54 protein-coding genes and 2 pseudogenes are annotated in these 55,069 nt (G+C 73.6%); 24 read left to right on the forward strand and 32 right to left on the reverse strand.

Going from position 1 to position 55,069, the window contains the following annotated elements; translation table 11 throughout:
- Positions 1–218: 218 nt before the first annotated feature.
- Genes ABT095_RS30275 through ABT095_RS30295 form a run of 5 tightly spaced genes read right to left on the reverse strand, consistent with a single transcriptional unit; the run spans position 219 to position 5,869 of the window.
- On the reverse strand, positions 219–986 hold the full coding sequence (locus tag ABT095_RS30275) for a 3-oxoacyl-ACP reductase (protein ID WP_350532736.1): 768 nt from the start codon (positions 984–986) through the stop codon (positions 219–221).
- 7 nt (positions 987–993) lie between these two features.
- Positions 994–2,364: an aldehyde dehydrogenase family protein gene (locus ABT095_RS30280; protein WP_350532737.1), complete on the reverse strand. Its 1,371-nt coding sequence runs from the start codon at positions 2,362–2,364 to the stop codon at positions 994–996.
- Positions 2,365–2,376: 12 nt separating this feature from the next.
- On the reverse strand, positions 2,377–3,075 hold the full coding sequence (locus ABT095_RS30285; RefSeq protein ID WP_350532738.1) for a gamma-glutamyl-gamma-aminobutyrate hydrolase family protein: 699 nt from the start codon (positions 3,073–3,075) through the stop codon (positions 2,377–2,379).
- The gene (locus ABT095_RS30290; protein WP_350532739.1) at positions 3,072–4,430 is read right to left on the reverse strand and encodes a glutamine synthetase family protein; all 1,359 of its coding nucleotides are present in this window, start codon (positions 4,428–4,430) and stop codon (positions 3,072–3,074) included. The genes ABT095_RS30285 and ABT095_RS30290 overlap by 4 nt, the downstream gene beginning before the upstream one ends.
- On the reverse strand, positions 4,427–5,869 hold the full coding sequence (locus tag ABT095_RS30295; RefSeq protein WP_502885059.1) for an amino acid permease: 1,443 nt from the start codon (positions 5,867–5,869) through the stop codon (positions 4,427–4,429). Before ABT095_RS30295 ends, ABT095_RS30290 begins: the two co-directional genes overlap by 4 nt.
- 437 nt (positions 5,870–6,306) lie before the next feature.
- Here ABT095_RS30295 and ABT095_RS30300 point away from each other — a divergent pair, with 437 nt between their 5' ends.
- The 4 genes from ABT095_RS30300 to ABT095_RS30315 all read left to right on the forward strand — a co-directional run bounded on the left by ABT095_RS30300 (position 6,307) and on the right by ABT095_RS30315 (position 9,942).
- Positions 6,307–7,053 (forward strand): FadR/GntR family transcriptional regulator, encoded by a 747-nt coding sequence (locus ABT095_RS30300; RefSeq protein ID WP_350532741.1) that lies wholly within the window; start codon positions 6,307–6,309, stop codon positions 7,051–7,053.
- A 260-nt stretch (positions 7,054–7,313) separates the two neighbouring features.
- Positions 7,314–8,027, forward strand: a complete 714-nt coding sequence (locus tag ABT095_RS30305) for a hypothetical protein (protein ID WP_350532742.1) — start codon at positions 7,314–7,316, stop codon at positions 8,025–8,027.
- 74 nt (positions 8,028–8,101) lie between these two features.
- On the forward strand, positions 8,102–8,593 hold the full coding sequence (locus tag ABT095_RS30310) for a hypothetical protein (RefSeq protein WP_350532743.1): 492 nt from the start codon (positions 8,102–8,104) through the stop codon (positions 8,591–8,593).
- Complete coding sequence (locus ABT095_RS30315) at positions 8,584–9,942, forward strand: copper resistance CopC/CopD family protein (RefSeq protein ID WP_350532744.1); 1,359 nt, start codon at positions 8,584–8,586, stop codon at positions 9,940–9,942. Before ABT095_RS30310 ends, ABT095_RS30315 begins: the two co-directional genes overlap by 10 nt.
- Here ABT095_RS30315 and ABT095_RS30320 read toward each other — a convergent pair.
- Positions 9,939–10,148, reverse strand: coding sequence for a DUF2277 domain-containing protein (locus ABT095_RS30320; protein ID WP_350532745.1), 210 nt, complete (start codon positions 10,146–10,148; stop codon positions 9,939–9,941). The genes ABT095_RS30315 and ABT095_RS30320 overlap by 4 nt on opposite strands.
- Before the next feature lie 67 nt (positions 10,149–10,215).
- Here ABT095_RS30320 and ABT095_RS30325 point away from each other — a divergent pair, with 67 nt between their 5' ends.
- Positions 10,216–11,424 (forward strand): streptophobe family protein, encoded by a 1,209-nt coding sequence (locus tag ABT095_RS30325; RefSeq protein ID WP_350532746.1) that lies wholly within the window; start codon positions 10,216–10,218, stop codon positions 11,422–11,424.
- 48 nt (positions 11,425–11,472) lie between these two features.
- Here ABT095_RS30325 and ABT095_RS30330 read toward each other — a convergent pair whose 3' ends face one another.
- Together ABT095_RS30330 and ABT095_RS30335 are read right to left on the reverse strand one after the other, a co-directional pair.
- Entirely contained in the window at positions 11,473–12,129 is a 657-nt protein-coding gene (locus ABT095_RS30330; RefSeq protein ID WP_350532747.1) for a tetratricopeptide repeat protein, read from the reverse strand.
- Positions 12,126–12,554 (reverse strand): LysR substrate-binding domain-containing protein, encoded by a 429-nt coding sequence (locus tag ABT095_RS30335; RefSeq protein ID WP_350532748.1) that lies wholly within the window; start codon positions 12,552–12,554, stop codon positions 12,126–12,128. Before ABT095_RS30335 ends, ABT095_RS30330 begins: the two co-directional genes overlap by 4 nt.
- A gap of 381 nt (positions 12,555–12,935) precedes the next feature.
- Between ABT095_RS30335 and ABT095_RS30340 the strand changes: the two genes are divergently transcribed.
- Positions 12,936–13,064 (forward strand): hypothetical protein, encoded by a 129-nt coding sequence (locus tag ABT095_RS30340; RefSeq protein ID WP_350532749.1) that lies wholly within the window; start codon positions 12,936–12,938, stop codon positions 13,062–13,064.
- An 88-nt stretch (positions 13,065–13,152) separates the two neighbouring features.
- On the opposite strand, the gene ABT095_RS30345 is transcribed toward ABT095_RS30340, so the two are convergent.
- Positions 13,153–13,866: an HAD family hydrolase gene (locus tag ABT095_RS30345; RefSeq protein ID WP_350532750.1), complete on the reverse strand. Its 714-nt coding sequence runs from the start codon at positions 13,864–13,866 to the stop codon at positions 13,153–13,155.
- A 252-nt stretch (positions 13,867–14,118) separates the two neighbouring features.
- Between ABT095_RS30345 and ABT095_RS38920 the strand changes: the two are divergent.
- Positions 14,119–14,256: pseudogene (locus tag ABT095_RS38920) on the forward strand (VOC family protein); the annotation flags it as partial.
- Positions 14,257–14,263: 7 nt separating this feature from the next.
- Here the strand turns inward: ABT095_RS38920 and ABT095_RS30355 are convergent.
- A complete protein-coding gene (locus tag ABT095_RS30355) occupies positions 14,264–15,493 on the reverse strand; it encodes a GNAT family N-acetyltransferase (protein ID WP_350532752.1) in 1,230 nt (409 codons plus the stop codon).
- Positions 15,494–15,909: 416 nt separating this feature from the next.
- Between ABT095_RS30355 and ABT095_RS30360 the strand changes: the two genes are divergently transcribed.
- The 3 genes from ABT095_RS30360 (at position 15,910) to ABT095_RS30370 (ending at position 18,569) form a co-directional block, all read left to right on the forward strand.
- Positions 15,910–16,323 (forward strand): ribonuclease domain-containing protein, encoded by a 414-nt coding sequence (locus tag ABT095_RS30360; RefSeq protein WP_350532753.1) that lies wholly within the window; start codon positions 15,910–15,912, stop codon positions 16,321–16,323.
- A gap of 266 nt (positions 16,324–16,589) precedes the next feature.
- The gene (locus ABT095_RS30365; RefSeq protein ID WP_350532754.1) at positions 16,590–17,333 is read left to right on the forward strand and encodes a hypothetical protein; all 744 of its coding nucleotides are present in this window, start codon (positions 16,590–16,592) and stop codon (positions 17,331–17,333) included.
- A 21-nt stretch (positions 17,334–17,354) separates the two neighbouring features.
- A complete protein-coding gene (locus ABT095_RS30370) occupies positions 17,355–18,569 on the forward strand; it encodes a radical SAM protein (protein WP_350532755.1) in 1,215 nt (404 codons plus the stop codon).
- On the opposite strand, the gene ABT095_RS30375 is transcribed toward ABT095_RS30370, so the two are convergent.
- Genes ABT095_RS30375 through ABT095_RS30385 form a run of 3 tightly spaced genes read right to left on the reverse strand, consistent with a single transcriptional unit; the run spans position 18,559 to position 22,202 of the window.
- Entirely contained in the window at positions 18,559–19,665 is a 1,107-nt protein-coding gene (locus ABT095_RS30375) for a DUF1648 domain-containing protein (RefSeq protein WP_350532756.1), read from the reverse strand. The genes ABT095_RS30370 and ABT095_RS30375 overlap by 11 nt on opposite strands.
- Complete coding sequence (locus tag ABT095_RS30380; RefSeq protein WP_350532757.1) at positions 19,662–20,081, reverse strand: GntR family transcriptional regulator; 420 nt, start codon at positions 20,079–20,081, stop codon at positions 19,662–19,664. Before ABT095_RS30380 ends, ABT095_RS30375 begins: the two co-directional genes overlap by 4 nt.
- Before the next feature lie 60 nt (positions 20,082–20,141).
- Positions 20,142–22,202 carry an MDR family MFS transporter gene (locus tag ABT095_RS30385; protein ID WP_350532758.1) on the reverse strand — a complete coding sequence of 687 codons (2,061 nt, stop codon included), beginning with the start codon at positions 22,200–22,202 and terminating at the stop codon, positions 20,142–20,144.
- A 200-nt stretch (positions 22,203–22,402) separates the two neighbouring features.
- Between ABT095_RS30385 and ABT095_RS30390 the strand changes: the two genes are divergently transcribed.
- Complete coding sequence (locus ABT095_RS30390; RefSeq protein ID WP_350532759.1) at positions 22,403–24,358, forward strand: S53 family peptidase; 1,956 nt, start codon at positions 22,403–22,405, stop codon at positions 24,356–24,358.
- A gap of 78 nt (positions 24,359–24,436) precedes the next feature.
- On the opposite strand, the gene ABT095_RS30395 is transcribed toward ABT095_RS30390, so the two are convergent.
- The 6 genes from ABT095_RS30395 to ABT095_RS30420 form a co-directional block, all read right to left on the reverse strand.
- Positions 24,437–26,497: a DUF11 domain-containing protein gene (locus ABT095_RS30395; RefSeq protein ID WP_350532760.1), complete on the reverse strand. Its 2,061-nt coding sequence runs from the start codon at positions 26,495–26,497 to the stop codon at positions 24,437–24,439.
- 68 nt (positions 26,498–26,565) lie between these two features.
- Positions 26,566–28,608 carry a lectin-like domain-containing protein gene (locus tag ABT095_RS30400; protein WP_350532761.1) on the reverse strand — a complete coding sequence of 681 codons (2,043 nt, stop codon included), beginning with the start codon at positions 28,606–28,608 and terminating at the stop codon, positions 26,566–26,568.
- A gap of 29 nt (positions 28,609–28,637) precedes the next feature.
- On the reverse strand, positions 28,638–30,572 hold the full coding sequence (locus ABT095_RS30405; RefSeq protein WP_350532762.1) for a DUF11 domain-containing protein: 1,935 nt from the start codon (positions 30,570–30,572) through the stop codon (positions 28,638–28,640).
- Positions 30,573–30,703: 131 nt separating this feature from the next.
- Positions 30,704–31,687: a serine/threonine-protein kinase gene (locus ABT095_RS30410; protein WP_350532763.1), complete on the reverse strand. Its 984-nt coding sequence runs from the start codon at positions 31,685–31,687 to the stop codon at positions 30,704–30,706.
- Positions 31,684–32,184: an SH3 domain-containing protein gene (locus ABT095_RS30415; protein WP_350532764.1), complete on the reverse strand. Its 501-nt coding sequence runs from the start codon at positions 32,182–32,184 to the stop codon at positions 31,684–31,686. Before ABT095_RS30415 ends, ABT095_RS30410 begins: the two co-directional genes overlap by 4 nt.
- A 5-nt stretch (positions 32,185–32,189) precedes the next feature.
- Entirely contained in the window at positions 32,190–34,523 is a 2,334-nt protein-coding gene (locus ABT095_RS30420) for an FHA domain-containing protein (RefSeq protein ID WP_350532765.1), read from the reverse strand.
- 209 nt (positions 34,524–34,732) lie between these two features.
- Between ABT095_RS30420 and ABT095_RS30425 the strand changes: the two genes are divergently transcribed.
- Positions 34,733–35,008, forward strand: a complete 276-nt coding sequence (locus ABT095_RS30425; RefSeq protein ID WP_350532766.1) for a hypothetical protein — start codon at positions 34,733–34,735, stop codon at positions 35,006–35,008.
- A gap of 115 nt (positions 35,009–35,123) precedes the next feature.
- Positions 35,124–36,083, forward strand: a complete 960-nt coding sequence (locus ABT095_RS30430; protein WP_350532767.1) for a LysM peptidoglycan-binding domain-containing protein — start codon at positions 35,124–35,126, stop codon at positions 36,081–36,083.
- Positions 36,084–36,102: 19 nt separating this feature from the next.
- On the opposite strand, the gene ABT095_RS30435 is transcribed toward ABT095_RS30430, so the two are convergent.
- Positions 36,103–36,393, reverse strand: a complete 291-nt coding sequence (locus ABT095_RS30435; protein WP_350532768.1) for a dsRBD fold-containing protein — start codon at positions 36,391–36,393, stop codon at positions 36,103–36,105.
- The gene (locus ABT095_RS30440; protein WP_350532769.1) at positions 36,390–36,560 is read right to left on the reverse strand and encodes a hypothetical protein; all 171 of its coding nucleotides are present in this window, start codon (positions 36,558–36,560) and stop codon (positions 36,390–36,392) included. The genes ABT095_RS30435 and ABT095_RS30440 overlap by 4 nt, the downstream gene beginning before the upstream one ends.
- A 90-nt stretch (positions 36,561–36,650) precedes the next feature.
- Between ABT095_RS30440 and ABT095_RS30445 the strand changes: the two genes are divergently transcribed.
- The gene (locus ABT095_RS30445; protein ID WP_350532770.1) at positions 36,651–37,283 is read left to right on the forward strand and encodes a nucleoside/nucleotide kinase family protein; all 633 of its coding nucleotides are present in this window, start codon (positions 36,651–36,653) and stop codon (positions 37,281–37,283) included.
- Between the two features lie 45 nt (positions 37,284–37,328).
- Complete coding sequence (locus tag ABT095_RS30450; RefSeq protein ID WP_350532771.1) at positions 37,329–38,294, forward strand: DUF2797 domain-containing protein; 966 nt, start codon at positions 37,329–37,331, stop codon at positions 38,292–38,294.
- A gap of 10 nt (positions 38,295–38,304) precedes the next feature.
- On the opposite strand, the gene ABT095_RS30455 is transcribed toward ABT095_RS30450, so the two are convergent.
- A complete protein-coding gene (locus ABT095_RS30455; RefSeq protein ID WP_350532772.1) occupies positions 38,305–39,150 on the reverse strand; it encodes an alpha/beta fold hydrolase in 846 nt (281 codons plus the stop codon).
- A 188-nt stretch (positions 39,151–39,338) separates the two neighbouring features.
- Between ABT095_RS30455 and ABT095_RS30460 the strand changes: the two genes are divergently transcribed.
- Positions 39,339–39,761 carry a hypothetical protein gene (locus ABT095_RS30460; RefSeq protein ID WP_350532773.1) on the forward strand — a complete coding sequence of 141 codons (423 nt, stop codon included), beginning with the start codon at positions 39,339–39,341 and terminating at the stop codon, positions 39,759–39,761.
- Positions 39,762–39,823: 62 nt separating this feature from the next.
- On the opposite strand, the gene ABT095_RS30465 is transcribed toward ABT095_RS30460, so the two are convergent.
- Both ABT095_RS30465 and ABT095_RS30470 read right to left on the reverse strand, forming a co-directional pair.
- A complete protein-coding gene (locus tag ABT095_RS30465) occupies positions 39,824–40,633 on the reverse strand; it encodes a DNA-formamidopyrimidine glycosylase family protein (protein ID WP_350532774.1) in 810 nt (269 codons plus the stop codon).
- Between the two features lie 70 nt (positions 40,634–40,703).
- The gene (locus ABT095_RS30470; protein ID WP_350532775.1) at positions 40,704–41,075 is read right to left on the reverse strand and encodes a DUF4259 domain-containing protein; all 372 of its coding nucleotides are present in this window, start codon (positions 41,073–41,075) and stop codon (positions 40,704–40,706) included.
- Positions 41,076–41,220: 145 nt separating this feature from the next.
- On the opposite strand from ABT095_RS30470, the gene ABT095_RS30475 reads away from it, so the two are divergent.
- Positions 41,221–42,282, forward strand: a complete 1,062-nt coding sequence (locus ABT095_RS30475) for an NAD-dependent epimerase/dehydratase family protein (protein ID WP_350532776.1) — start codon at positions 41,221–41,223, stop codon at positions 42,280–42,282.
- Positions 42,283–42,291: 9 nt separating this feature from the next.
- Here ABT095_RS30475 and ABT095_RS30480 read toward each other — a convergent pair whose 3' ends face one another.
- The 3 genes from ABT095_RS30480 to ABT095_RS30490 are packed head-to-tail and all read right to left on the reverse strand — an operon-like array spanning position 42,292 to position 45,187.
- Positions 42,292–43,272 carry a CehA/McbA family metallohydrolase gene (locus ABT095_RS30480; RefSeq protein WP_350532777.1) on the reverse strand — a complete coding sequence of 327 codons (981 nt, stop codon included), beginning with the start codon at positions 43,270–43,272 and terminating at the stop codon, positions 42,292–42,294.
- A gap of 38 nt (positions 43,273–43,310) precedes the next feature.
- Positions 43,311–44,456, reverse strand: coding sequence for a sensor histidine kinase (locus ABT095_RS30485; protein WP_350532778.1), 1,146 nt, complete (start codon positions 44,454–44,456; stop codon positions 43,311–43,313).
- Entirely contained in the window at positions 44,453–45,187 is a 735-nt protein-coding gene (locus tag ABT095_RS30490) for a response regulator transcription factor (RefSeq protein WP_350532779.1), read from the reverse strand. Before ABT095_RS30490 ends, ABT095_RS30485 begins: the two co-directional genes overlap by 4 nt.
- Before the next feature lie 199 nt (positions 45,188–45,386).
- Between ABT095_RS30490 and ABT095_RS30495 the strand changes: the two are divergent.
- From ABT095_RS30495 to ABT095_RS30505, 3 genes and pseudogenes are all read left to right on the forward strand, one after another.
- A pseudogene (locus ABT095_RS30495) lies at positions 45,387–46,064 on the forward strand (glycosyltransferase family 2 protein); the annotation flags it as partial.
- On the forward strand, positions 46,038–46,718 hold the full coding sequence (locus ABT095_RS30500) for a TIGR04282 family arsenosugar biosynthesis glycosyltransferase (protein WP_350532801.1): 681 nt from the start codon (positions 46,038–46,040) through the stop codon (positions 46,716–46,718). The pseudogene ABT095_RS30495 and the gene ABT095_RS30500, both read left to right, overlap by 27 nt.
- Positions 46,715–47,413, forward strand: coding sequence for a methyltransferase domain-containing protein (locus ABT095_RS30505; RefSeq protein ID WP_350532780.1), 699 nt, complete (start codon positions 46,715–46,717; stop codon positions 47,411–47,413). The genes ABT095_RS30500 and ABT095_RS30505 overlap by 4 nt, the downstream gene beginning before the upstream one ends.
- 44 nt (positions 47,414–47,457) lie before the next feature.
- On the opposite strand, the gene ABT095_RS30510 is transcribed toward ABT095_RS30505, so the two are convergent.
- The 3 genes from ABT095_RS30510 to ABT095_RS30520 form a co-directional block, all read right to left on the reverse strand.
- Complete coding sequence (locus ABT095_RS30510) at positions 47,458–47,802, reverse strand: hypothetical protein (protein ID WP_350532781.1); 345 nt, start codon at positions 47,800–47,802, stop codon at positions 47,458–47,460.
- 182 nt (positions 47,803–47,984) lie between these two features.
- Complete coding sequence (locus tag ABT095_RS30515) at positions 47,985–49,313, reverse strand: glycosyltransferase 87 family protein (protein ID WP_350532782.1); 1,329 nt, start codon at positions 49,311–49,313, stop codon at positions 47,985–47,987.
- 104 nt (positions 49,314–49,417) lie between these two features.
- Positions 49,418–50,107 (reverse strand): alpha/beta fold hydrolase, encoded by a 690-nt coding sequence (locus ABT095_RS30520; RefSeq protein ID WP_350532783.1) that lies wholly within the window; start codon positions 50,105–50,107, stop codon positions 49,418–49,420.
- A 163-nt stretch (positions 50,108–50,270) separates the two neighbouring features.
- On the opposite strand from ABT095_RS30520, the gene ABT095_RS30525 reads away from it, so the two are divergent.
- The 4 genes from ABT095_RS30525 (at position 50,271) to ABT095_RS30540 (ending at position 53,451) form a co-directional block, all read left to right on the forward strand.
- Complete coding sequence (locus tag ABT095_RS30525) at positions 50,271–50,891, forward strand: hypothetical protein (RefSeq protein WP_350532784.1); 621 nt, start codon at positions 50,271–50,273, stop codon at positions 50,889–50,891.
- A 128-nt stretch (positions 50,892–51,019) separates the two neighbouring features.
- Positions 51,020–52,150: a molybdopterin-dependent oxidoreductase gene (locus ABT095_RS30530; protein WP_502885061.1), complete on the forward strand. Its 1,131-nt coding sequence runs from the start codon at positions 51,020–51,022 to the stop codon at positions 52,148–52,150.
- Positions 52,150–52,563 (forward strand): hypothetical protein, encoded by a 414-nt coding sequence (locus ABT095_RS30535; protein ID WP_350532785.1) that lies wholly within the window; start codon positions 52,150–52,152, stop codon positions 52,561–52,563. Before ABT095_RS30530 ends, ABT095_RS30535 begins: the two co-directional genes overlap by 1 nt.
- Positions 52,564–52,605: 42 nt before the next feature.
- Complete coding sequence (locus tag ABT095_RS30540) at positions 52,606–53,451, forward strand: alpha/beta fold hydrolase (RefSeq protein WP_350532786.1); 846 nt, start codon at positions 52,606–52,608, stop codon at positions 53,449–53,451.
- Between the two features lie 112 nt (positions 53,452–53,563).
- Here the strand turns inward: ABT095_RS30540 and ABT095_RS30545 are convergent, their stop codons facing one another.
- Together ABT095_RS30545 and ABT095_RS30550 are read right to left on the reverse strand one after the other, a co-directional pair.
- Positions 53,564–54,430, reverse strand: a complete 867-nt coding sequence (locus tag ABT095_RS30545; protein ID WP_350532787.1) for an S-methyl-5'-thioadenosine phosphorylase — start codon at positions 54,428–54,430, stop codon at positions 53,564–53,566.
- Positions 54,431–54,550: 120 nt separating this feature from the next.
- The gene (locus tag ABT095_RS30550) at positions 54,551–54,925 is read right to left on the reverse strand and encodes a DoxX-related protein (protein WP_350532788.1); all 375 of its coding nucleotides are present in this window, start codon (positions 54,923–54,925) and stop codon (positions 54,551–54,553) included.
- Positions 54,926–55,069: the final 144 nt, after the last annotated feature.

Raw genomic sequence — 55,069 nt, forward strand, 5'->3', positions numbered from 1 at the left:
ACCGAGGCGGGTGTTCGGGTTGCGCTGAACCACTGCGGGGGCTCCCAGATAGGTGAGGGCAGTGGAGGGCACCATCGGGACGACACTTCGGCCTGTCGCCTCCCGCGGCGCGCAGTTCCTCGCGCCCCTGGAAAGTGCCACTGGCTCGATGCGGTAGCCGAAAGGTCGGCTGCTTCCGATCGCGCGCAGCTCCTCGCGCCCCTGACGGGGTGCAGCCCCTACTGGGGGGTGACGTAGGCGCCCGAGATGCCGCCGTCCACCAGGAAGGTGTTCGCCGTCATGAAGGACGAGTCGTCGCTCGCCAGGAAGGCGACCGCGGCCGCGATCTCCTCCGGCTCGGCGAAGCGGCCGAGCGGGATGTGCACGAGACGGCGGGCCGCCCGCTCCGGGTCCTTGGCGAAGAGCTCCTGCAGCAGCGGGGTGTTGACCGGCCCCGGGCAGAGCGCGTTGACCCGGATGCCCTCCCGGGCGAACTGCACGCCCAGCTCGCGGGACATCGCGAGCACGCCGCCCTTGGAGGCGCTGTAGGAGATCTGCGAGGTCGCCGCGCCCATCACGGCGACGAAGGAGGCCGTGTTGATGATCGAGCCCTTGCCCTGGCGCTGCATGTGCGGGATGGCGTACTTGCAGCACAGGTAGACGCTGGTCAGGTTGACCTCCTGCACGCGCTTCCACGCGTCCAGACCGGTGACCAGGATGGAGTCGTCGTCCGGCGGGGAGATCCCGGCGTTGTTGAAGGTGATGTCCAGACGGCCGTACTCGGCGACGGCCGTCTCGTACATCGCCTTGACGGCCTCCTCGTCGGTGACGTCGGCCTGGATGAACAGGCCGCCGACCTCCTCGGCGGCGGCCTTGCCGCTGGTCTCGTCGAGGTCGACGCAGACCACCTTCGCGCCCTCGGCGGCGAAGCGGCGGGCGGTGGCGAGGCCGATGCCGCTGCCGGCGCCGGTGATGACGGCGACCCGGCCTTCGAGACGGTTGGTCATGGTGGTTCTACTCCTCGGTCGAGATGAAGACGTTCTTGGTTTCGGTGAAGGCGTTCAGGGCGTCCGGCCCCAGCTCCCGGCCCAGGCCGGACTGCTTGAAGCCGCCGAAGGGGGTCGAGTAGCGCACGGAGGAGTGGGAGTTGACGGACAGGTTGCCCGCCTCCACGCCCCGGGCCACCCGCAGGGCACGGCCCACGTCCCTGGTCCAGATCGAGCCGGACAGGCCGTACTCGGTGTCGTTGGCGATCCGCAGCGCGTCCGCCTCGTCGCGGAACGGCAGCACCGCGACCACCGGCCCGAAGATCTCCTCGGTGAAGGCGGGCGAGCTCGGCTCGACGGCGAGCACCGTCGGCGGGAACCAGAAGCCGGGGCCGTCCGGCGCCAGGCCCTGGACGATGACGGAGGAGCCGTCGCCCACGTAGGAGGCGACCCGGGCCCGCTGGGCGGCCGAGATGAGCGGGCCCATCTCGGTCTTCTCGTCCAGCGGGTCGCCGACCCGCACCCCGAGCACGGCGGGCTCGAGCAGGCCGAGGAACTCCTCGTACACGCTCTGCTCGACCAGGATGCGCGAGCGGGCGCAGCAGTCCTGCCCGGCGTTGTCGAAGACGGCGTACGGGGCGGTCGCGGCCGCCTTGGCCAGGTCGGCGTCGGCGAAGACGATGTTGGCACTCTTGCCGCCGAGCTCCAGGGTGACGGGCTTGACCTGCTCGGCGCAGCCGCGGGCCACCGACTTGCCGACGTTGGTGGAGCCGGTGAAGACCACCTTGCGCACGTCCGGGTGGGTGACGAACCGCTCGCCGACCACCGCGCCGCGGCCGGGCAGCACCTGGAAGACGTCCGCCGGGATGCCCGCCTGGCGGGCGAGTTCGGCCAGCCGCAGGGCGGTCAGCGGGGTGAGCTCGGCGGGCTTGAGGACCACGGTGTTGCCGGCGGCCAGCGCGGGTGCGAAGCCCCAGGCGGCGATCGGCATCGGGAAGTTCCACGGCACGATGATGCCGACCACGCCGAGCGGCTCCTGGAAGGTGACGTCCAGGCCGCCGGCCACCGGGATCTGCCGGCCGAACAGCCGCTCGGGGGCGGCCGCGTAGTACTCGATCACGTCCCGGGCGTTGCCGGCCTCCCAGCGGGCGTTGCCGATGGTGTGGCCGGCGTTGGCCACCTCCAGCTGGGCGAGGTTCTCCCGGTCGGCGTCCACGGCGGCGGCGAAGGCCCGCAGCAGCCGGGCCCGGTCGGCGGGGGCGACCCGCCGCCAGCCCTCGAAGGCCGCCTTGGCCCGCGCGACGGCGGCGTCGGTCTCGGCGAGGCCGGCCAGCTCGACCGTCCGGATCACCTCCTCGGTGGCCGGGTTGACCACCTCGAAGAGGTCTGGGCTGGTCATCAAGCACACTCCTTAACTGGCGGTTCGGACGAGGGCGTCGAAGAGCCGGGTGTCGGTCGGGTCGGCCTCGGGGTGCCACTGCACGGCGAGGACGAAGCGGTGGCCGGGCAGTTCGAGGGCCTCCACCGTGCTGTCGGCGGCCCAGGCGGTGGCGACCAGCCCCTCACCGAGCCGGCCGACCGCCTGGTGGTGGTAGCAGGGCACCTTGGCGGTGGCTCCCAGCAGTTCGCCGAGGCGGCTGCCGGCGCCGGTCGTGACCTCCTGCTGGTGGTACTGCCCCGGCGCGATCTGGTGGCTCTCGTCGCCGGTGCGCTCGGGCAGGTGCTGGATCAGGTCGCCGCCGAGGGCCACGTTGAGCAGTTGCATGCCCCGGCAGATGCCGAGCACCGGCAAGTCCCGCTCCAGCGCCCGGCCGAGCAGCTCGGCCTCCCAACTGTCCCGGCCGGTCTGCGGGTTGCCGGTACGCGGGTGCGCCTCGGCGCCGTAGCGGGCCGGCTCGATGTCGGCGCCGCCGGCCAGCACCAGGGCGTCCAGGCGCTCGAGCAGCGCCCCGGCGCCGTTGCCGTGCGGCGGCAGTACGACGGGGATGCCCCCGGAGCGGGTCACCGCGTCCAGGTAACTCCCGGGCAGCACGGCGGCGTCCTGCTTCCAGACGCCCCAGGCGGCCTCTTCCCGGTAGCTGGTGATCCCCACCAGCGGGCGGGCCGTCACAGCCGCTCGAATCCGCGTCGGCGCTCCCAGTCGGTCACCGCTGCCTCGAAGGCGGCGAGTTCGACCCGGCCGGCGTGGGTGTAGTGGCGCACCACGTCCTTGCCGAAGGCGGCCAGTGCCACCTCGCTCGCCTCGAAGGCGTCCACCGCCGCGCGCAGCGTGCTGGGCACCCGGGGCGCGTCGGAGGCGTACGCGTTCCCGGTGAACTCCGGCTCCAGAGCAAGCTGTTGCTCGACGCCGTGCAGGCCGGCGGCGATCAGCGCGGCCACCGCGAGGTACGGGTTGACGTCGCCGCCGGGCACCCGGTTCTCGAAGCGGAGCGAGGGCCCGTGGCCGACCACGCGAAGGGCGCAGGTGCGGTTGTCCCGGCCCCAGGCGACGGCCGTGGGGGCGAAGGAGCCCGGTACGTACCGCTTGTAGGAGTTGACGGTCGGGGCGAGCAGCAGCGAGAACTCGGCCAGGCAGGCGAGCTGCCCGGCCAGGAAGTGCTCCATCACCTTGGAGAACCCGCCCGGGCCGTCCCCGGCGAAGACCGGCGTGCCGGCCTCGTCGCGCAGGCTGAGGTGGATGTGGCAGGAGTTGCCCTCGCGCTCGTTGTACTTGGCCATGAAGGTCAGGCTCACCCCCTCCTGGGAGGCGATCTCCTTGGCGCCGGTCTTGTAGACCGCGTGGTCGTCGCAGGTGACCAGCGCCGGGCCGTACTTGAAGGCGATCTCGTGCTGGCCGAGGTTGCACTCGCCCTTCGCGGACTCCACAACCAGCCCGGCGCCCGCCATCTCGTTGCGCAGGCGGCGCAGCAGCGGCTCGATCCGCGCGGTGCCGAGAATGGAGTAGTCCACGTTGTACTGGTTGACCGGGGTCAGCTGGCGGTAGTCCTTGTCCCAGGCCTGCTCGTAGCTGTCCCGGAAGACGATGAACTCCAACTCGGTGCCGGCGTAGGCCTGCCAGCCGTAGGCGGCGAGCCGCTCGAGCTGGCGGCGCAGGATCTGCCGGGGCGAGACGGTCACCGGGTTGCCGTGGTGGTCGTGCACGTCGCACTGCACCATCACGGTGGCCGGGTGCCAGGGCACGGTGCGCAGGGTGCTGAAGTCGGGGGTGAGGACGAAGTCGCCGTAGCCCGTCTCCCAGGAGGAACTCTCGTACCCGTCCACGGTGTTCATGTCGATGTCGACCGCGAGCAGGTAGCCGCAGCCCTCGGTGGCGTTGGCCGCCACGTCGGTGAGGAAGTACTCGGCGGCGATCCGCTTGCCCTGCAGGCGGCCCTGCATGTCGGTGATCGCCACCACCACGGTGTCGACCGCGCCTTCGGCGACCAGCTCGCGCAGGCGCTCTAGGGTGAGTCGGGGGTCGGTCATCGCTTCTCCATATCGATGGGCTCGGCGGCCGGGGCCTCGGGCAGGCTCTGGACCTTCGGTCCGGTGAACCAGCGCCGGGCGGAGGCCAGCCACCACACCCCGGCGAAGCCGAGCACGGCGGCGACCGCGACGGGTGTGTAGTTGAAGCTCAGGGCGGTGATCGGGCTGACGGTGGGGAGCATGAAGAGCACGGTGATCAGGGCGGTCCAGCCGACCGCCACGCTACCGATCAGCTTGCTCCAGCGGCCCAGGTGCCACGGGCCGCGCTCGAAGGAGTCACCCTGACGGAGGCGGAGGAACACCGGGATGACGTAGGCGATGTAGAGGCCGATCACCGCGACGGAGGTGACGGCCGCGTACGCGGTGGCGTTCCACAGGTCCTGGGCGCCGAGCAGGAAGGCTCCGCCGGTGGCCAGCCAGACGGCACTGGTGGGGGTCTGGGTGCGCGGGTTGATCCGGTGCCAGATCCGCGAGCCGGGCAGTGCGCCGTCCCGCGAGAAGGCGTAGATCATACGGGAGTTGGCGGTCACCGAGGCCATCCCGCAGAAGAACTGGGCGCCGATCACGATCAGCAGCAGCAGCTTCGCGCCGGTCGGGCCGATCGCGTCCAGGAAGATCTGGGCCGGCGGCACGCCGGTCGCGCTGCCGACCGCGCCGTCGTAGTCCTGGATGGCGAAGGTGATGCCGAGCAGCAGGATCCAGCCGGCCACCAGCGAGACCAGGATCGAGTTGACGATGCCCTTGGGCCCGGAGCGGGCGGCGTCGTGGGTCTCCTCGGTCATGTGCGCGGAGGCGTCGTAGCCGGTCAGGGTGTACTGGGCGAGCAGCAGGCCGAGCAGGCTGACGTAGAAGGCGTTGTGGAAGCCCGTCTGGTTGACGAACTTGGTGAACACGAAGGAGGCGGAGGCGTGGTGGCTGGGCACGATCACCAGCACGCCGACGATCACGGCCACGCCGACCACGTGCCACCAGACGCTGACCGTGTTGAGCAGCGCGATCAGCTTCACGCCCAGCGTGTTGAGCAGGCCGTGCAGGATCAGCAGGACCGCGAAGATCTCCACGGTGTGCCCGGGCGTGGTGGCGAAGCCCCACTGGAGTTCGAGGAAGGCGTTGGTGAAGAACGCGGCACCGAAGTCGACGCCCGCGGTGACGGCGACCTGGCCCATGAAGTTGAACCAGCCGGTGAACCAGGCGTACGCCGGGCCGTGCTTGGGCGCCAGCTTGGCCGCCCAGTAGTAGAGCCCGCCGGCCGTGGGGTAGGCCGAGCAGATCTCGGCCATCGCGAGCCCGACGGCGAGCGTCATCGCGCCGACCAGGGGCCAGCCCCAGGTGATCAGGGCCGGGCCGCCGGTGGTGAGGCCGAAGCCGTAGAGGGTGAGGCAGCCGGAGAGGATGGAGACGATCGAGAAGGAGACGGCGAAGTTGGAGAAGCCCGACATGGAGCGGGCCAGCTCCTGGGTGTAGCCGAGTTCGCGCAGCCGCTGCTCGTCGGAGGTGGGTTCAGTGGTCTGAGTGGTGCTGGGTACTGAGGACAATGCGCACCCCTGGGGGTTCGGTGGGGGAGTCCGAAACGTGCGCCCACGACACTGTGGCCGGCCAATGGCCCGGAAGCAGACCATTGACGTGGTGAGCATGTTTCCGCCCGGGGACTCACCACGTCAAGGGGGTCTCCGGGTCTGCCTGGCGGATTACGTCGGAAAGCGGGCGTCGTTGGGGTGCGTGCATCGGCGGCGCCGAGGAGGAAGCCCATGCGGAGCATCGGCGACTGACGAGAAGCTGGCGAGGTGCGTGCCCCGGCGGCGACCGCCCGGCGTGATCCGCCAGGCAGACCCGCGACCTCATTCGACTTGGGCTCGCACCTGGGTACGATTCGCGGATGGAGCAGACGGACGGGCACGACACCCGGGTGGACTGGCAGGGCGGAGCGATCTTCCGCCCCGTCCGCACCGGCAACGCCTTCGAGGAGACGGTCGAGCGGATCCTGGAGGCGATCAAGCTCGGCGTCTTCGGGTACGGCGACCGGCTGCCCGCCGAGCGGGAGCTCGCGGCCCGGCTGAACGTCAGCCGGGAGACCCTGCGCGAGGCGATCCGCTCGCTCCAGCAGGCGCACTGCGTCGAGTCCCGCCGCGGCCGCTACGGCGGCACCTTCGTCACCTACCGCCTCCCGCCGCCCGACCTGGGCGAGCTCAGACGCGCCGTGCAGGACATGGGCGCCGAGCTGGAGGACGCCCTGACGTACCGTCAGGTACTGGAGATCGGCGCCTCCGAGCAGGCCGCCCGCCGCGCCCTCACCGAGGAGCAGCGCGAGTATCTCGCCGAGCGGCTGGCCGAGTTGGAGCAGGCCACCCCCGACGAGTACCGCCAGCTCGACTCCCGCTTCCACCTCGCCATCGCCGAGCTCACCGGCTCGCACTCACTGGCTGCCGGGGTGGCCGAGAGCCGGATGCGGCTCAACGACCTGCTCAACGCGATCCCGATCCTGGAGCGCAACATCGAGCACGCCAGCGACCAGCACCGCGCGATGGTCGAGGCGATCCTCGGCGGGGACACGGAGGCGGCCCGCCGGGCCACCGAGGAGCACCTGGAGGCGACCGCCGCCCTGCTCCGAGGCTTCCTGGGATGACCGCTGTCTGACATTGGACTAGACCTGATTGGTCCAGACCCTTGACCGCCCGGGCGGCTGGTGCCACCGTGTTTCTCGGCCCTCGGCGGGCGTCCCAGCACGGTGCCGTCTCGGTGCGTCCCCCCACTGTTCCGAGCCGGTGTGTCAGCAAGGTGCCTCGGCGCGGCGTGCCCTGCCGCTCTCGCAGTGCCCCCTTCGGCACGAGCCGATCCCGCCGCGGGTCGTCAGCTCGTCACGCGACCGAAGGGACCTTCTCCACCATGCGACTCCAGACCTCCAAGCGGGGGTTAGGCGCGAGCCTGGCCACCGTCCTGCTGCTCGCCGGCGCCGCGGCCTTCGCCGGCGGCAACCCGGCCGCCGCCGACCCGAACACCACCACCGCCGTCAGTGCCGGGCCCGCCACGTACACCCAGGCGGTGCCCGCCGGGCAGCCCTCGCAGTACAGCTCCCCGCTGGAGCGGTGCGCCAACGGCGTCAACCACCCCATCAGCGGCGCCAACCCGGTACTGAGCGAGCCGCTCACCACCCAGTTCGCCAGCAACGTCGGGCTGTCGGAGTACGTCACGTTCAACGGCAACCAGTACTACGGCAACTGGAACTTCGTCTTCACCAACACCTCCTCCCAGACCCTCTCCACGGACTGCGCCCTGCTGGTCTTCCGGGCGCCGTCCGGCTCCGACAACCACGGCTACACCGCCACCCAGCAGTACGGCCACCCCCAGCAGGACTACCTGGAGGTGCCGCGCGGCGACGGGACGTCCTTCTACATCGCCCGGATCGACTTCCACGACGTACCCCTGACGCAACGTCAGGTGGCGCCCGGCCAGTCCTTCACCTACTCGCTCGGGGGCACCCCGAACTCCGCGATCTCGCTCACCCAGATCCGCGACTCGCTGAAGTTCACCGCCGACCTGAACCTGCAGTCCAACGACGCGCTGGTCCAGCACTACGGCACCGACCGGCTCACCAACTGAGCCCTCGGGGCGGGCGCCACCACGGCGCCCGCCCCTCCCCCACGCTGCTTCAACCACCAGGAATGGAGCGGACGTTGCTCCGCGCACCGAACCGGCACCCCACCGGCCGGGCGGCCGCCCCTGCCCTCCTCACGGCCGCGCTGCTCACGGCCTGCTCCGGGCCCACCCCGCAACCCGCAGCCCCCGTCACACCGCCCACCCAGACCCTGGCGGCCGAGGCGCTCGCCCGCCAGGAGTTCGGCCTGCTGGCCGGCGGCGGCTGGGCCCAGGCCTGGCAGCTGTGGCCCCCGGACGCCCAACAGGCCATCTCCCAGGGTGACTTCGTCCGCCTGAACACCGAGTGCCGCCCGCTGCTCGGGCTCCCGTACGTGATCGACCGCAGCACCAAGACCGATCCGGACACCGTGCGGGTCGACTGGCACCGAGCCGAGCTGGCCGGCAGCAGCACCGTCGTCCACCGCGACGGCCGCTGGCAGTTCACCCCGGACGCGGCCGCGCTCACCGACTACCGGCTCGGCGTCGACCGCCTGGTCGAGCGGCGGAAGGCGGCCGGCTCATGCCACTGAGACGGGCGCTGCGCCGGTTCGCCACCCTGATCGCGCTCGCCCTCGCCGCACTGCTCCTGCCGGCGGGGTCTGCCTCCGCCCACGCGGATCTGCTCTCCGCCACCCCCGCCGACGGCGCTGTGCTCACTGCCGTGCCGCCGCAGGTGACGCTGCGCTTCTCCGAACAGATCACCCTGCGGCTGAGCTCCCTGAAGATGATCGGCCCCGACGGGCGCCGGATCGACCGCGGCGCCCCGCACAGCCCCGACGGCACCAGCCTCACCGTCGCCCTCGCGCCCGACGACCACCCGGGCACCTTCGTCCTCGACTGGCTGGTCACCGCGGCGGACGACGGGCACGCCACCTCGGGCGCGCTGCTCTTCTCGGTCGGCGCGCCCGGCCGCCCCGCCGTGACCGGCCCCTTCACCCCGCACAACCGCCTCACCGACGCCGTCCTCGACGCCGCGGTCTGGCTCGGCCTGGCCGGGCTGGCCCTGCTGATCGGCACCACCGCCGTCCGTCGCTGCTGCCTGCCGCCGCGTCACGCCGTCGCACCCGGTCGCCCCGCCCCCGGCCGCACCGGCCCGGGCGCCACTGGCTACGGCGCCACCGCACACGTGGCCGCCTGCCGCCCCGACCTCCGCCGACCGGCCGCGCTCGGCTGGGGCGCCGTCCTCGCCGGGGCACTGGTCCAGCTCTTCGTCCACGGCCCGGCCACCCAGGGCCTGTCGCTCGCCCACGTCGCCGACCGCAGCCTGCTCGCCGCCACGCTCGCCACCCACGAGGGCTACGCCCTGTCCGCCCGGATCCTCCTGCTCGCCGTGGTCGCCGCCTTCGGCGAGCCGCTGCTGCGCCCCGCCTGGGGCCCACCCGCCGCCGCTGCGCCCGCCCTCGCCCTCGCGGCCACCTGGAGCGCGACCAGCCACGCCACCACCGGCCCGCTGGTGCCGCTCGCCCTGGCGGCCACCACCCTGCACGTCGCATGCATGGCCCTGTGGGCCGGCGGGCTCTACGCCGTGCTCTCCCTGCTCCGGAGCGGCGGCGACGACGCCGAGCTGACCGCCGCCACCGCCCGGTTCTCCCTGCTCGCGCTCGCCGCCGTGACGGTGCTGGCGGTGACCGGCCTCTACCAGGCGCTCCGCGAGGCGGGCAGCCCGGCCCAGCTCGCCGACACCCCGTACGGCCGACTGCTCCTGCTCAAGACGGGGCTGGTCGTCCTGGTCCTCGCCGTGGCCGCCCGGTCGGCCACCGCACGCCGACGGAGCGCCACAGCCCTGCGGCGCTCCGTCCTGCTCGAACTCCTCGGCGTCACGGCGGTACTGGTCGTCACCATCCTGCTGATCGGCACCGCACCCGCCCGTGGAGCCTAGGCTCCACGCACCACCAGATCGGCCAGCAGCTCCCGGGTGGCGTCGGTGACGGCCTGCACCGCCCGGTCGAAGGCCTCCTGGTTGTGGGCGGCCGGGGCCCGGAAGCCGGACACCTTCCTGACGTACTGCAACGCCGCCGCGTGGATGTCGTCCTCGGTGACCTCGGGGGTCATCGGCGGTCTGAGGGTCTTGATGCTCCGGCACATGCTCCCAGTCTCCGCCATCCGACTGACAGCGGTCGCCGCCTCGGGCCCGCTCGCCCAGGCTGGGAGGGTGAGATCCTGGGCCGACGCCGTTCTGACCGCCCTCGGCGCGCTGCTGGCGATGACCGCCGTGGCCGCGCTCGCCCTGTGGGCCGCGCATGCGGGCGACCTGCCCGAAGGGGCCTTCCCCGCCGTGCTCGCGGCCACCGTGCTGACCGCGCTCGGGGTACCGGTGGACGTCACCGGTTCGGCCGCCTTCGTCGCCACCGCGCGCGGCGGCATCACCGTGCTCCCCCTGACCGTCACCCTCGTCGGCGCGCTGACCGCCGGGGTGCTCTTCCTGCGGCCGCTGCGCCTGCACGCCGTGGTCGCCCCGCGCGAGCTGGCCGCCCGCGCCGCCCGGACGGCCCTGCTCTGGCTGGTGCTGACCCAGTTGCTCCGGCTGCCCGCCCACCACGACTTCACCGTCTCCACCGGGAACGAGCTGATCGACACCCTCGGCGGGGCGTTCGGCGCCGCCCCGGTGGTGGGCTTCCGGGTCGGGGCCTGGCCGACGGCGGAGTACGGACTCGTCTGGCTGCTGGCCGTACTGCTGCTGGCGCTCGGCGTCTCCCGCCGGTCCGCGCTGCCCGGCGTCCTGGTCCGCCACCAGGGCGCCGTCCGGCCCGCCGGTCACGCCGTGCTCGGGCTGCTGCTGGCCTACTGCGGCCTCGGCCTGCTGGCCGGGCTGGTCTCGATGGTCGTGGACGGGCACCCGCGCGAGACCCTGGCCGTCCTGCTGCTCGGCCTGCCGAACCTCGCCTGGCTCGCCCTCGGCATCGGCCTCGGCGGCTCCTGGCACGGCCACGTGGACGGCGCGCTCGGCCTGCCGATGCCGCCCGCACTGGCCGGCGTGTTCCGCACCTCCGACACCCGCGAGGTCACCCTGAACCTCGCCGCCCTCGGCCAACAGGACGGCCGCGCCTGGCTGCTCCTGCCGCTCGCGGCCCTCGCCCTGCTGCTCACCGGCCTGGCCGCCGCCCGGCACTCCCCCGGCCTGCGGCTCTGGCAGTACGCCGTGCACCTGGCGGCGGCCTTCGGCGTCGCCATGCTGCTCGTCTGCATCCTGACCACCCTCTCGGCCGGGTTCGGGCTCTCCCTCCTCGGCCTCGGCGGCACCGGCGGCCTGGCCCTCAGCCCCGACCTGCTCACCACCGTCCCCCTGGCTGCCCTCTGGGGCGCCGCCGCCGGACTGGCCGGCGGCCTGCTGACCGGCCGGCGGCGCGCTCAGGGCCCCTGAGGCGGGTCGGCTCAGCCCTGACCCGGCCCGTCCCGGGGCTCGCCCTGCTCAGGCCTCCGCGAGGCCCAGCTCCTCCCGGGCGCCCGCGATCCAGCCGAGCACGCCGTGCGCCTCGGCGCCGCGCGCGAGGTCGGTGGCCTCGGCGAGCAGCGCCGCCGCGTCCTCCCGGCGCTGTTCCTGGTCGGCCAGGTAGGCCATCCCCAGCAGGTTGGCCGCGACCCCCGCGTCGAAGCCGAGGGCACGCCGCAGCCGGGTCGACTCCTCGAAGTGGGCCCGGGCCTCGGGCAGCCGCCCCGCCATGTGGTCGGCGAAGCCCAGGTGCCGCAGCACGTACGACAGCGTCAGATCGTCCCCGCTCGCCGTGGCGAGGTCGAAGGCGAGCCGGAAGTACGGCAGCGCCAGCTCGTGCGAATCGCGGACCACCTGGTGGAAGGTGCCGATCCAGAACGCCGCCTCGCCCTCGCCACGGGTGTCCCCCAGCTGCTTGTACAGCCGCGCGGCCTGCTCGAACAGGCCGAGTTCCCGGGCGTCCTCCACCCGGCCGGTCAGGAAGCGCGCGTGCACCACCTTGCCCCTGGTCAGCGCCAGCTCCGCCTCCACCTCGTCGAGGTGCCGCTCGGCGTCCGTCGTCGCACCCTTCTCGCCGCCGAACACCGCACGGTGGTAGAGGACTTCGGCCTGGGCGATGCGCTGATCGGTCGTCATGCCGTGATCGTATCCTCCGGGTTCGTCGCGGGCCCGGAGCGCCTCAGCCCCGCTGACTGCGCCGCCTCCCGCAGGGCCGCCACCACCGCGTCCGTCAGCGGATCGGCGCCCGAGGGCGAGGGTCGGCGCAGAGCCGCGATCCGGCGGTGGCCGGCGGCGGGCAGGGCCGGGAGCGCGACGGAGTCGGTACGCGGGCCGGCCAGGGCCAGGGTGGGGACGATCGCGGCGCCGAGGCCGGCGGCGACCAGCGCCGGCACGGTGGGGAACTCCAGGGCGGTGTGGGCGCGGTGCGGGGTGAAGCCATGCGCGGCCGAGACCCGCTCCAGCGCCCGCCCGCAGGCCGTCCCGGCCGGGCCGGCCACCCAGGGGCGGTCGGCCAACTCCCCGACGGAAGCAGAGCGGGGCAGCCAGTCGGCGGGCAGCACGACCCGGTACCTACCTGGACAGCCCCTTCCACCGCTTCGCCGACGGCCCGGACCTCGCGGGCCTGCCGCTGGCCGCCGTGACCGACCTGGACGCGCTCGTGGTCCGGCTCACCGGGGCCCAGGGGCGCGCGATCGACCGGTCCGCCCTGCTGCCGTACCAGGTCACCGGCCGCGCCGTCCTGCTCCACACCGGCTGGGACCAGCACTGGGGGCACCGACCACTACGGCTCCGGCGAGCACCCGTTCCTCACCGCCGAGGCCGCCGCCTGGCTCGCCGGGCAGCGCCCCGCCCTGGTCGGCATCGACTCCCAGAACATCGACGACACCGGCGACCCCGCCCGCCCTGCCCACACCGCACTGCCGGCGGCCGGGATCCCGATCGTGAAGCACCTCCGCGGCCTCGAACAGCTCCCCGTCGACGGCTTTCGCTTCCACGCCGCCCCGCCCGCCGTCGAGGGCTTCGGCACCTTCCCGGTCCGCGCCCACGCGGTCCTGCCCGCCACTCCCTGACGGCCCCAGCCGGTCTCCCCCACCCTGCTGCCGTACCCGACCCGGTCCGCCGTCCTTCCGCCGTGGCGGCCCCGTGGTCGAGCCCTGATCACAGACTCGTCAGCTCCGTCAACGAGGCGATCACCCGGATATCGGCGTCCACGGCACCGGAACCCCCGGAAGCCGAGCGGTCCACCCAGACGGCCTGCAACCCTGCGTCCCGCGCCCCGATCGCATCCTTCTCGTAGTCATCACCCACGTACACCACCTCGGCGGGCGTCAACCCCAGGGCCTCGCAGCCCGCCAGGAAGATGCTCGCCGCCGGCTTGGCGGATCCGTGTTCCTGGGAGCAGATCAACGGCTCCGTGAAATAGCCGAGCAGCCCGATCGCATCCAGCTTCGCGCGCTGCTGCGCGGTCACCGAGTTCGACACGACACCGAGGCGGAAGCGCCCCGCCAACGCGCTCAGCGCCGGCTGAGCATCGTCGAACGCCCGGCGGCTCACATTCCTCCGTACCGCGTAGCTCGCGAACCACGCCGTGGCCGCCTCGTCCGTCGACTCAAGTGCCCCGACCACCCCGGCATGGGCGAGGAATCGCCGTATTCGTTCGGCCTTCTGGGCGGCGAACGTCAACTCGCCGGTCAGGAACCGCGGGTACTCCTCCTCCCTGACTTCTCGCCACACCCGCAGCGCCTCCGCCGACGACTCGAACCGGTCGGCGAGCCCTTCGGCCACCAGGTGTTCGTGAAGACCGGCCTCCTCGGCCTTCTCGTAGTCGTACAGGGTTCCATCGACATCGAACAGCACTCCACGGATCGTCATGCCGATCATTCTGGCGGACAACCGCCGAGGGGGGACAACGTGCTGCATTGGCAGGACTTCCTGGACAGCCACCGCAAGCGGTCACGAGCGTGGTCAGCCGCAGTGCGAGTTGTACTGGTAGTTGACCTCGCCGTTGATGCTGCCCTGCCAGTCGATGCACGAGTGCGGCGCGTGGAGGCGCACCGGGCCGGCGTAGGTCGTGTAGAAGCCGCTGTCCTCTGTCCAGGTGCCGCCGGAGAGCCGGACGCCCTCCTGCTCGCCCTCGGCGCCGCCCTGGTCGCCGACCGCCGCAACCCCGACGGCATCGGCTGGGCCGTCCTCGCCGACCCGGAGGGCAACGAGTTCTGTGTCCTGCGCAGTGCGGCCGAGCGGGCCGCCGGAGGCTTCTGACCGCTGGTCAGAACCAGTGCAGGCAGTGCGGGGGCCGCTCGGTGCGGAAGAGTGCGTCGGCGAGGGCGGCGGCCTCCGGGCGGTGGGCGCGGATGTGGCCGGCCCGGACGAGGGTGCTGGGGGTGGTACCGCCGAGGTAGAGGGCGGACAGGTCACGGATGTCGAGGGTCAGGTCCGGGTCACGGTCGGTCGGGGTGCACTCGGCCTTGCCACCGCGGACGGCCAGCAGATGGCGGGCCCGCTCACCGAGGAAGGGGTCGTCCACCTCGAGGACCAGCTCGCCGTCGGCGAGCCAGCCGCGGGCGGTGAGCGCCTGCGGGACGTCGAGCAGCCGCACCCACAGCCAGTCGCCGTGCTGGGTGAGCTGACCGGCGCTGAAGTCGGCGAGCTGCCAGCGGAACGGGTGCTCCGGCGGGAAGTGCTTGAACACCACCTCGCTGACCAGGTCGTGCCCGAGCACGAACCGCGCCAGAGCGGTGAAGACGGCGTCGTCGGCGGCGACGGTCTCGTCCACCACCAGACTGTCGGGGTCGGCGATCGAGTAGCTCGCGTACCCGTCGGGCACGCCGTCGGCGTCCCGGTGGAGGGCGATGTACCGGGGCGCGCGGGAGACCGGGGGCTGCCCCGCGCCCCGGGCCCACCAGTGGTGCGGCCGCGACAGCGCCCCGGGCTGCGCCCGGCGGTACCGGTCGTACACCTGCTCCATCAGCTCGCCGCACTCGGAGCGCCGCAGCACCTCGACCGTCCCGGCCGCCGCTGTACCGGCCACCGCCGCGCCGGCCGCCCGCAGCGGGGTGAGCGTGCCGCGGTGCCGAGGGATCGTCAGGCGCTGGGTGAAGGCCGCCGGACCGTACCCGAACCGGCCGTAGATGGTGGCCTCGGAGGCCAGCAGCACGGAGAGGAACTCGCCCCGGGCCCGCAGCTCGGTGAGCTGGCGGCGCATCAGCGCGGTGAGTATGCCCTGGCGCCGGTGCGAGGGCAGCACGCCGACCCCCGTCACCCCGGTGACCGGCAGGATCACCTCCCCGGGCAGCGTGAGCTCGAAGCTGTACGCCCCGGCGGTGCCGACCGGCCGCCCGCCCTCGGCCACGGCGAACAGGCCCCGGTCCATCTCGTACGCCGACCACAGGACTCCGCTGCCGTCCTCGGCCGGGGTGTCGCCGAAGCGGCCGAACGCGGCGAGGACGGTGTCGACGAAGACCTCGAGGTCCTCATCGGTGGTGGGACGGATCTCCATGACTGCCTTCCTCGGGGTACCGCGCGGATCTTCGGGCATGGGCCTGGCTTCCGGGTCACGTCGGATGAGCGGGCGGCGTTGGGTGGCGCGCGGGCGGCGCCGAGGAGAGAGTCCATGCGGAGCATCGGCGACCGACGAGAAGCCGTCGAAGGGCCCCTCCTGCCCGATGCCGGGCAAGGAGGGCGCGTGCCCCGGCGTCGCCCGCCCGGCGTGACCCGGAAGCCAGGCCCAAGTTCAGCCCCGGCTCCACTGCTGGTCAAGCGAATTTAGCCGCCCGGATGCCAGGCGCACATTTCCGCCATGGGCATGACCAATCCATGGGGTGATCGACCTCAACCGGTTACCGGCGAGTCACCGAACGGCCAAGGAGCGCCGACAGAGTGACGGTCGTTCCGCAACCGAACCGGAGGTTTCCGATGCTCAACCGCACCCAGCTCTCCTGGCCGAAGCGCTTCGCCGTCCTGCTCGCCGCCGTGGTCTCCACGCTCGGCGTCTCGGTGGCCGTCAGCCCGGCCGCCAACGCCGCCGTCTACAGCTCCTGCTACGTCTCCCGCTGCTCCGCCGCCGCCTCCGCCAACTCGACCTGGGCCGACTTCGGCTACCCGACCAGCCGTGGCTGGTACGACTGGCCGAACGGCCAGTGCAGCTACGCGGGCGGCCAGTTCTCCAACTACGAGGGTGAGCTCCCGGCCGGCGACACCTACTACGAGTACGACGTCTACCCGCGCTCCTGCGGCGCCCACCGCGACGCCGTCCGGATCGTCGTCGACTTCACCACCGGCGTCGTCTACTACTCCCCGAACCACTACGCGGACTTTTACCAGCTCTGAATTCTACGCGCGATGACTGCCCGTCGGCCAGGCCGGCGGGCAGTCTCCTTTCCCCTTGCAGCTCCCTGACGTCCGACGCAGGCCCTGCTGGCCCCCCGGTCATCCGGCGGTCGCGATGACGGCAGCTTGTGGTCGAAATGCGGTCGGACGCGACCGGTTCTGACGGGCCGCCACTAGACTCCGCGGCTGAACACCAACTCTCCACGATGCGACCAGGCTTGGGAGAGGAGGTGAACACCGCACCGTCGCCGACCCCGAGGAGCCCCGTGAGAACCGAAGACGTCCCCCTGCTGTTCCAGGCGCTGGCCCGTGAATTCGCGGACGTGACCGGTATGTCGGTGGCGGCGACCGGCTCGATCGCCCGGGGCGAGCACCGGACCGGGCCGGACGGCGCCGTGGTCTCCAACCTCGACCTGGTCCACGTCCTGGCCGAGGCGGCCGAGGTGCCGCGGGCCCATGCCGTTTCCGGGCCGATCGCGCGGCGGATCTCCGACACCTTCCGGATCGAGACGACCGCGGTCTTCGCCGTGCTCCCGGCGTTCCGGCAGGCCGGCCACGCCCATTACCGGATGACCATGCGGCCCGAGTGGTTCTGCGACGGCCTCGAGCTCGGTCCGGCGGCCTTCGCCCCGCCCGGGCCGGCGGACGGCGACCCGCAGGCGGCGCTCGCCTGGGCCCTGCAGCCCGTCCCGTACTACCTGGCCAAGGCCACCGCCGTGGACCCGTCGACCAACCTGACCAAGGCCCGCAACCACGCGGCCCGGCTGGCCGACCGGTTCGGCCTGGCCGAGGTCCGCGACGGCCTCGACGACCTCCCGGGCGCTCTGCGCACCCTGATCGCGGACCGCGGCCTGACCCCGCTCGACTCCACCACCCGCTACCTCGAAGGCCCGACCCACCCCGCCGTCGCCCGGCGCGTGCGCGACGCGGTCTTCGTCGAGAGCATGGGCCTGCCCTCCGACGATTCGATGATCGTCACCGTGCCGTCCGTGCCGTCCGTCCCGAACTGACCCGATACCGGAGAACACCGTATGTCCACCCGGCAGCACGTGGAGATCCTGCCCCCGCACCCGTTGCGGGCCGGCTACGACCGGTCCCTGGACCGCGGGTCGATCGCCGACGACTTCCAGCGCCGTCTGGAGCCCGCCAACTTCAACCCCCGCTACCTCACCGCCCTGACCGAGCGGCTCGAGTCGGCCCTGCGCCAGGATCCGGCGGACGGCACCACGCGGTGGCGCCTGGCCTTCCTGCTGCTCCAGAACAACGCCACCGCGGCCGCCGTCGAGCGGGCCGAGGAGCTGCTCACCGGCGCCACCCTGCCGCAGGCCCGGCGCCTGGCCCACCTGGTGGCCGGCATCCGGGCCCGGGCCGACCTGCCCCGCGCCGGGCGCCTGGTCCGGCGGGTCAACTTCTCGATCAACAACCGCTGCCCGATGTCCTGCCAGGGCTGCTACAACCCGTTCGCCGCCGAGCAGATCGACCTCGCCCAGGCGAAGCGGATCGTCGGCAAGCTGGCCGCGCACGGCACCACCGACCTGGTCCTGGCCGGCGGCGACCCGCTGCTCTGGCCGCCGGTCTTCGACGTGGTCGACCACGCCATGGCCTGCGGCCTCAAGGTCGGCCTCGACACCACCGGTTACACCCTGGACGCCGAGAAGCTCCACCGCCTCCGGGGGATCTCCTCGCTGCGCCTGCCGCTGGACGCCGTCACGCCCGAGGTGCAGCGCGCCTTCCGCCGCAGCCCGGACGCCGACCTCCTCCGGGCCCTGGTCGGCTCCCTCGCCCTGTGCGACGCCGAGGGCTTCGACCGGGTGCGGGTGCACACCGTCGCGAGCGCCGAGAACCTCCACCAACTGCCCGAGCTCGCCGCCGAGGTGTTCTCCCACCCCTCCGTCGCCCAGTGGGTGATCTTCCAGTGGTGGGGCCGGCGGGCCTCGCCGGAGACCGTCCGCCGGCTCGGGGTGGAGGTGGCTCAGGTCCGTGAGGTGGTGGAGCGGCTCAGGGCGGACTTCCCCGGCCGGGAGATCCACCTCGCGGAGAGCAGCGAGCGCGAGCTGCTGAACTGGATGATCCAGTCCAGCGGCCAGGTGGTCACCTTCGGCTCCGGCCCGGAGGAGGAGTTCATCCTCGGCAACCTCCTGACCGACGAGGTCGACGAGATCCTCACCCACCCGATCCTGGACTTCGAGGCCATGTCGCGCGGGATCCCGGTCACCCCGGGCACCAGCTGGGCGGTCAGCTCCTGACGGCGAGGACGACGGCCAGCCCGGTGGCGAGGACGGTCACGATCAGCGCCAGCGGGTTGCCGTAGTTGACGGTCCAGCCGATGCCGAAACGTTTCGGGACGAGCAGCGCCGGGTCCTCGTGGTTGAGGTAGACCATGCCGCCGAGCCGCCAGTGGCGGTCGTCGTCGGCATGGACCAGGCCGCTGTCGGGTTCCTCCTGAACGGCCAGCCGGGCGCCGCCCTGGCCGGTGCGCAGCGCCACCAGCACGAGGACGGCGAAGCCGAAGACCAGCGGCGCGAGCACCGGTACGGGCGAGAGCGTGGTGGCCCCGGACCAGATCTTCAGGGCCGCCAGCAGCATGGTCAGGTCGACGGACGCGGTCAGGACCAGCAGCGCGGCGCCGAGCCGGGCCACGTACCGGCGGTGCCGGGCCGCGCTGGCCGCCGGGCGGGCCGGGTCGAGGTCGGCCCGGCCCCGGGAGACCGCCCAGACCACCAGCAGCATCAGCACGGTGACGGCGAGTTGGCCGATGACGGGCGCGAAGGCGCTCAACGGGGTCTTCGCGGTGAAGTGGTCCACCGCCCCGCCCGCGTCGAAGTGGGTGGCCAGCTGCTCCGGCATGCCGTCGTAGCGCACCGCCCCGACCGCCGCCGTACCCGCCGTCAGCAGCAGCGCCGGCAGCGCCCAGAGCCAGGTGACCCCCGGCGGGCCCGAGCGCAGCGAGGTGTCGGCGGCCACGCCCTGCCGCAGCCCCCGGTACCAGTGCCCCGCCTCCTTGGCCGCCAGCACGGCCCGCCGCGCCCGGACGTAACCCACCAGGATCACGGCCAGGGCGGCGAGGGCCGGCAGCAGCAGGGCCACCGCCGCGCCGCCGCCTCGGCCGCCGCCCGCGAGCGCCGTCAGCACGGCGCCGCCGACCAGCACCACGGCCCCCGACGCACCGAGCCACCGCCGGTAGGACCGCCGCTGTTCGGCGATCACCGGCTCGCCCTGCCGGGCCGCCGGCACCCGTGCGCCGAACGGCAGGTCCGGCGCGGTGAGCGACGGCATCACCCAGCCCAGCGCCAGTACGAACCCCGGGACCAACACCCCGGCCACCACTGTTGCGGCGTTCACCGCACTCCCCCCTCGTCGTCCGTGGCGGTCTGCCCCGCCCGGAACCCGTTCACCGTTGTCGTGCAGGCCGCGAGCACCGTCGGCCCGTCCAGGCCCTGCGCCGCCGCCTCGGCCAGCAGCGTGCGCAGCCGGCCGGCCCACTCCTCGGCGAAGCCGCCCTCGGGCGGCCCCGAGTGCGGGTCGCGCCGGACGACCGCGCCGCTCTTGCGGGTGAGCAGCAGCAGCCCCTCGCGGCGCAGCAGGTCGTAGGCCTTGTTGACGGTGTGGAAGTTGATGCCGAGATCACCCGCCAGCTGCCGGGTCGAGGGCAGCGCGCTGCCCTCGGCCAGTTCGCCGGTGGCGACGGCCACCACCACCTGGTCCCGGATCTGCTGGTAGATCGGGATTTCACTGCCCAGGTCAAGACTCAGGATCACCGGCCACTCCTCTAGCTGCTCTATTACTTATAGAACAGCTGGAGGAGTGGGGCAAGGCCTTTACGCCGCCACGGGCTCGCGCACCTGCGGGAGCCCTGCGGCCAGGTCCTCCTGGAGCAGCCGTTTGGCGATCGCGTCCACCGCCGCCCGCAGCTCGGCCCCGCCGGGGCGCCCGATGTCCTCGGCGAGCTGCTCGCCCAGCCAGTCGGACCAGGCGGCGGAGAGGATCCGGACCTGCTCGGCACCGGCCGGGGTGTGGTCGAGGTAGTCCTGGCTGCGGGTCAGATAGCCCTCGTCGGCCATCTGGTCGAAGACCGGGGCCAGCACCTCGGGCGGCACCCGCTTGCGGACGGCGATCAGGCCGAGCCGGGCGTGGCCCACGGTGCGGATCAGGCCCTCGACCTCCATCAGCGCCCACGCCCCGGCCAGGTCCACCGTCACGCCGGAGTCCCGCACCAGCCGCCGGGCGGTCTCCAGGTCGAACCGCCTGGCGATCCGCCCGACCGCACACTCCAGCCGCTGCCCCGAGCCGGCCCCGCTCGGCTGCGCGAAGCCCTCGCCGACGTCGGTCGAGGCCGAGCGGGCGGTGTCCCGCAGGGTGACCTGCTTGAGGAAGAGCGAGACGAGGAAGCCGAGCAGCGCGATCGGCACCGTCCACAGGAAGACGGTGTGCAGCGTGTCCGAGTACGCCGAGACGATCGGCGCGGCCTGGGCCTTCGGCAGCGCGTGCAGGCTCTGCGGGCTCTGCGCCGCCGTGCCGAGGGCGGCGGGGCTCGCACCGGTCAGCCGGGCGGCGGCGGCCACCCCGTCGGCCAGGTTGGGCTTCAGGGTGTTGACGTAGATGGTGCCGAACACCGCCGTGCCGAAGGAGCTGCCGAGGGTGCGGAAGAAGGTGACGCCGGAGGTCGCGGTGCCGAGGTCGGCGTACGCGACGGTGTTCTGCACCGCGATGGTGAGCACCTGCATGCACAGCCCGATGCCGAGACCGAGCACGAACATGTAGAGCGAGCCGAGCCAGACCCCGGTGCCCGGCTTCATCAGGGAGAGCAGCCACAGGCCGAGCGCCATCACCAGCGAGCCGGCGATCGGGAACAGCCGGTAGTGGCCGGTCTTGCTGACGACGTTCCCGCTGGCGATCGAGGCGAGGAAGAGCCCGGCGACCATCGGCAGCATCCGCAGCCCGGACTCGGTCGCGTTCACCCCGTCCACGTACTGCAGGTAGGTCGGCAGGAAGGTCATCGCGCCGAGCATCGCGAAGCCGACGATGAAGCTCAGCACGGCGCAGACGGTGAAGACCGGGTTGCCGAACAGCCGCATCGGCAGCATCGGCTCCACCGCCCGGGTCTCCGCCCAGCAGAACAGCGCGAGGGCGACCGCGCCGCCCGCGAACAGCCCGATGATCACGCCGGAGCCCCAGGCGTACTCGTTGCCGCCCCAGCTGGTGGCCAGGATCAGCGCGCTCGCGCCGACCGCGACCAGCGCGATGCCCAGGTAGTCCACCACCGGCTTCGCCACCGAGCGCACGGCGGGGATGGTCCGGGCCGCGACGGCCACCACCACGAACGCGATCGGGACGTTGACGTAGAACGCCCACCGCCAGGACAGGTGGTCGGTGAACAGGCCGCCGAGCAGCGGGCCGATCACGGTGGCGACGCCGAAGACGGCGCCGATCGCGCCCTGGTACTTGCCGCGTTCGCGCAGCGGGATGACGTCGGCGATCAGCGCCATCGAAGTGACCATCAGACCGCCGGCGCCCGCGCCCTGCAGGGCCCGCCAGCCGATCAGCAGCGTCATGTTGGTCGCCAGGCCGCAGAAGAAGGAGCCGGTGATGAAGACGACCGCGGAGACCTGGAAGATCAGCTTGCGGCCGAACAGGTCACCGAACTTGCCCACCAGCACCGTGACGACGGTCTCGGCGAGCAGGTAGGAGGTGACCACCCAGGACATGTGGGTGGCGCCGCCGAGGTCGGCCACGATGGTCGGCAGCGCGGTACCGACGATCGTCTGGTCCAGCGCGGCCAGCAGCATGCCGAGCACGATCGTCCCGAACACGATGTTGCGCTGCCTGGCGTCGAGCACGGGCGGGGCGGCCGCCTGCGGCGGGTCTTGGACGGTCGTCATGGACGAAGCGTCACACCGCGCCGCCCGGGCCGCGCGCCGGGTGCGCCCGGCCGGGGCCGGGCGCGGTCCGGGACACCTGCCCTAAACCCCAAGAGCTGTTCAAATCCCCGTCAGCCCCTGTCTGACCCGGTCCTCCCCTCGCTAAGCTCCGCTCCTGTCATTCGCACAGATCTTCGTGCGTTCATCCTGAGGGGGGATTCATGGCGAACAGTCATGCCCGGCGACGCGCCGCCCTGACCACGGCGGCCACCATGTCGCTGCTCGTCGGCACGCTCGCCTTCGGCCTTCCGGCGGCCCAGGCGCAGACCGCGCCGAACGGCCGCGCCGCGCTCGCGGGCACCCAGCCCGCGTGGACCAGCAGCGCCACCGACCAGGGCGCCACCGCGGCCTCCACCCGGGTCACCGCCCGGGTCTACCTGGCCGGCCAGGACGCGGCGGGCCTCACGGCCTACGCGCAGGCCGTCTCGGACCCGAGCTCGCCCAAGTACGGCCACTACCTGTCGCCCGAGCAGGCCCAGCACCGCTTCGGCGCCACCAAGGCGCAGATCGACGCCGTCACCGCCTGGCTGAAGTCGGCCGGCCTGACCGTCACCGGTGCCAACCAGCACTACGTCTCCGTCAGCGGTGACGCCGCGGCGGTGAAGGCGGCCTTCGCCACCACGCTGCACGACTACCACAAGGACGGGCACACCTACCGCGCCCCCGCGCAGGCCGCCTCCGCGCCGGCCGCGCTGGCCGACGCCGTGCTCACCGTGACCGGCCTGGACAGCGCCCCGCACCGGGCCACGCCCAAGGACACCCTGCCCGGCCCCGGCGACGGCTTCCGCAACGCGGGCCCGTTCTCGGCCTACTACGGCCAGAACGTCGCCACCACGCTGCCCGAGGCCTACGGCGCCAAGCTCTCCTACGCCGTGCACGGCTACACCGGCCACCAGCTCCGCGCCGCCTACGGCGCGGGCACCTACACCGGCAAGGGCGTGACGGTGGCCATCACCGACGCGTACGCCTCGCCGACCATGGCGGCGGACGCCGCGGCCTACGCCAAGCGCAACGGCGACCAGGCCTACCGCAAGGGCCAGTACACCGAGGTGCTGCCGGACTCCTGGAACAGCACCACGGACTGCGGTGCCTCCGGCTGGTACGGCGAGGAGTCGCTGGACGTCGAGGCCGTGCACGCGATGGCCCCTGACGCGAACATCGTGTTCGTCGCCGGTGCCTCCTGCCAGGACCCCGACCTGCTCGACGCCCTCAACAAGGTGGTCGACAAGCACCTGGCCGACATCGTCTCCAACTCCTGGTCCGACGTCGAGTCCAACGAGACCCCGGACAGCGCCGCCGCCTACGACCAGACCTTCAAGCTGGGCGCGATCGAGGGCATCGGCTTCTACTTCTCCTCCGGCGACGACGGCGACGAGGCCGCCAGCTCCGGCAAGAAGCAGGTCGGCTCCCCGGTCAACTCGGCCTGGGCGACGGCCGTCGGCGGCACCTCGCTGGCCGTCGGCAAGAACGACAAGTACCAGTTCGAGACCGGCTGGGGCACCCAGAAGGCGCTGCTGTCGGCCGACGGCACCAGCTGGGTGAACATGCCCGGCACCTTCACCGGCGGCGCGGGCGGCGGCACCAGCACCCTGGTGCAGCAGCCCTTCTACCAGCACGGCATCGTGCCGGACGCGCTGGCCAAGGCCAACGGGACGACCCCGATGCGCACCGTGCCGGACATCGCCGCGGTCGGCGACCCGAACACCGGCTTCCTGGTCGGCCAGACCCAGGCCTGGCCCGACGGGACGGTCAGCTACGACGAGTACCGGATCGGCGGCACCTCGCTGTCCGCCCCGGTCATCGCCGGCGTCCAGGCCCTGGCGCAGCAGGCCAAGCACCGCCCGATCGGCTTCGCCAACCCGGCGATCTACGAGCGGTACAACACCTCGGTGCTCCACGACGTCACCGACCACCCGTTCGGCCCCGACCGCAACCTCGCGGTGGCCCGGGTCGACTTCGCCAACGGCGTCGACGCCTCCGGCGGTGTGAAGACCTCCGTCCGCACCCTCGGCGAGGACACCTCGCTCAGCGCGGTCAAGGGCTACGACGACGTCACCGGCGTGGGCACCCCCGCCCCGGGCTACGTCGCCTCCTACGCCAAGCCGTTCCGCGGCTGACGCACTCCCGTCACACCCCGTACCCCCGGCTCCGGCCGGGGGTACGGGCGTTTGCGCCGCAGCGGGCGCCGCGAACCGTCAGGACGGCTTCTTGTCGATCTCCAGGTCCGCTTCCGGGGTCCGGACGGTGTCGCCGGGCGGTCCGGCCGGGTTGCTGGTGTTGTTGTCGGGGTTGGGGTCGGCGGTGCTGGAGCTCGCGGTGGCGATGTTGCGGATGTCGGAGCCGTTGCCGGTGTAGGCCGGGTCCAGCTGGACGGTGAACACCCAGCGCCGGGAGGTGCCGGTGGCGATGGCGGCCGGGCCGCAGGTGACGGCCCGTCCGCTCGCGGTGCAGCCGTCGGCCGAGGAGACGAAGCTCAGCTGGGCCGGCAGGGTGTCGCGGACGACCACGCCCAGCGCGTCGGAGAGGCCGTTGTCGGTCACCGTCACGGCGTACTGGAAGGTCTCGCCGGGGGCGACCGGCGTGGTGGTGACGGTCTCCTTGGCGGTGGAGATGTCGGCGCTGGGCGTGCCGGCCTTGTCGCCGGGCAGCCCGGTGGTGGAGCTGTCGTTGTCCGTCCGGGGGTCGATGTTGTCGGCGGTGACCTTGGCGGTGTTCTTGATCGCCGTGCCGTCACCCCGGTAGGCGGGGTCGAGCCGGACGGTGAGGACGTACTGCTCGCTCTCGCCGACCTTCAGCGGGGTGGTGCGTTTGCAGCTGACGACGGACCCGGTCTCGGTGCACCCGGCCGGGGTGGCGGAGACGTAGATCAGCTCCTTGGGCAGCTTGTCGGCCAGGGTGACGCCGTAGGCGTCGGAGGAGGGGCCGTTGTTGGTGATGGTGATGAGGTAGTCAACGGTCCCACCGGGGGTCGGCGGCGTGGTGCCGACGGGCTTCTTGGTGAGCGAGAGGTCGGCCGTCGGCGGGTTGACCTTCGCACCGGGCGGGCCTGCGGCGGCGCTGGTGTTGTTCGCCCGGTTCGGGTCCTTGGTCGCGGAGTCCACGCTCGCGGTGTTGAGGATGTCGGAGCCGTCGCCCCGGTAGCCCGGGTCGATCTTCACCTTGATCGTCCAGGTCAGCGAGTCGCCGGCCGCCAGGACCGGCTGCGGGCCGCAGCTGACGGTGGCTCCGGCAGCGGTGCAGCCGTCGGGTGAGGAGACGAACGAGAGCATCGCCGGCAGCTTGTCGGACGCGGTGACGGTGGTGGCGTCGGAGGGCCCGGCGTTGGTGGTCGTGATCCGGTAGTCGAAGGTCTCCCCGGGAGCGACCGGGGTGCTGGAGCCGGCCTTCTTGACCACCGACAGGTCGGCGCTGGGGGCGCCGAGCCCGCCCGGCAGGTCGGCGGGCTTGCTGGTGTTGTTCCCCGGCACCGGGTCCGCCGCATCGGACTTGGAGGTGGCGGTGTTCTTCAGGTCGGTGCCGTCCCCCCGGTAGGAGGCGGCCAGCACGACCCTGATGGTCCAGGCGGTGGAGCTGCCGGCGGCCAGCCGCTTGACGGGCCCGCAGCCCACCGCCTGGCCGGTGGCGGTGCAGCCGTCCGGAGAGGAGACGAAGGTGAGCGCGGCGGGCAGGTTGTCGGTCACCCGCGCGTTCGGGGCGTCGGACGGGCCGTTGTTCTTGGTGGTGATCAGATAATCGAACTGCTCACCGGGGACGACCGGGCCGCTGCCGACCCCGGCCTTGGTGGTGGCCAGGTCGGATTTGGGGGCGAACGGCCCGTCCGGGCGGACGGGTGGGTTGGTGTTGTCGGCGGTGGCGGGGTCCTTGGCGTCCGACTGGGTGCTGGCGACGTTCCCGAGGTCCGAGCCGTCCCCCTCGTAGGAGGGGCTCAGCCGCACCACGATGCTCCAGCTCTTCGTGGCCCCGACCGCCAGGTCCACCGGCCCGCAGGTGACCTTCTGCGCCACGGCCGTGCAGCCGTCGTCGGAGGAGACGAAGGTGATGCCGGTGGGCAGGGTGTCGTGCGCCATGACGTTCTTGGCCACCGAGGGGCCCTTGTTCTTGGTGCTCAGGGTGTAGGTGAAGGTCTCGCCCGGCGCCACGGCCGGTGCGGCGACGGCCGCCGTGGCGGCGGGCCAGAGGGACATCACCGCCGTCAGCACTCCTGCCGTCAACTGGCGGGTGGTTGGTCTCGTCGTCCGCATCGGTTCCTGTTTCATGTCCTGGCCGGGGCTGGGGATGGGTCGTGGTCCGGGTGGTCGGGGTGGAAGGGGGGGAAGGGGCGGGGTCAGGGGGAGGTCTTGGTGAGGCCCAGGTCCGCCTCGGCGGCCTTGACCGTGCCGCCGGGCGGCCCGGCGGCCGGGCTGGTGTTGTTGGTGGTGTCGGGGTCGCGGGTGGTCGCCGACGCCGTCGCCGTGTTGCGGATGTCCGATCCGGTGCCCTGGTAGGCGGGGTCGAGCCGGACGGTGAACACCCAGGACCGCGCCGCTCCGGGCGCGAGCGCGGCGCCGCTCGGGCAGGTCACGGTCGAGCCGGTGGCGGTGCAGCCGTCGTCGGAGGAGACGAACGAGAGCATGCTCGGCAGCTGGTCGACCGCCTTGACGCCCACGGCCTGGGAGGGCCCGGCGTTGGTCACCGTCACCTGGTAGGCGTAGGTCTCCCCGGGGGCGACCGGGGTGGTGGTGACGGGCTTCTTGGTGGCGGACAGGTCGGCCTGGGGTGCCGCCACGCCGCCGGGTGGTCCGGTGGCGGCGCTGGTGTTGTTGTCGGGCTTCGGGTCGGTGGCGTCCGAGCCGGAGGTGGCGGTGTTCAGCACGTCGCTGCCGTCGCCCGTGTAGGCCGCGTCCAGCCGCACGGTGATGGTCCAGGACAAGGACTGGCCCACCGTCAGGCTGGCGACCGGGCCGCAGGTGATGGTCCGCTTGTTCACCGTGCACCCGGTGGGGGTGGCGACCAGCAGCAGCGGGGTGGGCAGCGAGTCCGTCATGGTGACGTTGGTGGTGTCGGCCGGGCCGAGGTTGCTGGTGGTGATCTTGTAGCCGAAGGTCTGCCCCGGCACCACCGGCCCCTGACCGGTGCTCTCCTTCGCGGTGGCGATGTCGGCGGGGCCCGCCGTGACGGTCGTGTCGGCCGTGGCGGTGTTGTCGGCGGTGTTGAGGTCGGTCCGGTCGGCCGGCGGCGTGACGGTGACGGTGTTGCGGATCGTGGTCGGCGAGGTCGGGGCGGTGCCGGTGACGGTGTAGGTGACGGTGCCGCTGCGTTTCAGGTCGGCCGTGGTGTCGAGCACGTTGCCGGACCCGGCGGCCTGCCCGCACGCGCTGCCGCTGGAGGCGGTGCAGGTCCAGGTCACCTTCGTCAGGGCGGGCACCGTGTCGCGGATCCGGGCAGCGGTCAGGTCGTTGGTGGCGTCGTTGGAGACGGTGATGGTGTAGGTCACCTTGTCGGCCCCCGCGCGGACGGTGACCGGTGCCCCCGTCATGGCGACGGACAGGTTGACCGGGACGTTGACGCTGAGGCTGTTGACGTCGTGGTTGTTGGTGGCCCCGCCGGTGCCGGCGGAGAAGCCGACCCGCAGGGTGGTGGGCAGCTTCGGCTGGTCGGTGATGGTGGTGACGTCGAAGTCGGTGATCAGCGAGGCGAGCGTGGTGCCGGGGCCGCTGTCGGACCAGAGGGAGAGCAACACCTTGCTGCCGCTGGGCCGGACGGAGATCCGGACGGTACGGAGCTTGTCCCGGCTGCCGGTCTCGACGGTGCTCCCGGGGCTGGCGACGCCCTTGCCGAAGCGGTAGCCGGTGGTCCTGTTGCCGCCGCCGCGCAGCACGATGTTGTTCGCGGCCGCGCCCGGCCCGCCGTTGCCGATGGCGGAGGACGAGAAGTTGCCGAACTCGTCCAGGCCGACGCCCAGGTACGCCCCGGGGACACCGTTGGTGCTGCACGTGGTCGAGCTCCCGCTGCACGCGTAGCCCAGCGCACCGCCGAGCGCACCCGTCCCCTGCGCGGCCGAACCGTCGGCGAGGAAGAACGCCATGCCGTCCCCGCGCTTGCCGTCGAAGGCGGTGCCGCCGAAACTCGCGTACTGGAACTCGGCGATGATGCCCAGGTCCGACGGGAAGGCGTCCTTCATCAGCCAGGAGCCGGCCTGGCTGGTGGCGGTGCTGGTCAGTCGCATCCAGCCGTTGTCGAAGGTCACCGAGCCGGTCGTGCTGCCGCTGTTGGTCGCGGAGTCGAAGTTCTCCTGGTACGGGAAGGTCACGGCCGCCCGGTGGGACGTGGCGCCGGTGGACGGGGTCGCGCCGAGGAGGAGGCAGGCCAGGAGCACGGTGTACAGCACCCGGAGCGGCCGCACCGCCCGCGGCCGGTTCACCGCCCGGCCCGGCGGCGGCCGGGGCGGCGCAGCCTGCGGGCCGCCAGCAGGCAGCCGGCTCCGGCGAGCAGCGCCACGCCCGCGGTCACGGGCAGCTGGGCGGGCAGCCGGCTGCCGGTCTCCGGCAGCCGCCAGCGGTCGGGGCGTGGCCCGGGCGGTACCGGCTCCCTCGGGATGCCGAGCGGCAGCGGGCCTCCGTCGGGGCCGGTGGTGCCGGGCGGGTTGGCGTTGTTGGCCGGCACCGGGTCGCTGGTGGCCGAGCTCGCGGTGGCGATGTTGTCGACCTCCGCACTGCCGCCACGGAACTGTGCCGCGAGCCGTACGGCGAAGGTGAAGTCGGCCGTCTCCCCGGCGGGCAGGTCGCCGACGGTGCGGCAGGTGACGGTGCGTCCGGTCGCGGAGCAGCCGTCCGGCGAGGAGACGAAGGTCAGCGGGGCGGGCAGCGGGTCGGTGACCGTCACGGCGCGCGCGTCGGACGGTCCGTGGTTGACGATGCTGACGCGGTAGCCGAAGACGTCACCCGGCACGACGGCCGTCTTCCCGGCCGGGAGGACGGCCCGCTTGGCGGTCTCCAGGTCCGCGCTGCCGTCCAGGGCGGCGGCCGTCCAGTCGGCGGAGTCGTTGCCGGGGTTGCGGTCCTCGGGGCTGCGGACCACGGCTCTGCCCCCGGTCAGTGTGGCGCCCGGGGGCGCGGAGGGCACGAGGGCGACCGGGAAGTCCACGGCGTACGGGCCCTCCAGGGCACGCCGTCCCGGTGCGACGGTGCAGCTCAGCTGCCGTCCGCCGTTCTCGGCGGTGCACTCCGGGGGGAGGCCGGAGCTCGGCACTGTGGTGTGCTCGGGCATCGTGACGGTGACCGAAGCGGGCTTGCGCCGGGTCGAGGGGCCGAGGTTGGTGACGGTGAGCCGGGCGGTGCTGCGCCCGCCCGGGTGGACGGCGGCGGCGGAGCTGACGGTGACCGTGTGGTCCGCGTTCGGGGCGGCGGGGCCGATCGTCGTGTCCGGGTTGGGCAGGCCGGTGGCGACGGCGGTGTTGTTGCCCTGGGCCGGATCGAGGGTGGTCGAGCCGACGGTCGCGCGGTTGACCACGTCCGCCCCGTCACCCCGGTAGGCCGGATCGAGCCGGACGCGCAGCGGGAAGGCCTGCGAGCCGGTGGCCGCGAGGCCGGCGGGGCCCGAGCAGGTCACCTTGGCCCCGTAGCCATCGGCCGGACCGCTGCAACCGGCCGAGGAGGAGACGAAGGCCAGCATGGGCGGCAGCTGGTCCGTCACCGTCACCGCCTTCGCGTCCGAAGGGCCGTGGTTGACGACGGTGATGACGTACTCGAAGGTCTCGCCGGGAGCCACCGGCGCCGTCCCCGACGGCTTCTTCGCAACCGAGAGGTCGGCCGTCGGGCCGGTCACCGCGCCGCTCGGCAGGCCGGCGCCCGGGGTGGGGCCGGTGTTGTTCGCGGGGACGGGGTCGGTGGTGGCGGAGACCACGGTGCCCTGGTTGGCGATGTCCGACCCGTCGCCCGTGTATGCGGGGTCCAGTCGCACCAGGATGACCCAGGAGGCCGTGGCCCCCGGGGCGAGCAGCGGCAGCGGCCCGCAGGTGACCTTCTGCCCGTGGGCCGTGCAGTTTTCCCGGGTGGAGACGTAGGAGAGGGCACCGGGGAGGCGGTCGGTCACCACGACGTCCCGGGCCGCCGAGGGCCCGTGGTTGACCACCGTGATCGTGTACTTGAACGTCTCCCCCGGAGCGATCCGGCCGCCGGAGATCCGCCCCACCGCCTGGAGCTGCGACCGCGCCGCGGCGGGCACGGCCGACCCGGCGGACGTCCAGCAGCTCCCGGCCGACGCCAGCACCACGAGCACCAGCACCTGTGCGGTACGGCGCAGCCGGCTCGCCGACGGGTGCTTCGGTGGAGTACCCGCTCCGGTACCTGCCATCACGCGTCATCTCCAGGTCGGGCCGCTCTTCGGTGGCTCCTCGATACCCAGATGCGATACGTCAATATGACAAGCACTCAGCCTGTCACCGGTCCGGACGAACCGTCAGGCAGGGCGGCACCCGATCCCACTCAGTCCACCGGTCCGCTGCGGTCCCGGCCGATACCGAAGACCGGCAGGGCCCAGGCGGGCGGCATCGGGGGTGGCGGCGGTTCGGCCCGCAGGACGGGCACCTTCTCGGTCGGGGTCGGCATCGCCTCGCCCAGCGCGGCGACCCGCAGAGCCGCGACGAAGGCCAGGCAGCTGTCGTAGCGGCCCTCGGGCTCCTTGGCGAGGGCGCGGGCGAAGACGGCGTCCAGGCCGGGCGGCAGGTCGGCGCGGACCGAGCTGATCGGCGGGGCGGTCTCGTGCAGGTGGGCCCAGAGCAGTGAGAGGTCGTCGTCGCGGCGGTAGGGCGGGCCGCCGGTGAGCTCCTCGTAGGCGACGCAGGCCAGACTGTAGACGTCGCACCGCCCGTCCACCGGCCGCCCCGCGATCTGCTCGGGCGCGACGTAGTCCACCGTCCCGACGAACTGGCCCACCGTGGTGAGGCCGGTCAGCGACAGGGACTTCTTGGTCAGTCCGAAGTCGGTCAGGTAGACGTGCTCGGGGTGCTCGGAGTCCGTCCCCTCCGCGACCAGCACGTTGCCCGGCTTCACGTCCCGGTGGACGAGCCCGTGGGCGTGCGCCGCGTCCAGCGCGGAGGCCAGCTGGCCGGTGATCCGCGTGGTCTGGGTGAGCGAGAGCACCCCCTGAGCGTCGATCAGCGCCCGCAGGTCGCGCCCGCGTACGTACCGCATCGCTATGTAGAGCACCCCGTCCGCCTCCCCCGCCTCGTACACCGGCACGATGTGCGGGTGGTCGATCGCGGCGGCGATCCGCGACTCGCCGGCGAAGCGGCGGCGGAACACGTCGTTGCGGGCCAGCTCGGGGGCGAGCAGTTTGACCGCCACCGTGCGGCCGAGCCGCAGGTCCTCCGCCTCGTACACCACGGCCATCCCGCCCCGGCCGATCACCCGGCCCAGGCGGTAGGAGGCGAGCTGCTGGCCGCTCAGGTCCGCCGGGGCGACGGTCATCCGTCACCAGCCGGGTCAGCCGCGTCACCGGCCTCCACCGTCGCGTACGGGCTCAGCCGGGTGCCGTCGCAGTAGTACCAGCGGCCCCGCTCGAGGTCGAGCAGCCAGGCGGACGGGCCGTCCACCACCGCGCCGATCCGCGCCGAAGCGCTGCGCTCCCGGAACTCGGAGAGGTCGATCGCACCGGTGGCCAGTTCGTCGAGCAGCGCGTGGTAGGCCGCCAGGGCCTCCTGCAGCGCGGTGATCAGCGGGCGCGGGTCGGTGCGGGCGCCGAGCGGCTGGGCGGTGCCGGGCGGGCGCTGCGGGAGGGAGACCAGCAGCCGGCCGTCCACCCAGGCCGTCCAGCCGTTGGAGCAGATCACCCGGGCCCAGTCCCCGGCCGTCTCGGCCAGCCGCAGCGGCAGCAGCGGGTCGAGCCGGACGGTGGGCGGGCCGCCGGGCTCGGACCAGGTGGGCAGGCCGTCCGGCGGGGCGACGTGGGTGGGCTCGAAGTCCACGGGGTTCACCGCCGCATCACGGCGGGCTCGTGCCGCCGCAGCAGCCGCAGCACGATCAGGCCGAACAGCACCGAGAGTGCCAGCAGCATGCCCATGTCGAGCAGCCAGGTGGAGGCGTGGTGGGCGAACAGCGGGTCGTCGGTGAGCTTGCCGGGCACGATGGCGTGCAGGTCGAGGGTGCTCGCCATCGCGCCGAGCGCCCAGCGGGACGGGATCAGCCAGGAGAACTGGTTGAGCACCGGCACACCGTTCAGCTGGAGCAGCGCCCCGCAGAAGACAACTTGCACGATCGCGAGCAGCACCAGCAGCGGCATGGTCACCTCCTCGCGCTTGACCAGCGCGGAGACCACCAGGCCGAGCATCATCGCGGTGAGGGAGAGCAGCGCGACGGCCAGCGTGAGCTCGAACAGCGGTGGCATGAAGACGCCACCACCGCCCTGCGGTTTCAGGCGCACCCCCGCCAGCCCGACCATGGTGAGCACCACGGCCTGCACCACCGTGACGGTGCCGAGCACCACGATCTTCGAGCCCAGGTAGGCCGAGCGGGAGAGTCCGACCGCGCGCTCGCGCTGGTAGATCACCCGCTCCTTGACCAGCTCGCGCACGGCGTTCGCCGCGCCCGTCAGCACGCCGCCGACGCACAGGATCAGCAGGGCGTTGAGCGCGCTGTTCTGGTCCAGCTTGCTGCCGGCCAGCGCGTGCGCCATCGCGCCCATCACGAACGGCAGCGCGATCATCACGGCGAGGAAGGTCCGGTCGGCGGCCAGCGCGGTGGCGTATCGCCGCACCAGGGTGCGCAGCTGGGCGAACCAGCCCTGCGGCGGCGGGGGTTCGGCGGGGGCGGGGGCGTTCCCGTCGGCGGGGCGCGGCCGCTCCATCCGGTCCGCGATGTAGTGCCGGTACTCGCGGGAGCGGCGGTACTCGCCGGCCCAGTCCCGGGCGGTGTCGTTCTCGAAGGCCTCGAAGGCCTCCGGCCACTGCTCGTGGCCGGTGAACGGCAGGGTCTCCTCGGGCGGGCCGTAGAAGGCCGTCCGCCCGCCGGGGGCGAGCAGCAGCAGCCGGTCGCACAGGTCCAGGCTGAGCACACTGTGGGTGACGACGATGACGGTGCGGCCGTCGTCGGCCAGCGTGCGCAGCATGTGCATCACCGAGCGGTCCATCCCCGGGTCGAGGCCCGAGGTGGGCTCGTCCAGGAAGAGCAGCGAGGGCTTGGTGAGCAGTTCGAGCGCGACGCTGACCCGCTTGCGCTGACCGCCGGAGAGGCTGGCGATGGTCTGATCCGCCCGCTGGTCCAGGCCCAGCTCGGTGATCACCTCGGCGACCCGGGCCTCCCGCTCGGCGGGGGCGGTGTCGCCGGGGAAGCGCAGCTCGGCGGCGTACGCGAGCGCCCGGCGGACGGTGAGCTGGGTGTGCAGGATGTCGTCCTGCGGCACCAGGCCGATCCGGCGGCGCAGCTCGGCGTAGTCCCGGTAGAGGTCACGGCCGTCGTAGCGGACGGTGCCTTCGTCGGCCGGGTGCAGGCCGGTGAGCGCGTTCAGCAGGGTGGACTTTCCGGCGCCGGACGGGCCGGCCACCGCGAGCAGGCACTTCTGGCCGACCGGGAAGGTCACGTGGTCGAGCAGGGTGCGGCCGCCGTCGGCCCGGACCACCAGGCCCTCGACGTCCAGCTCCACGTCCCCGCTGTCGGTGAACTCCTGCAGCTCGTCGCCGACCAGGCAGAACACCGAGTGGCCGATGCCGATCAGGTCCTGCGGCCCGACCAGGGCGTTCAGCACGGGCTGGCCGTTGAGGTAGGTGCCGTTGTGGCTGCCGAGGTCGGCGATCTCGTACCGGCCGTCGGGGCGGGCCCGCAGCTCGGCGTGGTGCCGGGAGACCGAGAGGTCCTCGAGCACCAGCTCGTTGTCCTCGGCCCGGCCGATCCGCACCACCCGGGCGGGCAGCGGCCGCACACTGGTCGGCGGCCGGTACGAGCCGGTGATCGAGGTGAGCGCGGAGGGCTGCTGCCGGACGGCGGTCGGCTCGGGCAGCGCGCCCAGCCTCGCACAGGGGCCGTCGGGGGCACCGAAGCGGACGCTGGTGCCGGGCGCGAGGTCCAGGTGCTGGACGCGGTGGCCCTCCGACCAGGTGCCGTTGGTCGACCCGGTGTCGTCCAGCGACCAGTGGTCGTGGTCCACGTGCAGCAGTGCGTGGTGCCAGGAGACCCGGGGGTCGGTGAGCACGATCTCGCCGGTCGGGTCACGGCCGATGTGGTACGCGCGGCTCGGGCTGATCAGCTGCGAGTCGCCGTCCGTCTCCAGTACGAGCTGCGGCGCCGTGGGCGCGAACGGTCGCTCTCCCATACGGCCGATGCTAGTCTCCGGGCCACCGGCCCGCCTCCGCCGTCTGCACGAGCGGCGGGTACGACAGGCGCTGGTTCCGGTTGCCGGGGGTCACCTACCGGCCACGCCGCGCCCTCGTACAGGTGACATCCAAGCGGGACGGGTACGGTGGCGGGTAACTCTTGACGCATGTTCAATCATGGCCGACGGCCGCAGACCGGGGAGGCGTTGTGAACACCTGGGCGACCTGGACCACGCAGTCCATCCACGCCGGGCACGGCGGAGTGACGACGGAGGAGATCGGCCCGATCACCGGGGACCTGACCTTGCACACCATGTGGATCGACGGCGAGGCGCGGCTGACCATCCAGTACACCGGCTCGATCGACTGGTTCACCGTGGCGGGCAGTCCCGTCCCGGCAGCCGACGAGGCGACGGCCCGAAACGTCCACCAGGCCATGGTGGAGGCCGCCAAGGCGGGTGGGGGCGCACGCGCTCCGCAGTGAGCGCCCCCGTTTCGTCCCCGCACCCGCTCGTTGACGAACCTCCTCCGTAACCGGGCCCGCCGACTCTCGTTGGCAGGGCCCCGGCACTTTTGCCCCGGCACTTCAGGAGGCGTGCATGTCCGCGAGGGCCATGATCGAGAAGGCCGAGAGCTACCTCGGCTACCGCGAGGGCGCGGCCAACCGCAACCGCTTCTCCACCGAGCTCGGCCGCCCGGCCGAGCCCTGGTGCGCCGACTTCGTCTCGGCCGTCGCCCGGGAGAGCGGCAACGGCTCCGTCTTCCCCGACACCGCCTCCTGCTCCGTCGCGCGCAACTGGTTCGACCAGCGCGGGCGGCTCTCCGTCTACCCCGCCATCGGCGCCCAGGTGCTCTTCGGCGCCCCCGGCAACCCGTACGGCCCGGGCGGCGAGCACACCGGCATCTGCATCTCCTACGACGCCGACACCCTCACCGTGATCGCGGGCAACACCAACGACGACGGCTCGCCCCAGGGCGACGGGGTCTACCGGCGGGTCTACCAGCGCCGCTCCGACTACGTGGACTCCTACGGCTACCCCGCCTACCCCGAGGGCCTGGTCTGTGCCGACCCGGCCTGGCGCGGCCGCCCCGGCGTCACCTACTTCGGCCAGGAGGCGAGCATCGACGACCTGCCCGCCGCCGGGCTCACCATCCCCGGGCAGGGGCGGCCGGTGATCGTGGACGGGCTGGCGTACGGGCCGGGGGCGAGCGGGCCGCACCTGGTGGCGATGCGGGCGATGCTGGCCGCCGCCGGGTGCGGGCGGCCCGGCGCGGCCGACCTCGGCACCGACTGGACGGAGGCCGACACCGACAGCTTCCGCCGCTTCCAGCTCCAGCTCGGCGACACCGGCCCGGCTGCCGACGGCATCCCCGCCCCCCGCCAACTCCACCACCTCGAACGCGACTTCGGCGCCCGCCCGTACACCGTCCAACCCGGCGACACCCTCACCACACTCGCCGCCGAGTTCAACACCACCCCCGAGCTCCTCGCCGAAGCCAACAACCTCACCCCCACCACCCCCCTCACCCCGGGCCAGCTCCTGCACATCCAGCGCTGACCGGTCAGCCCGCGTCCCGTCAGCCCGCGTCCCGGCGGCGGGCGGATTCGGCGGCTTCGGCGGCGACTGCGCCGGCTCGGATGAGTTGGTGGCCGAGGTCGGCGAGGGCGCGGCCGGCGGCCAGTTCGTCGCCGATCAGGGAGGTGGGCTGGTCGTGGGGGCTGCGGAGGGCCTGGCCGTCGGCCTGGAGGTGGGCGGCGGCGGTGGTGAGTTCGGCGTGGGCGGTGGTGAGGTCGCCGGACTCGGTGAGGCGCAGGGAGAGGTGCCACTCGGTGGTCTGCGGTGCGGTGGCCGCGAAGGTGCCGGTCATCGCGCCGTGTCCTCGGGGTGCTCCTCCCAGGGGGCGCCCTCGGCGGCCTCGTGCTCCTGGGCGTGGGCGGTCTGGTAGGAGGTGATGCCCTCCTCGGGGTCCGCGGCGCGGACGTTCTCCTCGTCGCGCTCGGTCTTGTCGCTGAACTTCTCGCTCATGTCGGACATGGCTGTGCTCCCTCGCCGGGTACCACTCCAGCCTGCTCCCGCCCCACCCGCGCGTCCAACCCGCCGGGCGGCATCGGCGAGGATGGGCCCGTGAAGGTGACCCCGATCTCTCCCGAACGGCTGGCCGAGCTCCTCGCCGACCGGATCACCGCGCTGCCCACCGAGGACGGCCGCCGGATCCGGGTGGCCGTGGACGGCGCCCCGGCCGCAGCGCCGGGGCGCCTGGCGGACGCGCTGGTCGAGCCGCTGCGGCTGCGCGGGCGCCCGGTGCTGCGGGTGTCGGCCGACGGCTTCCTGCGGCCGGCCTCGGTGCGGCTGGAGCACGGCCGCGAGGACCCGGACGCGTACCACGACCTCTGGCTGGACGACGGTGCGCTGGCCCGCGAGGTGCTCGACCCGCTGGAGCCCGGCGGCAGCGGCCGGGTGCTGCCCAGCCTGCGGGACAGGGTGACCGACCGGGCCACCCGGGCGCCGTACCGGGACCTGCCGCTCGGCGGTGTGCTGGTGCTCGACGGGCCGCTGCTGCTCGGCCGCTGGCTGCCGTTCGACCTCACCGTGCACCTGACCATGACTCCGGCCGCGCTGGCCCGCCGGACGGAGGCCGCCGAGCAGTGGACGCTGCCCGCCTTCGCCCGCTACGACGCCGAGACCGAGCCGGCCGCCGAGGCCGACCTGACCGTACGGTGCGACGACCCCCGGCACCCGGCGCTGGTCCAGCCGTGACAGCACCGAGAGCGCTGTCAGCGGCAGGTCGTAGGGTGGGCGACCGTGACGGAGGAGTCTTCGGGGTGGACAGCGACGGGCCTGCGGTGGCGTGAGGGCCGGCCGCTGCTGACGGCTGCCCGCGGCGAGCTGGTGCACCAGCGGGAGGTCGCGCCCGGCACCGAGATCGGCTGGCGGCTGGCGGGCCCGCGCCGCTGCACCGGGGCGCGGACGGCCGCCGGGCACCGCCCCTGCCCGCACCGGGCCGAGATCGATCCGGCGGCCAAGTCCGCCCAGTGCGGGCCCTGCCAAGGGGCTGACCTCGGGCTCGCCCTCGCGCGGGACCAGATCGTGGACGACGGCCGCACCTACCGGCTCTACCTGGCCTGGTTCGGCACCGGCCTGCTCAAGGTCGGCCTCACCGCCGAGGAGCGCGGCACCACCCGGCTGCAGGAGCAGGCCGCCCTCGCCTACGCCTTCGTCGGCCGGGGCCGGCTGCCCGCCGTGCGCCGGGCGGAGCTGACGGTGGCCCAGTCCGGCCTGGCCCGTGAGCGGTTGACCGGGCGGCTGAAGATCGACCGCTGGTGGGGTCTGCCCGGCGCGCCCGAGCGCCACGCCCAACTGGCCGGGCTGCGCACGGCCGTGCTGCGCCTGCTCGGCGGCCACGGTCTCGAACTGCTGCCGGACGAGCCGGTGGTGGACCAGTGCGCCCTGTTCGGCCTGGCCGAGGAGGGCGCACCACCCGCGTACCAGATCGTCACCGCGCTCGCCGACGGCGCCACCCTCTGCGGCGTGCTGCGCGCCCCCGTCGGCCGGTACCTCTTCGTGGACCCGCACGGTCCGCACGGTCCGGCCGGTCCGGCCGGTCCGGCCGCCGACGGCGAGCCGGCGCCGCTGCTGCTCGACACCGGCCTGCTGACGGGCTGGCGCCTCACCGCCACCCCGCCCGGCCCGGCCGGCCTGCCGCAGGGCGTCACCCTGCGCGCCCGCCGCCGCCCGGAGGAGACCGGCGAGCAGACCGCCCTGTTCTGAGCCGGGAGTTTCAGGCCGGGGCCAGGAATCCGGCCAGCGTCGAGACGAAGCGGTCCGCGTCGTCCTGCCAGGGGTAGTGGCCCGCGCCGGCCTGCACGGTGAAGGTCGCACGAGGGAAGAGGTCGGCGTAGTCGGCCAGCAGCCCGGGCGGGCTGTTGACGTCGAACTCACCCGCGAGCACCAGGACTCGGCCCTCGAAGGCGGCCAGCGCCGCCCTCGTCCCGGCCGGTTCGAAGGCGCCGGCCGAGGCGAAGATCCCGGCGGCCTCGGCGTTACGCTGCACCTCGGCCGCCGCGTGGTGACGCCGGGCCTCGGCATCCCACCGGCCGTGGAAGAACGGCGCGACGGCCCCCCACTCCGGCCCGCCGCCCCGCCCCGCGGTGACGGCCTCGAGGGCGGCGTACGCCGCCGGGTACCACGGCTCTCCCGCGCGGCAGCGCGCGAGCGCGAGCCGCTGCTCGCCCGAGGCGCTCAGCCCGACGGCCGCCGTACCCGGCGTGACCAGCGTCAGGGTGGACACCCGCTCCGGGTGGCGGGCCGTGTACAGGGCGGCCAGGTTGGCCCCGGCCGAGTGGCCGAGCAGGTCGATCCGGTGCAGGCCGAGGTGCTCGCGCAACGCCTCCACGTCATCGACCAACCGGTCGCATCGGTAGCTCGAGCTGTCGGCGGGGTGCTCGGACCGGCCGGTGCCGCGCAGGTCCGGCACGGTCAGACGGCGGTGCCGGGAGAGCCCGCCGAGCTCCTCCAGGTAGGCGGAGTCCTGCATGGGGCCACCCGGCAGGCAGAGCAGCGGGGCCCCGTCACCGACAGTGCGGTAGGCGAGGCGGGTGCGGTCGGGCGCGAGGTACGTGGGCACGAGAGTGGATCTTGGCAGCCGGCCGCCCGGCCCGGCAACCGGAATCCACTCGCCCGTCATCCTGCTCGCCCAAAGTGTTCATGTCATCACTCTTCGTGTGACACAGCGCACAGTGACGACTCGGGCGCTGAGTGCATATAGTCGGCAGCACGGGCCACAAGCCTTTATTTCTTAGGAGATTGACAACTATGAACATTCGCATTGCAGTCGTTGCGACCATCGCGGCCGGGTTAGCTGCCACCGTTGCCGGACCCGCCCAGGCCGTCACGGCCGCCACCGCCCAGACCTCGGCGACCCCGGCCGTCTGCGCGGCGGAGTCGGTCGCCGGTCACCCCTGCGTCTGGCAGGAGAAGGACACCACCAGTGTCACCGGGCGCGCGCAGGTCACCGTGAGCGACCTCCAGCCCGTGTTCGTGAAGGTCGAGTTGAAGACCCAGAAGGCGTGGGGCAGCCCCTGGCTGACGGTGGCGTCCACCACCTCGCTGCGGGCGGGCTCGTTCCAGGTCGCCACTCCCAGGGTCGTGACCGACCTCCGCACCATCGTCTGCGCCACCACCGCACCCGCGCTCGACCTGACGCAGCAAGTCACCACCTGTACCAACCCGTACTGACCGAGCCCGGCAGCTGAGCCGCTCCCCGGTACTGTCCGGGTGGGCCCCGCCTCCCCCGGGGCTCACCCGGGCCGCCTCCCGGCGGCCTGCGGCGTCGGGCCGCGCTGGCAGCGCGGGCACCAGTAGGCCGGCCGCTCCCGGTCGTGCTCGGCTGTCAGGATGCGGCTGCCGCACCGGGCGCAGGGCCGGCGCGCGTTCCCGTACACCCAGTGCTGCCGGCCCCGCTGGGACGTCCCGGTGGTGAGGTGGCCGGGCCGGAGCTTGTTGAGTTCGAGCAGGTACTGGGCCTTGGCCAACAGCCGCTCCAGGACGGTCACTTCGCCGACCGGGGTCCAGGGTGTGACGCCGGCCAGGAAGCACAGCTCGACCGCGTAGACGTTGCCGATACCGGCCAGGTTGCGCTGGTCGAGCAGGGCCGCGCCGAGCGGGCGGGCCGGGTCCGCCGACAGTCGGCGCAGGGCCTCGGCGGCATCCCAGTCGGGGCCGAGCAGGTCCGGGCCGAGGTGGCCGACGGCGAGCTGCTCCTCGGCGGTGCGCAGCAGTTCGACCACCGGCAGCCGGTAGCCGACGGCCGTCCGGCTCTCGGTGCCGAGCACCGCGCGGATCTGGTGCTCCGGCCCGCCCGTCCAGCGTTCGCCGGGGCGGTAGAGCTCCCACCGGCCGTCCATCTGCAGGTGGGTGTGCAGGGTCAGGCCGCCGCCGAGCCGGGTGAGCAGGTGCTTGCCCCGGGGCACGACCTCGATCACCTGGCGCCCGGTCAGTTCGGCGGTGGCATGGGCGGCGACGCGCAGCTCGGCGCGGGTGAGCACCTGGCCCGCGAGCGCTTCGTGCAGCTGCGCGGCCACGCGGTAGACGGTGTCTCCTTCGGGCACCCACCCATCATGCCGTGCCCGGGCCCACCGGGCCGCTCCCGAGGTGACGGATCCGGCAGCGCCTGCTTGCCTAGGCGCGCCGCGCGGCGGCTTCGGCCAGCTGGTCGAAGGTACGGTTCAGCACCGCCCGCCGCTCCTCCTTGAAGCCCGGCGAGGGCTCCAGGCCGTCGATGGTCCGCTCCCAGACGGCCATGAAGGTCCGCTGCCAGCCCTTGACCACCTGGGCCTTCGGCAGGTCGGCACCGCCGTACCCGGCCCGGGCGAGCGCGTGCAGCAGCTCCAGGTTGCACGGCACGGCCACGCCCCAGTACTCGTCGGGCTCGAGCTCGACCGGGTCGCCGGCCATCGCCTCGGCGATCTCGGTGACCAGCCGGTCGACGACGGTCGACAGGTGGTCCAGTGCCGTGTCGCTCTCGAAGTTGCCGCTGCCCCAGGTGCCCATCAAGGTCTCCGTCCGAAGGATGCCGTCATGTCTCCGGGGCATCGAAGCAGTCCGGAGTGACACTCGCCCGCCGGGACCTTACGGACCGCTGACGGCACGTCCGGCCACCGCCCCGCCGCGCGGTGCGGCGGCTAGCGTCGGGGGCATGGAGATTCTGCTCACCGGCGGGGCCGGGTTCATCGGGGTAGCGGTGGCGCGACGGCTGGCCGCCGCCGGGCACGGGGTGCGGGTGCTGGACGCGCTGCTGCCCGCCGTCCACCCCGCCGGGCGGGCGCCGCGGCTGCCCGAGGGGGTGGCGTTCGTCCACGGGGACGTCCGCGACCGGGTGGTGGTCGAGCGGGCGCTGGCCGGGGTGGACGCCGTCTGCCACCAGGCCGCGATGGTCGGGCACGGGCTCGATCTGGACGACGCGCCCGAGTACGTGAGCTGCAACGAGCTGGGCACCGCGGTGCTGCTCGCCGCCATGGCCCGGGCCGGGGTGGAGCAGCTGGTGCTCGCCGGCTCGATGGTGGTCTACGGCGAGGGCAGCTACCGCTGCCCTCTGCACGGCCCCGTCTCCCCCGGGCCCCGACGGCCCGCCGACCTGGACGCGGGGCGGTTCGAGCCGCCCTGCCCCCGCTGCGGCGCGGCGCTCCTGCCCGGGCTGGTCGCGGAGGACGCGCCGGGAGACCCGCGCAGCGTCTACGCGGTCACCAAACTCGCCCAGGAACAGCTCGCCGCCGCCTGGGCCCGGGCCTGCGGGGGCCGGGTCCTGACGCTGCGGTACCACAACGTGTACGGGCCGGGGATGCCCCGGGACACACCGTACGCGGGGGTCGCCTCGATCTTCCGCTCGGCGCTGGCCCGGGGCGAGGCGCCCCAGGTCTTCGAGGACGGCCGCCAGCGGCGCGACTTCGTCCACGTCGAGGACGTCGCCGCCGCCAACCTGGCCGCCCTGACCGCCGTCCCCGGCCGCCCGCCGGGCAGCTCCCGCGCCTACAACGTCGGCAGCGGCACCGTGCACACCATCGGCGAGATGGCCGCCGCCCTCGCCACCGCCCACGGCGGCCCGGCCCCCGTCACCACCGGCGGGTACCGCCTGGGCGACGTCCGCCACATCACCGCCGACTCCACCCGCCTGCGCACCGAACTCGGCTGGCAGCCGGCCGTCCCCTTCGCCGACGGGATGGCCGAGTTCGCGGCGGCGCCGCTGCGCGCGGCGACCTGAGGCGGCCGGTCAGGTCAGGACGATCGGGTTGGTGAGGGCGGCCATCCGCCCGTCGGGCCGGCGGACCTCGATCCGGACGAACGCCGAATCCCGCGCCGTCGTACGCCACCGCACCGCACCGTCGCCGGGGAGAGGCACCCGGAGGACCTGCCCGCGATCGGTGTGCACGGAGACCGTCCCCGACGGCACGCCCTCCACCTCGACCCGCACCTCCACCCGCCCGCCCCGGGTGACGAGGAGCCCGCCCACCTCGGCGACCCGGCCGTCCGCCGCCGCGGTGAACGACAGCCCGACGGCCGCCGACCCGGCGACCCAACTGCGACCGGCCCGGAGCCCGGCGAGCACCGCGGCCGTACTGAGCTCCTCGGCGCGGACCACGGTGTGCGGGATGCCGAGCTGGCCTTCCAGGTGGGTGTCGCTGCTGCCGATCGCGGGGCGCCAGGAGCCGGCGCGCAGGCCGGCGGCCAGGCCCCGCCCCCACTCGGCCAGGGTGGCCTCGTTGTCGGCGTTCCAGGGCAGGTCCGACGCCCACTGCCCGTTCCACACCTCCACCAGGTCGAAGCCCTCGACGGGGAACTCGAGGTCGCCCGAGGGGTAGGGCGCATGCGGGTGCGCGGCCACGCACAGCCCGCCCGCCGCCCGGACTTCCTCGAGGCGGCGCCCGATCTGCCCGTCCCCGGCCCGGTGGTTCCAGTCCACCACCCGCCCGGGAGCGAGACCGAGCGCGAGCCAGTGCCCGGTCTCCGTGGTGACCTCCTCGCCCAGGACGACCAGGAGGTCGTCGGCGGCGGGCCCCGCCCACACACCGGGTGCCGCGGCGCGGTTGTGCTCCGTCGTCGCGATGAAGTCGAGCCCGGCGGCCCGGGCCCGCAGGGCCAGCTCGTCGGGAGTGAGCTCCCCGTCCGAGTGGACCGAGTGCACGTGGCAGTCGCCCCGGTACCACGCCGCGCCGCGTCCCCGTGCCCGCGTCGGCGGGTAGTCCGTGGTCAACTGGGCCTCCTGGCAGGTCGGTTGACCAAGCCTAGCGCTCAGGCGCGGGCGGCGGCCGGGAGGGTGATCTCGAAGCAGCAGCCGCCGTTGACGTTGCGTACGCTCGCGCGGCCCGCGTGGGCCTCGACGATGCCGCGGACGATCGCCAGGCCGAGGCCGGCGCCGCTGTCGCCGCCCCGGGCGGCGGGCGAGGCGGCGCGCGGGGTACGGGCGGGGGCGCCGCGCCAGCCGGTCTCGAAGACGCGGGGGAGGTCCTGTTCGGGGATGCCGCCGCAGCCGTCGGTGACGGAGAGCACCACCTCGTCTCGCTCCCGGCGGGCCGCCACGGCGACCACGCCGTCCTCGGGGGTGCAGCGGATCGCGTTGACCAGCAGGTTCCCGAGGACTCGGGTGATCTCCCGCCCGTCCACTTCCACCGGCTCGGCCGCCACCTCCGCGCCCTCCAGCCGGACCCCGCGCTGCCGGGCCAGCGGGTACGCCCCCGCGATCGCGTCGCCGACCAGGTCGTAGACCGAGACCCGGGCGAGCGAGAGGCTCAGCGCGCCCGCCTGGATCCGGGAGAGCTCGAAGAGGTCGTCCACCATGCCGGTCAGTCGGTCCACCTCGGTGCGGATGCCGCGCAGGTAGCGCGGCGGGTCGTCCGCGACGCCGTCCTCCAGCGCCTCGGACATCGCGCGCAGGCCCGCGAGCGGGGTGCGCAGGTCGTGCGAGATCCACGCGATCAGCTCTCGCCGAGAGCGTTCCAGCGCCTGCTCGCGACTGCGGGACTCCGCCAGCCGCGCACTGGTGGCCGCCAACTCGGCGCTGAGCTCGGCGAGTTCCGTGCCGAGCGGCTGTGCCGGGGCGGCGAAGCCGGTGTCGCTGCCGACGGTCCGGGCGGCCGCGGTGAGCGCTCGGCTGCCCGCCACCACCTGGCGGCCCAGCAGGGCGGCGGTCAGCAGCGAGACCACGGCGGCCATCCCGAGCACGGTGATCACCACACCGAGGTCGTGGTGCGAGAGGAACATCGCCTGGGCCACCGCGAAGGTGCCCGAGGTGACCGCGAGCACCGTGACGACGGCGACGCAGAACAGCGACAGGGCGACCGAGCGCCGCCGCAGCAGCCGGACGGCCGGCCAGCCGAGCAGGCCGGCGCCGCCGGCCCCGAGCGCGGCGAACAGGGCGATGAGCAGCAGGTCCTTCACGGTGCACCGCCCGCCGGATCGAAGCGGTAGCCGACTCCCCAGACCGTGGTGATCAGGGTGGGCGCGGCGGGATCGTCCTCGATCTTCTCCCGCAGGCGCCGGACGTGGACGGTGACGGTGGACAGGTCACCGAACTCCCAGCCCCAGACCTGGTGCATCAGCTCCTCCCGGCCGAAGGCCTTGCCGGGCCTGGCCAGCAGGAACGCCAGCAGGTCGAACTCGCGGAGCGTGAGCGAGAGTTCGCGCTCCTGCCGGTACGCCCGGCGGGCCTGCGGGTCGAGGGTGAGGTCACCGGCCGTGAGCGGGCCGCCGGGCACCGGCGCGGCGGTGGCGGCCCCGGCCCGGCGCAGCACGGACTGCACCCGCAGCACCAGCTCCCGGGGGCTGAACGGCTTGGTCACGTAGTCGTCGGCCCCCAATTCCAGCCCGAGGATGCGGTCGGCCTCGTCGCCCTTGGCGGTGAGCATCACCACCGGCAGCCGTGCCCCGTGCGCGGTCGCCCGCAGGCGGCGGCAGACCTCCAGGCCGTCCAGCTCGGGCAGCATCAGGTCGAGCACCAGCAAGTCCGGCCGGAAGCTCTCGGCCAAGGCCAGCGCGGCCGGCCCGTCGGCCGCCCGCTCGACCTCGTACCCGGCCCTGGCCAGGTAGCTCGCGACCACCTCGGCCACGGTGGGGTCGTCGTCGACGACCAGCACCCGGCCGGCGGGCGCGGCAAGAGGATTCTCTGTCACGCCTTCGAGGATAGGGACCCGCCGGCCCTGGCCGGTCCTGAGAGCGCCCGCCGTACGACTTCCGTAAGAGGTCGTGGCCTCGCGTCGTGGCCTCGCGTCGTGACCACGTTCGACCGCGCTGAGGCCCTGGGCTCTCGTCCGACTTCCGTAAGGTCGTGGCGCGGTCACGGCGGGGCGGCTGCTGGGTAGCGTCGCCGGTGTGACCCCTCCTTCCTCCCCCCTCCCCGCCGTCGAAGTCGTACTGCCCTGCCTGGACGAGGCCGCGGCGCTGCCCTGGGTGCTCGGGCGCCTGCCCGCCGGGTACCGCGCGGTGGTCGTGGACAACGGCTCGCGGGACGGTTCGGCGGAGCTGGCCGCCTCGCTCGGCGCGACCGTGGTGGCCGAGCCGCGGCGGGGCTTCGGCGCCGCCTGCCATGCCGGACTCCTCGCCTGCACGGCCGAGTTGGTCTGCTTCATGGACTGCGACGGCTCGCTCGACCCGGCCCAGCTGCCGCTGGTCACCGGGCCCGTGCTGGACGGCACGGCGGATCTGGTGCTCGGCCGGCGCCGTCCGACCACCCGGGGTGCCTGGCCGCCGCACGCCCGCCTCGCCAATGCCGAACTCGCCCGGCGGCTGCGGGCCCGCACCGGCGCCCGGCTGCACGACCTCGGCCCCATGCGGGCCGCCCGGCGGTCCGCGCTGCTGGCCCTCGGGCTGGGCGACCGCCGGTCGGGGTACCCGCTGGAGATGGTGCTCAGCGCCTCGGCGGCGGGCCTGCGGATCGCCGAGCGGCCGGTCGACTACCTGCCGCGCGCGGGCCGGTCCAAGGTGACCGGCACGCTGCGCGGCACCCGGCAGGCGGTCCGGGACATGCGGGCGGTGCTCGCCGCGCCGCCGCCCACCCTGCTGCTGATCGCCAAAGCCCCCGTACCGGGGCGGGTCAAGACCCGCCTCACCCCGCCCTACTCCCCCGAGCAGGCCGCCGCTCTGGCCGAGGCCGCCCTGGCCGACACCCTGGCCACGCTCTCCACCGTGCCGGCCGGGCGGCGGCTGCTGGTGCTCGACGGCGAGGCGGGCCGCTGGCTGCCGCCGGGCTGGGAGGTCCTCCCGCAGTCCGGCGGCGGGCTCGACGCCCGGCTGGCGGCGGCCTTCGCCCACGCGGGGCCGACCGCCCCGGCGCTGCTGCTCGGGATGGACACCCCGCAGGTCACCGCCGCGATGCTGGCCGAGCCGCTGGCCGCCGCTCGGCGCGGCGGGGTCGACGCCTGGTACGGCCCGGCGGCCGACGGCGGCTTCTGGGCGCTGGGCCTGGCCCGGCCGACCCCGGCGCTGGCCCGCCGACTGCTGCTCGGCGTCCCGATGTCGACCCCCGAGACCGGCCCGGCCCTGCTGGCCCGCCTCGCCGCAGAGTACCTGACGGTCAGTCATCTTCCGCTGCTCACCGACGTCGACACGGCCACCGAGGTCGACCAGGTGGCCGCCCAGGCTCCGGACAGCCGCTTCGCCGCCTGCCGCCGCACCATCGTCCGCACCCCGGGGGTGACCGGGTGACGCCGCAGAGCACCGGGACGGCCCGACCCGTCCTCGGCGGAGCGGAGGTGCTGCCCTGGGCGGACGATCCGTTCGCCGCGGCGATGCGCAGCGGCCGCGGACCGCTGTGGCTGCGGCGGACGGACGGGGGTGGGCGGGTGCGGCTGGAGGTGGACCGCTGGTGTGCGCCGGCGGCCGGGGCGGACCACGGTCTGCTGCTGCGGTGCCTGCAGCTCGGCGGGCCGGTGGTGGATCTCGGGTGCGGGCCGGGGCGGTTGGTGGCGGAGCTGCTGGCCCTCGGGGTGCCGGCCCTCGGGGTGGATCTCACGGGTGCGGCGGTCGAGCGGACGCTCGGACTCGGCGCCGCCGCGCTCCGGCGCTCGGTCTTCGACCGGCTGCCGGCCGAAGGGCGGTGGGAGGTGGCCCTGTTGGCGGACGGGAACCTCGGCATCGGCGGCGATCCGGACGCCCTGCTGCACCGGGTGGCCGAACTGCTCGCCCCGGGCGGCGTGTTGCTCGCCGAGGTCGAACCGGCCGACCTGGACGAACGGTTGACCGTCCGGGTCGAGGGCCCGGACGGCCGGCTCGGCCCGCCGTTCTGCTGGGCCCGTCTCGGCGGCGCCGCGGCCGCCCGGCACGCCGCCCGGGCCGGCCTCACGGCGGTCGAGCAGTGGACCTCGCACGGGCGGCACTTCCTCGCCCTGCGGCGGCGGTGAGCCGAGGTGGGGCCCCGACGAGCGCCGGGCCCCACCTCGGCACCTCAGGAGAAGACCACCGAATGCATCAGCAGACGCTCCGAGGCACCGCCGCCGGGCCGCAGCACGAAGTAGGTCTCCCCCGCGCAGTCGGCGTCCAGGAAGACGGTGGCTGTGGAACGCGTGCCGTTCTTGGGGGCGTAGGCCGGCTCCTGGTCGTCCGACTCGGCACCGGGCAGGTTGATGCACTCCCCGCTCGGCGGGTAGAAGAGCAGGCCCGGGTGCTCGTACCCGTCGGCGTCGGCGTAGGTGTACCGGAACTCGCCGGTGGCGGCCATGGCCGAGCTGGGGAGTGCGACGGCGAGCGCAACGGCGGCAGCAGCGGCGAGGACGGCGTTACGGAGGCGCATGAGCGGGGTACCTCTCGGGGAAAACTCTGGATCACATCTGGGGACGTCAACCAGCGTAGAGATGGCCGTATCCGCGGAAACGTTTCTCCCAACTCCTCCCGCGCATCACTCGGTTGACGCCCGATCGAAGCCACATAACTGCAGGTCAGAGCCGTTGCGCCGACACCCGTCGACCACCTCCGTCACCCCCCTTGATCACCCCTTCCGGTGATCACCCGCATCTTTCCCGTGCGCCGCCGCACCGCCACCCCGGCCAGCACCGCCGCCAGCGCGACCCCGTACGCCGCCCGCTGCTCCGCCTGGCCGCCGGTCAGGTAGAGCACCTGCCCGGCGGCCGGTACGGCGAGCCACTCCCACCGGCCGTCGAGCGCCACCAGCGCGACCACCAGCAGGCCGTACCAGGGGTACGCCGGTGAGACCACCAGCAGCGCTGTGCCCGTCACCAGCAGCGCCCCGCCCCACGGCCGCGCGGGGTCACCCCGCCGCAGCACGTACAGCACCACCGCCGCCAGTACGGCTCCCGCCAGGTACGGCGCGAGGCTGTCGGGCACCACCAACCGCAGCAGGGCGAACCGCTGAATGCTCCCCTGCTCGTACCCCTCCTCCCGCAGGTACCCGGGCAGGTACCCGAGCACGCCCACCCCCGAGGCCAGCACGTACGGCAGGTACGCCGCCACGAAGGCGCCCAGCACCGCGACCGCCAGCCGGAGCCGGCGGCCCGCCAGTGCGCCGGGCAGGGCCAGCGCCGGGAGCAGCTTGGTGGCCACCGCCGCGCCGAGCAGCAGCCCGCCCGCCACCGGCCGCCGCCCGGCCGCACACCCCAGGCCGGCGACCATCAGCAGCACCCCCAGGGTGTCCACGTGCGCGTCGTTGACGGCCCACACCACCACCCCGGGGCTCCAACCCCACAGCGCAGCCCGCCAGTTGCGTCTGCGGACGGCCAGCAGCGCCGCCGTCGTCCCCACGGCGAGCACCGCCCCGCCCGTCTGGACCCCGCGCACCCCGCCGCCGAACGGATGCAGCGCGAGGAACCACGCCTCGGCCACCGGCGGGTAGACGGTGTGCACGGCGGGCCGGTTGATGTGGGTGCAGTCGCCCGCTGCCGTCCGGCGTTCGTCCCAGGCGGTGCAGGGCCCGGCGGGGAAGAGCCCGGGGTCGCGCAGCCGGGCCAGCGCCGGGTCGTCCGGGGTGTAGCGGTACGGGGAGATCCCGGCGGCCTGCACCCTGCCGTCCCAGACGTAGCGGTAGGCGTCGTCGCTGGTGCGCGGCGGAGCGAGCAGGCCGGTGACGGCCACGGCGGCGCTGCCCAGCAGCACCAGGGCCGTGACCTGCCCGGCGGGAATGCGGCGCAGCAGCCGTACGGCGAGTGCGAAGAGCGCGCAGTCCGCCGCGTACCAGCCGAGCAGGGCGCCGTGGTCGGCCAGGGTGCCGCCGGTGGTGACGGTCGCGGCCAGCGCCGCGACCAGGGCGGCGAGGGCGAACAGGCAGGGCAGTGCGTTACGGGTGGTCACGCCGCTCACCCTGCCACCGCACCCCGGCCCCTGACCGCCACGGCGGGCCGCCGTTCGCGTTCCGTAAGCACGCCGGCCCGAACGGTTCTGGGCCGAGCCGGCATCTACGCCTCGGCGAGGGTCCTCGCGGCGTCGCGGATGACGTCGAGGACGACGTCGGGGTGCGACAGCATGGGGACGTGGCTGCTGTCGACGGCGTACGTCTTCGCGTTCATGCGCTCGGCGGCGGCCCGCTGCAGGTCCGGGTTCACCGTACGGTCGGTGTTCGCGACGATGTACCAACTCGGCTTCGTACGCCAGGCGGCGCCGGGAACCTGCTGGGTGAACAGGTCGGGGACCGGCACGGCGCCCGTCGCGAGGACGAGCTTCTGCTCGGCCGCCGGCAGATCACCGCAGAAGTCGCCGAGGCCCGACTCGAGGAGCCAGATCCGGCCGTCGGTGACATCGATGTGCTCGAAGACGGGCATACCCGCGAACTTGGCCTGCTGGTCCTGCGAGGTCTCGTCCTCGTCGGGGGCGAGAGCGGCGATGTAGACCAGAGCGCCCACGCGGTCGTGGATGCCGGCCTTGGTGATCAGCGTGCCGCCGTAGGAGTGACCGACGAGCACGACCGGGCCGGGTACGTGGTTGATGGCGCGGGTGACGCACGCGACGTCGCCTTCGAGCGAATCGAGGCCGTGCTGCGAGCTGAAGACCTCGTGCCCTTCGGCCTGCAGCGTGGGGATGAGCTTGCTGAAGCACGACCCGTCGGCCCAGAGTCCATGGGCGAAGACGATGCTGGCCTTGCTGGTCATGACTTCCTCTTTCATAGAAACCGATCCGCGCCGACAGAATCACGCCGGGTGTCCACGCTATTACTCTTCGGAGTCGGCTGCGACCTCCGCTCGGGCAGACGGCGTGCGGGACGCGAACGCACGCGCACGGGAGTCGAGGGCCACGCCGAGAGAGCATGCCGTCATGGACATCGAATCGCTTGTACGCACCCGCCGCGCCTTGCACGCGGTCGCGGAGCTGGTCCTGGCCGGACCGCAGTTCCGAACCAGTGGCACGATCAGGCTGCGCGCCTCCCTCGGCGGCTTCGCCACCCTGGCCGAACCGAACGTGCAGGTCACCGGCACGGATCTGGTGGCTTTCGGGCAGCGCCTCTCTCTGGGGCGGACCACCTGCGCCGCGCTGGCGGCTGCGATCGGGGTCACGGCCGGCGCACCCGAAGGGCTCTACGAGGACGGATCCGGTGTTGACCCCGAGGACGTGGTCGAAGCCGATCCGCAGTCGGCGCACTTGATCGCGCACGGTTTCGCGGTCGGCGATGCCGTACTGCGCCGGATGTTTCCCGGGGCGGATCCGGTCATCTGGCCCGAGCACTTCGACATCGGCGTGACCATGGCCTCGGTCAACTACGGGGTCTCTCCGGGCGACGGCTTCCAGGCGGAGCCGTACGCCTACGTCGGCCCGCACACCCGTCAACAGGGGACGTACTGGAACGCGCCGTTCGGCGCGATGGCCACGGTGCGCGAGCTCGGCGGCGTGGACGGAGTGTTGGCCTTCTTCGAGAAGGGCCGTCAGTTGGTCGGCTAGGCACCTTCCACCGCGCCGGCGGCCGTTCGACTTCCGTAATCGCGTCGAACCACCCATGCGCGGCCTCGACGCAGTCTGATGGAGCGGTGGACGACAAAACCTCCCGCCGCAGGCCGTACGACCTCCCGCTGCCGCTCCCACCGGATGCGCTCCGGCGCGGGCCGCTACGTGAGGGCACCTTCCCGTCCTCGCTGCACGAGCCTCGCACCGCGGTCGTGCTCGGGCGCTGGCTCGGCGCTGCCCTGCTCACCTGCTTCCTCACCGGTCTGCTCAGTCATCTGCTCCAGCAGCCGCCCACTTGGCTGCGCGATCATCTGCCCAGCAGACCGGTCGACGGATACCGGGTGAGCCAAGGGTTGCACGTGGTCAGTGGTACCGCTGCGATCCCACTGCTCGGGGCGAAACTCTGGACGGTGTACCCCAGGCTCTTCGAGTGGCCGCCGGCGCGCAGTGTGGCGCACGCCCTGGAGCGACTGGGCATCGCCGTCCTGGTCGCCTCGATGCTGCTGGAGGTGTTCACCGGCCTGCTCAACACACTGCAGTGGTACCCCTGGCCGTTCCCCTTCCGGCAGACCCACTTCTGGCTCGGCTGGCTGGCCACCGGCGGGTTGCTGCTGCACGTGGCGGCCAAGGCCCCGCTGATCGCGGCGCACTGGCGCCGCCCCCGCCCGGGGCTCGCCCAGCGCCGGGCCTTCCTGACCGCCGTCACCACCGCCGCGGCGGCTGTGACCCTCACCACCGCCGGGCAGTCCGTGCCCTGGCTGCGCCGGCTCGACCTGCTGGCCCCGCGCCGCCCGGACCTCGGCCCCCAGGGGCTACCCGTCAACCGCACCGCCGCCCAGGCCGGCACCACGACCGCCCCCGCCGACTGGCGGCTGCGCGTGGACGGCCCGCGCCCGCTCGAATTGACGATGGATCAGCTCCTCCAACTGCCCCAGTACAACTCCGAGTTGCCGATCTCATGCGTGGAGGGCTGGAGCGCCTCCGCGCACTGGTCCGGGGTGCGGATCACCGAGCTCCTCGACCTCGCCGGGGCGCCGAACGGTGCTGGGGTGCGCGTCACCTCGCTGGAGGCGGACGGGCCGTACCGGGTGATGGACATGCCCGCCCACTACGCGCGTCACCCGCTGACCCTGCTCGCCCTGCGGGTCAACGGCCAGGTGCTGACACCCGACCACGGCTACCCGGCGCGGATCATCGCGCCGAACCGGCCCGGTGTGCTGCAGACCAAGTGGGTCTCCCGGCTGGAGGTGCTGTGATGGCCCGGCTGCTGCGCACCACGACCGCCCTCGCGGGGGCGGCGCTGATCGGCTACGGCATCTACGGGCTGCTCCACGACCCGTACATCACCGACCCCTTGGACGTCCTGGTCTGGGCCGTCGGCGGGCTGCTCTGGCACGACGCGCTGTGGGCGCCGCTGGTCTGCCTGGTCGGCGCGTACCTGGCGCGCGGGCCGGTGCTGCGGGGCTGGCTGATCGTCGCGGCGGCCCTCATGGCCGTCGGCCTGCCCGCCGTGCTGCGCTCCGGCGAGGACCACGGCAACTCCTCGCTGCTGCCGCTGGACTACCTGCGCAACCTGCTGGTCGTGCTGGCCGCCTCCGCCGTCCTCGCCCTCTCTGCGGCCGGCATCCGAAGGTGGCTGAGGCGGCACCACCGGCACCGGGTGGAATAACCACTTGCCAGCCGCGCCGACGGGCCCGAAGACTCCAGTCCCGTGACCACCTTCAACGCTCCCGACGGCACCCGGCTCGCCTACCACCTGCTCGGCTCCGGCGAGCCCCTGCTCGTCCTGCCCGGCGGCCCGATGCGGGCCTCCGCCTACCTCGGTGACCTGGGCGGCCTCTCGGCCCACCGGCAGTTGGTGCTGCTCGACCTGCGCGGCACCGGCGCTTCGGCCGAGCCGGCCGACCCGGCGACCTACCGCTGCGACCGGCAGGTCGAGGACGTCGAGGCGCTGCGGGCGCACCTGGGGCTTGAGCAGGTCGACCTGCTGGCTCACTCGGCCGGCGGCGATCTGGCGCTGCTGTACGCGGCCCGGTACCCCGAGCGCGTCCGGAGCCTGACCCTGGTCACCGCCCGTGGCCGGGCGGTCGGGGTCCCGTTCACCGACGAGGAGCGCGCCGAGGCGCGGGCGCTGCGGGCCGGCGAGCCCTGGTACTCCGCCGCCTGCACGGCCTTCGAGGCCGTCGCGTCCGACACCGCCACGGATGCGGACTGGGAGGCCATCACCCCGTTCTACTACGGCCGTTGGGACGCCGCCGCCTCGGCCCACGCGGCGGCGGACGAGGAGCAGACCAACTACGACGCCGGCGACCTCTACCCTGCCGAGGGCGCCTTCGACCCGCCGGCCACCCTGGCGGCGATCGCCGGCCTGAAGGCCCGAGTCCTGTTGCTGGCAGGCGAGTTGGATGGCGGTCCGCGCCCGCAGGTGGCAGCCCGGATGGCGGAGCTCTTCCCGTCCGCCGAGCTGGTCGTACAGCCCGGCGCGGGTCACTTCCCCTGGCTGGACGACCCGGAGTTCTTCACCCGCACGGTGGCCGCGTTCCTCGCATCGGCCTGACCAGCGGCCCGAGCAGGCCGTCATCCTCCCGCCCGCGCCCGGGTTCCGGCGTGACGTGTCACCGCGCGCTACGCGGACCGGGCCCGGGCGCGCCCCCGGGCCCGCGGGCCGGTCACTGGCCGAACAGGCCGGTCTCCAGACCGTCGAGCGCGTGCGAGCAGACGCAGTCGCGCTCGCCCGGCAGGCTCTCCAGGGCCTTGAACAGCACCGTCCGCAGCCGGTCGACATTGCGCGCGAAGACGGCCAGGACTTCGGCGTGGGTGACGCCCTCGCCGGCCTCGACGCCCGCGTCGAGGTCCGTGACCAGCGCCAGCGAGGTGTAGCAGAGGCCCAACTCCCGTGCCAGCACGGCCTCGGGGTGGCCGGTCATGCCCACCACCGACCAGCCGTTGGCGGCGAACCAGCGGCTCTCGGCGCGGGTGGAGAAGCGCGGGCCCTCGATCACCACCAGCGTCCCGCCGTCCACCGGCTCCCAGGCGCAGCCGCGGGCCGCCGCGACGGCGGCCCGCCGCCCGTCGGGGCAGTACGGGTCGGCCATCGAGACGTGCACCACCTCGGGCAGCCGGCCGTCCGGCAGCGGCAGGCCGTCGTAGTAGGTCTGCACCCGGCTCGAGGTCCGGTCCACGAACTGGTCCGGCACAACCAGGGTGCCCGGCCCGTACTCCTCCCGCAGCCCGCCCACCGCGCAGGGCCCGAGCACCTGCCGGACCCCGACCGAGCGCAGCGCCCACAGGTTGGCCCGGTAGTTGATCCGGTGCGGCGGCAGGCTGTGCCCCCGCCCGTGCCGCGGCAGGAAGGCCACCCGGCGGCCGGCCACCTCGCCGATGAACAGCGAGTCGCTCGGGGCACCGTACGGGGTCTGCACCGGGACTTCGGTGACGTCGTCGAGCAGGGCGTACAGTCCGGAGCCGCCGATCACGCCGAGGTCGGCCAGGGGCGGGGTGCTCGGGTCGGTGGTGCCTGAAGCGCTGTCAGCCATGGGGCCCTGCCTTTCGGTCGCGTCCTGGCCTTCACCCTACGAGGCGCCGCGCCGCCGCCGGGGCAGCCCGGCCTTACGAATCCCGGACGGTCGAATCCGGGACGGTCGAATCCCGGACGGTCACCGGCCGGCCGAGCGGCGCACCTTGAGCGCCCAGAGCACCAGCGGCACCTGCAGCGGCAGCCGCCCGTACGCGACCGCCCGCTCGGCGGCGCTTCGGCCGCGCCAGTCGTACGCCATCTTGACGTTGCCGGGGAAGACGGCGGCGAACAGCCCGGCCGCCGCCAGCCCGCCCGTACGGCGGGTGGCGGGCAGCGCCACGGCGGCCGCGACGGCCAGCTCGGCGGCCCCGCTCGCGTACGTCCACGCCCGGGCGCCGCCGGGCAGCTGCTCGGGGACGAGCGGGTCGAAGAACTCGGGCTTGCGGAAGTGCAGCACGCCTGCGGCGCCGAGCAGTGCGGCGAGCGCCAGCGGCGCACGGTGGTTGCGGGACACGGTGGCGGTACTCCTTCGGAACGGCGGGACTGCCGGGGGCGGACGGACCGGGCGGAGCGGTCGGGTGCAGGTCGGTCGGTGCTGTGTCGATGGGCTCGGCGGAGCCGGGCGGCTGCGCCGGGCCGCCCCCGGCAGGGAGCGGCT

Source organism: Kitasatospora sp. NPDC002227 (assembly GCF_040296285.1).
In the GTDB taxonomy this organism is placed as follows: Bacteria; Actinomycetota; Actinomycetes; order Streptomycetales; family Streptomycetaceae; genus Kitasatospora.

What these genes read in the sequence shown, in the direction of transcription:
- ABT095_RS30280 (WP_350532737.1), bottom strand. Translation starts at nt 2,364, where the DNA reads ATGACCAGCCCAGACCTCTTCGAGGTGGTCAACCCGGCCACCGAGGAG.
- ABT095_RS30460 (WP_350532773.1), top strand. Translation starts at nt 39,339, where the DNA reads ATGAACATTCGCATTGCAGTCGTTGCGACCATCGCGGCCGGGTTAGCT.
- ABT095_RS30295 (WP_502885059.1), bottom strand. Translation starts at nt 5,869, where the DNA reads ATGTCGGGCTTCTCCAACTTCGCCGTCTCCTTCTCGATCGTCTCCATC.
- ABT095_RS30410 (WP_350532763.1), bottom strand. Translation starts at nt 31,687, where the DNA reads ATGACCGTCGCCCCGGCGGACCTGAGCGGCCAGCAGCTCGCCTCCTAC.
- ABT095_RS30420 (WP_350532765.1), bottom strand. Translation starts at nt 34,523, where the DNA reads ATGGGAGAGCGACCGTTCGCGCCCACGGCGCCGCAGCTCGTACTGGAG.
- ABT095_RS30300 (WP_350532741.1), top strand. Translation starts at nt 6,307, where the DNA reads ATGGAGCAGACGGACGGGCACGACACCCGGGTGGACTGGCAGGGCGGA.
- ABT095_RS30500 (WP_350532801.1), top strand. Translation starts at nt 46,038, where the DNA reads ATGCGGGCGGTGCTCGCCGCGCCGCCGCCCACCCTGCTGCTGATCGCC.
- ABT095_RS30510 (WP_350532781.1), bottom strand. Translation starts at nt 47,802, where the DNA reads ATGCGCCTCCGTAACGCCGTCCTCGCCGCTGCTGCCGCCGTTGCGCTC.
- ABT095_RS30520 (WP_350532783.1), bottom strand. Translation starts at nt 50,107, where the DNA reads ATGACCAGCAAGGCCAGCATCGTCTTCGCCCATGGACTCTGGGCCGAC.
- ABT095_RS30405 (WP_350532762.1), bottom strand. Translation starts at nt 30,572, where the DNA reads ATGGCAGGTACCGGAGCGGGTACTCCACCGAAGCACCCGTCGGCGAGC.
- ABT095_RS30290 (WP_350532739.1), bottom strand. Translation starts at nt 4,430, where the DNA reads ATGACCGACCCCCGACTCACCCTAGAGCGCCTGCGCGAGCTGGTCGCC.
- ABT095_RS30345 (WP_350532750.1), bottom strand. Translation starts at nt 13,866, where the DNA reads ATGACGATCCGTGGAGTGCTGTTCGATGTCGATGGAACCCTGTACGAC.
- ABT095_RS30355 (WP_350532752.1), bottom strand. Translation starts at nt 15,493, where the DNA reads ATGGAGATCCGTCCCACCACCGATGAGGACCTCGAGGTCTTCGTCGAC.
- ABT095_RS30535 (WP_350532785.1), top strand. Translation starts at nt 52,150, where the DNA reads ATGGCCCGGCTGCTGCGCACCACGACCGCCCTCGCGGGGGCGGCGCTG.
- ABT095_RS30315 (WP_350532744.1), top strand. Translation starts at nt 8,584, where the DNA reads ATGCCACTGAGACGGGCGCTGCGCCGGTTCGCCACCCTGATCGCGCTC.
- ABT095_RS30305 (WP_350532742.1), top strand. Translation starts at nt 7,314, where the DNA reads ATGCGACTCCAGACCTCCAAGCGGGGGTTAGGCGCGAGCCTGGCCACC.
- ABT095_RS30320 (WP_350532745.1), bottom strand. Translation starts at nt 10,148, where the DNA reads ATGTGCCGGAGCATCAAGACCCTCAGACCGCCGATGACCCCCGAGGTC.
- ABT095_RS30395 (WP_350532760.1), bottom strand. Translation starts at nt 26,497, where the DNA reads ATGAAACAGGAACCGATGCGGACGACGAGACCAACCACCCGCCAGTTG.
- ABT095_RS30525 (WP_350532784.1), top strand. Translation starts at nt 50,271, where the DNA reads ATGGACATCGAATCGCTTGTACGCACCCGCCGCGCCTTGCACGCGGTC.
- ABT095_RS30390 (WP_350532759.1), top strand. Translation starts at nt 22,403, where the DNA reads ATGGCGAACAGTCATGCCCGGCGACGCGCCGCCCTGACCACGGCGGCC.
- ABT095_RS30360 (WP_350532753.1), top strand. Translation starts at nt 15,910, where the DNA reads ATGCTCAACCGCACCCAGCTCTCCTGGCCGAAGCGCTTCGCCGTCCTG.
- ABT095_RS30475 (WP_350532776.1), top strand. Translation starts at nt 41,221, where the DNA reads ATGGAGATTCTGCTCACCGGCGGGGCCGGGTTCATCGGGGTAGCGGTG.
- ABT095_RS30275 (WP_350532736.1), bottom strand. Translation starts at nt 986, where the DNA reads ATGACCAACCGTCTCGAAGGCCGGGTCGCCGTCATCACCGGCGCCGGC.
- ABT095_RS30370 (WP_350532755.1), top strand. Translation starts at nt 17,355, where the DNA reads ATGTCCACCCGGCAGCACGTGGAGATCCTGCCCCCGCACCCGTTGCGG.
- ABT095_RS30545 (WP_350532787.1), bottom strand. Translation starts at nt 54,430, where the DNA reads ATGGCTGACAGCGCTTCAGGCACCACCGACCCGAGCACCCCGCCCCTG.
- ABT095_RS30430 (WP_350532767.1), top strand. Translation starts at nt 35,124, where the DNA reads ATGTCCGCGAGGGCCATGATCGAGAAGGCCGAGAGCTACCTCGGCTAC.
- ABT095_RS30385 (WP_350532758.1), bottom strand. Translation starts at nt 22,202, where the DNA reads ATGACGACCGTCCAAGACCCGCCGCAGGCGGCCGCCCCGCCCGTGCTC.
- ABT095_RS30470 (WP_350532775.1), bottom strand. Translation starts at nt 41,075, where the DNA reads ATGGGCACCTGGGGCAGCGGCAACTTCGAGAGCGACACGGCACTGGAC.
- ABT095_RS30330 (WP_350532747.1), bottom strand. Translation starts at nt 12,129, where the DNA reads ATGACGACCGATCAGCGCATCGCCCAGGCCGAAGTCCTCTACCACCGT.
- ABT095_RS30440 (WP_350532769.1), bottom strand. Translation starts at nt 36,560, where the DNA reads ATGTCCGACATGAGCGAGAAGTTCAGCGACAAGACCGAGCGCGACGAG.
- ABT095_RS30435 (WP_350532768.1), bottom strand. Translation starts at nt 36,393, where the DNA reads ATGACCGGCACCTTCGCGGCCACCGCACCGCAGACCACCGAGTGGCAC.